Source organism: Youngiibacter multivorans (genome assembly GCF_017873395.1).
GTDB lineage: Bacteria > Bacillota > Clostridia > Clostridiales > Clostridiaceae > Youngiibacter > Youngiibacter multivorans.
Genome location: NZ_JAGGKC010000005.1, coordinates 1 through 57,671, shown reverse-complemented (window position 1 = coordinate 57,671; position 57,671 = coordinate 1). Strand labels below are relative to the sequence as shown.

Annotated in this window: 49 protein-coding genes and 1 tRNA gene (1 of these 50 running past the window's edge); 40 read left to right on the top strand and 10 right to left on the bottom strand. The window is 46.7% G+C overall.

What is annotated here, in order from left to right; genetic code table 11:
- On the top strand, positions 1-864 hold the 3' portion of the coding sequence (locus J2Z34_RS04215) for a glycoside hydrolase family 1 protein (RefSeq protein ID WP_209458619.1). The gene continues 585 nt to the left of window position 1, outside the view; 864 of the gene's 1,449 nt are visible here — the last part of the coding sequence; the start codon falls outside the window, past its left edge; its stop codon occupies positions 862-864.
- A 46-nt stretch (positions 865-910) separates the two neighbouring features.
- On the opposite strand, the gene J2Z34_RS04210 is transcribed toward J2Z34_RS04215, so the two are convergent.
- Positions 911-1,543, bottom strand: coding sequence for an NADPH-dependent F420 reductase (locus tag J2Z34_RS04210; RefSeq protein WP_209458618.1), 633 nt, complete (start codon positions 1,541-1,543; stop codon positions 911-913).
- A 224-nt stretch (positions 1,544-1,767) separates the two neighbouring features.
- Here J2Z34_RS04210 and J2Z34_RS04205 point away from each other — a divergent pair.
- The 5 genes from J2Z34_RS04205 to J2Z34_RS04185 all read left to right on the top strand — a co-directional run bounded on the left by J2Z34_RS04205 (position 1,768) and on the right by J2Z34_RS04185 (position 6,229).
- A tRNA-Leu gene (locus tag J2Z34_RS04205) sits at positions 1,768-1,853 on the top strand.
- A 377-nt stretch (positions 1,854-2,230) separates the two neighbouring features.
- The gene (locus tag J2Z34_RS04200) at positions 2,231-2,755 is read left to right on the top strand and encodes a hypothetical protein (protein ID WP_209458617.1); all 525 of its coding nucleotides are present in this window, start codon (positions 2,231-2,233) and stop codon (positions 2,753-2,755) included.
- Between the two features lie 131 nt (positions 2,756-2,886).
- Entirely contained in the window at positions 2,887-3,579 is a 693-nt protein-coding gene (locus J2Z34_RS04195) for a response regulator transcription factor (RefSeq protein ID WP_209458616.1), read from the top strand.
- On the top strand, positions 3,576-5,336 hold the full coding sequence (locus J2Z34_RS04190; RefSeq protein ID WP_209458615.1) for a sensor histidine kinase: 1,761 nt from the start codon (positions 3,576-3,578) through the stop codon (positions 5,334-5,336). The genes J2Z34_RS04195 and J2Z34_RS04190 overlap by 4 nt, the downstream gene beginning before the upstream one ends.
- A gap of 86 nt (positions 5,337-5,422) precedes the next feature.
- Positions 5,423-6,229 carry a hypothetical protein gene (locus J2Z34_RS04185; RefSeq protein ID WP_209458614.1) on the top strand — a complete coding sequence of 269 codons (807 nt, stop codon included), beginning with the start codon at positions 5,423-5,425 and terminating at the stop codon, positions 6,227-6,229.
- A gap of 103 nt (positions 6,230-6,332) precedes the next feature.
- Here the strand turns inward: J2Z34_RS04185 and J2Z34_RS04180 are convergent, their stop codons facing one another.
- On the bottom strand, positions 6,333-8,381 hold the full coding sequence (locus J2Z34_RS04180; protein WP_209458613.1) for an Ig-like domain-containing protein: 2,049 nt from the start codon (positions 8,379-8,381) through the stop codon (positions 6,333-6,335).
- Positions 8,382-9,098: 717 nt separating this feature from the next.
- Here J2Z34_RS04180 and tnpA point away from each other — a divergent pair.
- The 10 genes from tnpA to J2Z34_RS04130 all read left to right on the top strand — a co-directional run bounded on the left by tnpA (position 9,099) and on the right by J2Z34_RS04130 (position 19,833).
- Complete coding sequence (gene tnpA / locus J2Z34_RS04175) at positions 9,099-9,500, top strand: IS200/IS605 family transposase (RefSeq protein WP_209458612.1); 402 nt, start codon at positions 9,099-9,101, stop codon at positions 9,498-9,500.
- A 37-nt stretch (positions 9,501-9,537) separates the two neighbouring features.
- Positions 9,538-10,686, top strand: a complete 1,149-nt coding sequence (gene tnpB, locus J2Z34_RS04170) for an IS200/IS605 family element RNA-guided endonuclease TnpB (protein ID WP_209458611.1) — start codon at positions 9,538-9,540, stop codon at positions 10,684-10,686.
- A gap of 234 nt (positions 10,687-10,920) precedes the next feature.
- Positions 10,921-11,514, top strand: coding sequence for a DUF937 domain-containing protein (locus J2Z34_RS04165; protein WP_209458610.1), 594 nt, complete (start codon positions 10,921-10,923; stop codon positions 11,512-11,514).
- 53 nt (positions 11,515-11,567) lie between these two features.
- On the top strand, positions 11,568-12,209 hold the full coding sequence (locus J2Z34_RS04160) for a hypothetical protein (RefSeq protein WP_209458609.1): 642 nt from the start codon (positions 11,568-11,570) through the stop codon (positions 12,207-12,209).
- Positions 12,210-12,262: 53 nt separating this feature from the next.
- Positions 12,263-12,955 carry a DUF2161 family putative PD-(D/E)XK-type phosphodiesterase gene (locus tag J2Z34_RS04155; RefSeq protein WP_209458608.1) on the top strand — a complete coding sequence of 231 codons (693 nt, stop codon included), beginning with the start codon at positions 12,263-12,265 and terminating at the stop codon, positions 12,953-12,955.
- Positions 12,956-13,095: 140 nt separating this feature from the next.
- Positions 13,096-15,303: an ABC transporter ATP-binding protein gene (locus tag J2Z34_RS04150; RefSeq protein WP_209458607.1), complete on the top strand. Its 2,208-nt coding sequence runs from the start codon at positions 13,096-13,098 to the stop codon at positions 15,301-15,303.
- Positions 15,300-17,165: an ABC transporter ATP-binding protein gene (locus tag J2Z34_RS04145; RefSeq protein WP_209458606.1), complete on the top strand. Its 1,866-nt coding sequence runs from the start codon at positions 15,300-15,302 to the stop codon at positions 17,163-17,165. The genes J2Z34_RS04150 and J2Z34_RS04145 overlap by 4 nt, the downstream gene beginning before the upstream one ends.
- A gap of 167 nt (positions 17,166-17,332) precedes the next feature.
- Positions 17,333-17,788 (top strand): peptide-methionine (R)-S-oxide reductase MsrB, encoded by a 456-nt coding sequence (gene msrB / locus J2Z34_RS04140; RefSeq protein WP_209458605.1) that lies wholly within the window; start codon positions 17,333-17,335, stop codon positions 17,786-17,788.
- 18 nt (positions 17,789-17,806) lie between these two features.
- The gene (locus tag J2Z34_RS04135; protein WP_209458604.1) at positions 17,807-18,475 is read left to right on the top strand and encodes a response regulator transcription factor; all 669 of its coding nucleotides are present in this window, start codon (positions 17,807-17,809) and stop codon (positions 18,473-18,475) included.
- Positions 18,472-19,833 (top strand): HAMP domain-containing sensor histidine kinase, encoded by a 1,362-nt coding sequence (locus J2Z34_RS04130; RefSeq protein ID WP_209458603.1) that lies wholly within the window; start codon positions 18,472-18,474, stop codon positions 19,831-19,833. Before J2Z34_RS04135 ends, J2Z34_RS04130 begins: the two co-directional genes overlap by 4 nt.
- Positions 19,834-19,912: 79 nt before the next feature.
- Here J2Z34_RS04130 and J2Z34_RS04125 read toward each other — a convergent pair whose 3' ends face one another.
- Positions 19,913-20,380 (bottom strand): hypothetical protein, encoded by a 468-nt coding sequence (locus J2Z34_RS04125; protein ID WP_209458602.1) that lies wholly within the window; start codon positions 20,378-20,380, stop codon positions 19,913-19,915.
- Between the two features lie 221 nt (positions 20,381-20,601).
- Between J2Z34_RS04125 and J2Z34_RS04120 the strand changes: the two genes are divergently transcribed.
- Both J2Z34_RS04120 and J2Z34_RS04115 read left to right on the top strand, forming a co-directional pair.
- Positions 20,602-21,429, top strand: a complete 828-nt coding sequence (locus J2Z34_RS04120) for a rhomboid family intramembrane serine protease (RefSeq protein WP_209458601.1) — start codon at positions 20,602-20,604, stop codon at positions 21,427-21,429.
- 202 nt (positions 21,430-21,631) lie between these two features.
- Positions 21,632-24,013, top strand: a complete 2,382-nt coding sequence (locus J2Z34_RS04115) for a VIT and vWA domain-containing protein (protein ID WP_209458600.1) — start codon at positions 21,632-21,634, stop codon at positions 24,011-24,013.
- Positions 24,014-24,069: 56 nt separating this feature from the next.
- Here J2Z34_RS04115 and J2Z34_RS04110 read toward each other — a convergent pair whose 3' ends face one another.
- A complete protein-coding gene (locus J2Z34_RS04110) occupies positions 24,070-24,549 on the bottom strand; it encodes a YbaK/EbsC family protein (RefSeq protein ID WP_209458599.1) in 480 nt (159 codons plus the stop codon).
- A 224-nt stretch (positions 24,550-24,773) separates the two neighbouring features.
- On the opposite strand from J2Z34_RS04110, the gene J2Z34_RS04105 reads away from it, so the two are divergent.
- On the top strand, positions 24,774-25,598 hold the full coding sequence (locus tag J2Z34_RS04105) for a metallophosphoesterase (RefSeq protein ID WP_209458598.1): 825 nt from the start codon (positions 24,774-24,776) through the stop codon (positions 25,596-25,598).
- 101 nt (positions 25,599-25,699) lie between these two features.
- Here the strand turns inward: J2Z34_RS04105 and J2Z34_RS04100 are convergent, their stop codons facing one another.
- Entirely contained in the window at positions 25,700-26,701 is a 1,002-nt protein-coding gene (locus J2Z34_RS04100; RefSeq protein WP_209458597.1) for a tetratricopeptide repeat protein, read from the bottom strand.
- 164 nt (positions 26,702-26,865) lie between these two features.
- Between J2Z34_RS04100 and ppaX the strand changes: the two genes are divergently transcribed.
- Positions 26,866-27,522: a pyrophosphatase PpaX gene (gene ppaX / locus J2Z34_RS04095; protein ID WP_209458596.1), complete on the top strand. Its 657-nt coding sequence runs from the start codon at positions 26,866-26,868 to the stop codon at positions 27,520-27,522.
- 147 nt (positions 27,523-27,669) lie between these two features.
- Here the strand turns inward: ppaX and J2Z34_RS04090 are convergent, their stop codons facing one another.
- On the bottom strand, positions 27,670-28,977 hold the full coding sequence (locus J2Z34_RS04090; RefSeq protein WP_209458595.1) for a D-alanyl-D-alanine carboxypeptidase family protein: 1,308 nt from the start codon (positions 28,975-28,977) through the stop codon (positions 27,670-27,672).
- A gap of 246 nt (positions 28,978-29,223) precedes the next feature.
- Between J2Z34_RS04090 and J2Z34_RS04085 the strand changes: the two genes are divergently transcribed.
- The 3 genes from J2Z34_RS04085 (at position 29,224) to pckA (ending at position 32,776) form a co-directional block, all read left to right on the top strand.
- Positions 29,224-29,769 carry an NUDIX hydrolase gene (locus J2Z34_RS04085; protein ID WP_425348037.1) on the top strand — a complete coding sequence of 182 codons (546 nt, stop codon included), beginning with the start codon at positions 29,224-29,226 and terminating at the stop codon, positions 29,767-29,769.
- Positions 29,756-30,916: an iron-containing alcohol dehydrogenase gene (locus tag J2Z34_RS04080; RefSeq protein ID WP_209458593.1), complete on the top strand. Its 1,161-nt coding sequence runs from the start codon at positions 29,756-29,758 to the stop codon at positions 30,914-30,916. Before J2Z34_RS04085 ends, J2Z34_RS04080 begins: the two co-directional genes overlap by 14 nt.
- 300 nt (positions 30,917-31,216) lie before the next feature.
- Positions 31,217-32,776 carry a phosphoenolpyruvate carboxykinase (ATP) gene (gene pckA / locus J2Z34_RS04075; RefSeq protein ID WP_245250505.1) on the top strand — a complete coding sequence of 520 codons (1,560 nt, stop codon included), beginning with the start codon at positions 31,217-31,219 and terminating at the stop codon, positions 32,774-32,776.
- 57 nt (positions 32,777-32,833) lie between these two features.
- Here the strand turns inward: pckA and J2Z34_RS04070 are convergent, their stop codons facing one another.
- Complete coding sequence (locus tag J2Z34_RS04070) at positions 32,834-33,706, bottom strand: class I SAM-dependent methyltransferase (protein WP_209458592.1); 873 nt, start codon at positions 33,704-33,706, stop codon at positions 32,834-32,836.
- Positions 33,707-34,002: 296 nt separating this feature from the next.
- Here J2Z34_RS04070 and J2Z34_RS04065 point away from each other — a divergent pair, with 296 nt between their 5' ends.
- Together J2Z34_RS04065 and J2Z34_RS04060 are read left to right on the top strand one after the other, a co-directional pair.
- On the top strand, positions 34,003-34,836 hold the full coding sequence (locus J2Z34_RS04065) for an undecaprenyl-diphosphate phosphatase (RefSeq protein WP_342453099.1): 834 nt from the start codon (positions 34,003-34,005) through the stop codon (positions 34,834-34,836).
- A gap of 88 nt (positions 34,837-34,924) precedes the next feature.
- Positions 34,925-35,683, top strand: coding sequence for a serine hydrolase (locus tag J2Z34_RS04060; protein ID WP_209458590.1), 759 nt, complete (start codon positions 34,925-34,927; stop codon positions 35,681-35,683).
- A 127-nt stretch (positions 35,684-35,810) separates the two neighbouring features.
- On the opposite strand, the gene J2Z34_RS04055 is transcribed toward J2Z34_RS04060, so the two are convergent.
- Entirely contained in the window at positions 35,811-36,143 is a 333-nt protein-coding gene (locus tag J2Z34_RS04055) for a hypothetical protein (RefSeq protein WP_209458589.1), read from the bottom strand.
- A 296-nt stretch (positions 36,144-36,439) separates the two neighbouring features.
- On the opposite strand from J2Z34_RS04055, the gene J2Z34_RS04050 reads away from it, so the two are divergent.
- The 7 genes from J2Z34_RS04050 to J2Z34_RS04020 all read left to right on the top strand — a co-directional run bounded on the left by J2Z34_RS04050 (position 36,440) and on the right by J2Z34_RS04020 (position 43,762).
- The gene (locus tag J2Z34_RS04050; protein ID WP_209458588.1) at positions 36,440-37,627 is read left to right on the top strand and encodes a cytochrome-c peroxidase; all 1,188 of its coding nucleotides are present in this window, start codon (positions 36,440-36,442) and stop codon (positions 37,625-37,627) included.
- 274 nt (positions 37,628-37,901) lie between these two features.
- Positions 37,902-38,432, top strand: a complete 531-nt coding sequence (locus J2Z34_RS04045; protein WP_209458587.1) for a GNAT family N-acetyltransferase — start codon at positions 37,902-37,904, stop codon at positions 38,430-38,432.
- 103 nt (positions 38,433-38,535) lie between these two features.
- The gene (locus J2Z34_RS04040; protein WP_209458586.1) at positions 38,536-39,225 is read left to right on the top strand and encodes a response regulator transcription factor; all 690 of its coding nucleotides are present in this window, start codon (positions 38,536-38,538) and stop codon (positions 39,223-39,225) included.
- 4 nt (positions 39,226-39,229) lie between these two features.
- The gene (locus J2Z34_RS04035) at positions 39,230-40,588 is read left to right on the top strand and encodes a sensor histidine kinase (RefSeq protein ID WP_209458585.1); all 1,359 of its coding nucleotides are present in this window, start codon (positions 39,230-39,232) and stop codon (positions 40,586-40,588) included.
- A gap of 165 nt (positions 40,589-40,753) precedes the next feature.
- Positions 40,754-41,437, top strand: a complete 684-nt coding sequence (locus tag J2Z34_RS04030) for a polyphosphate polymerase domain-containing protein (protein WP_209458584.1) — start codon at positions 40,754-40,756, stop codon at positions 41,435-41,437.
- A gap of 31 nt (positions 41,438-41,468) precedes the next feature.
- A complete protein-coding gene (locus J2Z34_RS04025; protein WP_209458583.1) occupies positions 41,469-42,140 on the top strand; it encodes a DUF4956 domain-containing protein in 672 nt (223 codons plus the stop codon).
- Positions 42,137-43,762, top strand: a complete 1,626-nt coding sequence (locus J2Z34_RS04020) for a CotH kinase family protein (protein ID WP_209458582.1) — start codon at positions 42,137-42,139, stop codon at positions 43,760-43,762. The genes J2Z34_RS04025 and J2Z34_RS04020 overlap by 4 nt, the downstream gene beginning before the upstream one ends.
- Positions 43,763-43,883: 121 nt before the next feature.
- Here J2Z34_RS04020 and J2Z34_RS04015 read toward each other — a convergent pair whose 3' ends face one another.
- Positions 43,884-44,804 carry a Gfo/Idh/MocA family protein gene (locus J2Z34_RS04015; RefSeq protein WP_209458581.1) on the bottom strand — a complete coding sequence of 307 codons (921 nt, stop codon included), beginning with the start codon at positions 44,802-44,804 and terminating at the stop codon, positions 43,884-43,886.
- Between the two features lie 174 nt (positions 44,805-44,978).
- On the opposite strand from J2Z34_RS04015, the gene J2Z34_RS04010 reads away from it, so the two are divergent.
- The 7 genes from J2Z34_RS04010 to J2Z34_RS03980 all read left to right on the top strand — a co-directional run bounded on the left by J2Z34_RS04010 (position 44,979) and on the right by J2Z34_RS03980 (position 55,020).
- On the top strand, positions 44,979-45,809 hold the full coding sequence (locus J2Z34_RS04010) for a methyltransferase domain-containing protein (RefSeq protein ID WP_209458580.1): 831 nt from the start codon (positions 44,979-44,981) through the stop codon (positions 45,807-45,809).
- 96 nt (positions 45,810-45,905) lie between these two features.
- Positions 45,906-47,846: a DNA gyrase/topoisomerase IV subunit B gene (locus J2Z34_RS04005; protein ID WP_209458579.1), complete on the top strand. Its 1,941-nt coding sequence runs from the start codon at positions 45,906-45,908 to the stop codon at positions 47,844-47,846.
- Between the two features lie 12 nt (positions 47,847-47,858).
- Entirely contained in the window at positions 47,859-50,828 is a 2,970-nt protein-coding gene (locus tag J2Z34_RS04000; protein ID WP_209458578.1) for a DNA topoisomerase (ATP-hydrolyzing), read from the top strand.
- A gap of 187 nt (positions 50,829-51,015) precedes the next feature.
- Positions 51,016-52,191: an ammonia-forming cytochrome c nitrite reductase subunit c552 gene (locus tag J2Z34_RS03995; protein WP_209458577.1), complete on the top strand. Its 1,176-nt coding sequence runs from the start codon at positions 51,016-51,018 to the stop codon at positions 52,189-52,191.
- A gap of 56 nt (positions 52,192-52,247) precedes the next feature.
- On the top strand, positions 52,248-53,522 hold the full coding sequence (locus J2Z34_RS03990; RefSeq protein WP_209458576.1) for a cytochrome c biogenesis ResB family protein: 1,275 nt from the start codon (positions 52,248-52,250) through the stop codon (positions 53,520-53,522).
- On the top strand, positions 53,519-54,349 hold the full coding sequence (ccsB, locus tag J2Z34_RS03985; RefSeq protein ID WP_245250503.1) for a c-type cytochrome biogenesis protein CcsB: 831 nt from the start codon (positions 53,519-53,521) through the stop codon (positions 54,347-54,349). The genes J2Z34_RS03990 and ccsB overlap by 4 nt, the downstream gene beginning before the upstream one ends.
- 89 nt (positions 54,350-54,438) lie before the next feature.
- Positions 54,439-55,020 (top strand): DJ-1 family glyoxalase III, encoded by a 582-nt coding sequence (locus J2Z34_RS03980; protein ID WP_209458575.1) that lies wholly within the window; start codon positions 54,439-54,441, stop codon positions 55,018-55,020.
- A gap of 54 nt (positions 55,021-55,074) precedes the next feature.
- On the opposite strand, the gene J2Z34_RS03975 is transcribed toward J2Z34_RS03980, so the two are convergent.
- Positions 55,075-55,578, bottom strand: coding sequence for a GNAT family N-acetyltransferase (locus J2Z34_RS03975; RefSeq protein ID WP_209458574.1), 504 nt, complete (start codon positions 55,576-55,578; stop codon positions 55,075-55,077).
- Between the two features lie 165 nt (positions 55,579-55,743).
- Between J2Z34_RS03975 and recJ the strand changes: the two genes are divergently transcribed.
- On the top strand, positions 55,744-57,501 hold the full coding sequence (gene recJ, locus J2Z34_RS03970; protein ID WP_209458573.1) for a single-stranded-DNA-specific exonuclease RecJ: 1,758 nt from the start codon (positions 55,744-55,746) through the stop codon (positions 57,499-57,501).
- Positions 57,502-57,671: the final 170 nt, after the last annotated feature.

The window sequence follows — 57,671 nt, the reverse complement described above, 5'->3', positions numbered from 1 at the left end:
CTGGACAAGAGCGGAACCTTCGGAAATAATGCAGCTGATATTCCGCAGGTCAGGTTCCAGGGGCTTCATCATCAGTTCGTGGCAAGCGCCAAGGCTGTAAAGCTTGGCCATGAGATCAACCCTGAGTTCAGGATCGGATGCATGATTGCATACCTGACACTGTATCCTCATACCTGCAATCCTGATGATATCATACTGGCACAGCAGAGAGACAATCTGGCAAACTTCCTTTGCTCCGATGTTCAGGTGAGAGGTGAGTACCCGGGATTTGCAAAGAGGTTCTACAGGGATAACGGCATCGAGGTAAAGATGGAACCTGGAGATGAGAATGTCCTGAAGGAAGGGACTGTAGATTACTACACCTTCAGCTACTATATGTCGAACAACGTCAGTGTTCAGCCAGACCTGACGCAGACCTCCGGTAACATCATGGGTGGTATAAAGAACCCATACCTTGAGGTAAGCGACTGGGGTTGGGCAATTGACCCCAAGGGTCTCAGGTGGACTCTTAACAACATATACAATAGGTACAGGATACCTCTCATGATCGTTGAGAATGGTCTTGGAGCTGTTGATGTCATCACCGAGGACAAGAAGGTGCATGACAGCTACAGGATCGACTACCTCAAAAAGCACATAGAGCAGATGGGAGAGGCACTGCAGGATGGAGTCGAACTCATAGGCTACACCCCCTGGGGCTGCATAGACCTTGTAAGCGCCTCCACAGGCGAGATGCACAAGCGCTACGGATTCATCTATGTAGACAAGGATAATGAAGGCAAGGGAACTTTAGGCAGATACAGGAAGGACAGCTTTCACTGGTTCAAGAAGGTAATTGAATCTAACGGAGCCGATCTAGGTTAAGAACTAGAGATTTTGGAAATGCAGAAGGAGCCAGAAATTGGCTCCTTCATTTTTTTATAATTTCTTTCTCTGATTCTTCCTTGATTATGCTGTCGGCTTCCTCCTTCGACCTGGTTTTACCAGCAAGCCTTCCCTTTACATTCATGAGCCTGCCTCCGAAGGACAGGGTTCCTGTGATGTAGGGCACAAAGCCTATCGATGAGATAAGTTCACTGACAGTATTTAGAGCTCCTTCATCATTTCCTGCAATGAATGAGATTATTCCCGTTCCTCTATCATCCAGATATTTGCTTATCTTGAAGGTGTTGAAGGCTTTAACTACACGTGCAGATGGTGCAAGCTCCTGTATGACCTCACTTGATGGCCTCCCGCCAAGGTCTATGAGGTCAAAGTTCTCATCAACATTGTTTGTAACATCGATAAGTATCCTGCCATTAAGGTCACCAAGATCTTCGAGGACCTTTCTCGTATCCTTCCATCTTACTGCAAGGGCCAAAACTTCTGACTTGGCCGTAAGCTCATCTTTCCAGACAGGATGGATATTTTCAAAGTCTCTGAATACTTCAGTAAGGGTTTCAGGATCCCTTGAGTTTGCGATGAATACCTCATGACCGGCCAAAGCCATTGATTTTGCAAGGATAGCACCTACGGTCCCTGCTCCGATTATCCCGATCTTCATGTGCATCACTCCTATGATTAAAGGATAATGTCCCAATTTGAGCGTGGAGTGAATATAATGTTAACAATAGATTACCCAAGGGAATTTCTGGAATTTTTTTTACCGGTATTCTTATGAGTCTCAATGGGAGTCAGAATTAATGAATGATGCGCTCAAAAATATTTTGGAAAAATCCTTGACGAAAGTCCGTTCAACTAATAGAATAATAAATGTGGTTGGAACACGCAGATGTGGCGAAATCGGCAGACGCACTATCTTAAGGGGGTAGCGAGCACAGCTCGTATGGGTTCAAGTCCCATCATCTGCACCATAACGTTGGAATTGCCGAAACAGGTCCGGATAAACCACCCCGGATAAAAACCGAAAACGATGATTCCTGCAAGGACCCCTGCCGGGGTCCTTTTGCTTTGCTGTTTTTTAGTAGTGGCAGGTTACCTAATACTACAAGCTGTTAGATAATTGAAGGATACTTGAAAAACCAGATAGGCGAGAAATGTCACTCCTAACAGCTGGGTTTCCTTTAAAGTTTAAGTGATGGTTGGGATGCAGGTACTAAAATTAACCTGAAGGGAGTTATAGATTTCCACAACAATTTTGGAATTTCACAATCTTTTCTGGATCCTCACACATTCTTATCACATTTCCCCGTTATCATAAAGTCATAAAGGATAAAGGGGATAGATAAAGATGATGATTATCAAGACAATTTCAATGCTGGCAGCAACAGCAGTAGTAGCTACTTCGGTAACTGCAGCGGCAGCTACAATGAACAAGGCAAGAATATCAGAAGCTTCAAGGGCACAGGTTCAGGAAAGTACAGCTGTGCAAATGAAGTCAGAGGTTCAGGAAAAAGTGAATGAGGAAGTCAAGACTCAGGCAAAAGTGACTGAAGGAGTTCAGACCAGAACACAGACACAGGAGACGGTCAATACTGGAGTCCAGACTAAAACTCAGACACAGACACAGACTCAAACACAGGCTAAGGTAATGGAAGGAACACAGACGCAGACACAGGCAAAGTTGATGGAAGGTACACAAGCTCAGACACAGGAAAAAGCCATGGAAGGTGTCCAGACTCAGGCGCAGCTCCAGAACGGCGAATGCCCTGAAGAAGGAGTAATGGCACAGAACCAGACTGGCGAGGGAACTCAAACTCAGACTCAGAGCGGTAATGGCACTGAAAGCGGCGCTATGAACGGTGGCAGGAGATAATAAGCTAAGATTCATCAGCGGCAGGAAATCCTGCCGCTGAATTTCCATGTTCAGGTTAATTCTTCAATTATTTTTATAGAGTGGTATAGTATAAGTAGAATTATCTGAATAGTCTGAATGGGGGTGGGGTAATGGAACCTGCCAAAATACTCATAGTTGAGGACGATGCGGACATATCGGATATTGTTAAGGAATACCTCGGGGCTGCAGGCCTGGAGGTTATTGGTGCTTGCGATGGTGAGGAAGCACTGAGATTTTTTTCTGATCACAGTTTTGATGCTGTAGTTCTGGACATCATGCTTCCCAAAATTGATGGATGGAGAGTCTTGAGAAAAATCAGGGAGACTTCGATGGTCCCTGTCATAATCCTTTCTGCAAGAGGTGAAGAATATGACAGACTCAAGGGCTTTGACCTGGGGGTGGATGATTACGTAGTCAAGCCTTTCAGTCCAAAGGAGCTTCTGGCAAGGGTCAGAGTCGCTTTAAGAAGGAATGAGTCTGCAGGTAAGAAGCCTGAGTTGACCGGGTTCGAATTCAATGGGCTTTCCGTTGATTTCGCATCAAGGAATGTTACGGTTGATGGAGAGAAAGCCAGGCTTACCAGAAGGGAATATGACCTGCTGGAGTACCTGATTAGGAACGAGGGAATAGTCCTGAGCAGAGAGAACATCCTGGAGGCAGTATGGGGGTTTGATTACTATGGTGACACCAGGACTGTGGATACGCATGTCAAAATGCTAAGGGAGAGCATAGGACCCTATAGGGACATCTTAGTTACTGTGTGGGGCACCGGCTACAAGCTCGAGGCGGGTGACAGGCGATGAAGAGAATTTCGCATAAGATATGGATTGGAACAATGTTCGTAGTAATACTGCTCTGCATAATGATATGGGGATTCCAGCAATATTTCCTCGAGGATATGTACATTAGAAAACTGGTTTCAACAGTATCAGCAGATGTATTCAAGGTTCTTGATGGATTTGATGCTTTAAATCCTGATGACACTTACTTTGAACTCGATGCGCTTGCATACAGACGAAATATAAGTGTTGAAGTGGTAAACAAAGATGGGAAGACAATATATGTGACTGGTGAAAATCCGGGAACGCAGTTTGAAGACGTAGAGGCTCAAGAAACCTTTCATGTGGTTCTGATTGCTATGAAGGGAGATCCGGGAGGGATTTCAACAGTAGACAAGGGCTCAGACACCACAGCTGGAACCGGGACAGGAGGAAGCAGCTCCGGAGGTGATGTACAGGTTACAGTAGAAGGGCAGGGAACTGGTGGCGGACAAGGAACTGGTGACGGTCAGGGAACTGGTGACGGGCAGGGAACAGGTGACGGGCAGGGAACGGGCACAGGTGACGGACAGGGATCTGGTGACGGGCAGGGAACAGGTGACGGACCTGGAACGGGGGAACCAGGAGGGTCAGAAGATCCTCAGGGTGGTGAGAGCAGCAAGGACTCACAATTCATGCCTGAAGGAGAAATAAGGGAGAACATCATCGAAGATGCTTTAGAAGGCAATGAGGATGCTGAAGAGGTCTTGCATCCGAAGTATGGGTTCAGGCTTCTAGTACTCTCCATACCATTCAATTCGAAGCAGGGTGACCCATATGTCGCTCTGGCTGCCATACCAATGGCGCAGATTGATGATATTATCGGACTTGTTTCAATGGCGTTGCTAATATCTATTCCAATAATTCTCATCATTGCCGGCCTTGCATCATATGCGATCGCATCGACGATTTCAAGACCGATCAGGAGGCTAAGCACAGCTGCAGAGGCTATTGGAGAAGGTGACCTGGAGGCAAGGGCGGAAGTCAGGAGCAAGGATGAAGTGGGTTCCTTGGGTGGAAGCTTCAACAACATGGCAGAGCAGCTTCAGAAGGCTGACAGCATGAAAAGGGAGTTTGTGGAGAATGTTTCCCATGAACTGAGGACACCAATTTCTGTAATTCGGGGATATGCTGAAACAATCAGGGATGTCACAGGTGAAAACAAGGAAAAGCGAAATGCTCAGCTTAATGTTATTTCGAATGAAGCAAGCAGGCTTGGGATCATGGTAAGCGACATACTTGATTATTCAAGGATGACGACCTATGGTATTGAGCTGGAAGTAACGGAATTTGATATGAGTGACCTGATTCAGGACCTGACAACCAAATACCAGGTGCTTGTAAAGGACAGCAAAATATCTGTAGGATATGAATCGGCGGAGCAGATAAGGGTTAAGGGCGACAGGACAAGGCTGGAACAGGCAATTGAGAACCTAATGCGAAATGCAATAAATTATTCTCCGGATGGTGGAGAGGTAAAGGTTCTGGTAACCGACACAGGAGACAAGATCCGTGTAGAGGTTAGGGACCAGGGAGTAGGAATACCAGAAGAGGAACTACCTATGATCTGGGATAGGTATTACAGGACCAAAGGTATAAAGAAGAGGAAGATTTATGGTTCGGGCCTTGGGCTCTCAATAGTAAAGAACATACTGGAAGCTCACAAAGCACTTTACGGAGCGGATAGCGTTCCTGGTGAAGGAACTACCTTCTGGTTTGAACTGATAAAAGCAAATCTATGAATTAACAATTCATTGCGTTTCCTAACACATTCCTATCACAACTTCCCAATATCATGAAGGTGCAGAGAAAGGGAGAAGTGATCAGGATGAAGAAAAGGATTTTAGTATCAGTATTCACGGCAACGGCATTCATAGCTGCTTCTATTTCAGTAGGTGCTGCAACGATGAACAGGACATCAGCAAAGAACATGTGTGGTGAAGAAGCCAGGACAGAATCAAAAGTAATGCTGATGGAGAAGATCGGATCTGAAAATGGACCACTGGAAGCATTCGATTTAATGTCAACCAGAGACAGGCTGCAAGATCCGGAAAAGGACCAGATAAGAGACAGAGACAAACTTCAGGATTGTCTGTTAGACTCAGACCAGGATCAGGATCAGACAAGAGACCGAGATAGATTGAAGGACTGTGAGCCTGACTGTGATAAGGACCAGGATCAGATAAGGGAAAGGCTCCAGGATTGTTTGGCAGATCCAGAACAGGACCAGATACGGGATAGGGATAGACTTCAGGATTGCACCCCGGTTAGTTCTTCGGACCAGGAGCAGGTTATGACAAGGTCACAGGAACAGACTGAAGAAACAAAGCAGACTCAGGTGCAGGAGCAGAATCAGGAGCAGACACAAACGATGTCAGGGTCACAAGAGCAGATACAGAACCAGGCACAGGAAATGACACAGAATCAGGCGCAGGTGCAAGAGATGAATAAGGAGCAGGCGCAGGTAGAGACGCAGCAGAATCAGACTCAGCAACAGGAAATGACGATGTCTCAGGCACAAATCCAGACAGAGGTCCAGAATCAGGAGCAGGAACAGGTTCAGGACCAGACACAGGTACAGGTTCAGTCACAGTCGCAGGAGCAGCAGCAGAACAGCGTAAATGGCGGCAGGTAGAACTGAACAACCTCTAGGCGGCAGGACACATGTCCTGCCGTTTGGTATTTGCGAAAAAAAGAGTGCCTTTTCAGGCACCCGAGTGTTCTAGGTTAGTCATATTTCATGGGGTTTGTTCGAAATTCATTATTATCATCTTATATACAATGCTTTCTCTGGATATGTGTACTTCCTTCACAAGCTCTTCCTCATTGAAAGGATCATCAATATTGAGGTTGGTTTCGAAATATCCGCCCGAAACTCCAGGGATTTCTATGAGAAGTACATAGCCACCTATTTTCAAAGGTTCTTTAGGGTCAAGCCAATCTACTTCATAGTCACCATCATTATCGGTGTCTTTGACATATCCTATCAACTTGGCTTCGTCGGTGTATTTCGGTATTTCTGGTGGTGCGCCTTCATACCAAGCAGGATTCAAGTAATCTTCATATGTTGTTTCCAATACTGTCTGGTCCTTGATTTCTCTTCCCAGTATTACATCAGTACCTATGATACTTGGATGCAAAATTGTACTGACATTGTCAAATTGGTCTAATTGCCTTATGTCTACATCGATATATCCAGTCGGTACAGGAGAGGTTACCTTGAAGTTGTCTGTCAGTGTCTGAGCAGTGCCATCTTCGTAGTCTCCGGTCGGGAAATCATTTGAAAGGCTCATGCTTACAAAGTTTGATTTTGAGAAACTTGTGCTTGGCTCAAAATCGACATATTCAGCAAGCTTGAATCTTACCGTGGAATCATCAGGACCTATTACAAAGTCATTATTTTCATCAATAAGGTTCTCGCCAAGTATAGGATCACTGCTCTTCTCGGATACCCTGATTGCATATGGACCAGGATGTGTGTCTAGGTTATAGCAGGTTATATAAATGGAATCTTTGTCAGGGAACTGATCCAATGCGACACCATTGATATCAGTCGCCTGGATATATAACGGGTCAGTCAGGGTTTCATCAGTTGTGACTGTAACCGGGCAGCTTCCCAGGAATTGACCGTCATTCCTGTATACCTGAACAGCTGCATATCCATTGCTTACAGCTTTCACATCTGCTGTAAGAAGGCCAGTTTTAACAACTGTTGCGATAGTTGGTTCAGTGCTAAACCAGTATATATCAGATAGGTCTGCATCTGCAGGGGTAACTGAAGCGATAGTCAGTACAGTAGGATAAAGGTCAGTCGGATGAATCTCGGTAATTGCTGATGGCGAAAGCGTTACTGCAGTCGGTTGGATAATTGATGTACCAGTGACATTTACTGTAATTTTCGCTAAAATATCGGTTCCGATAATCGAACCGTTGAGCTGGAATGTGCCAATGCTGTTAAAAGTGACTGTATTCCCTGCAATAGTGCCATCAGTGCAAGACCATAATAGTACAGGGATATCGTACCATTCATATGAATTGGTTCCATCTGAAGTGGTTAAAGCATCTACAGTGGCTGGAAGCTGGATGATGTCACCGGGGCTTGCAGGGATTGTTGTTATAGCCAGAAAATCTGTGATTTCAAATACACTTATATCGCATGAATCAGAGTAACTAGGACCATCTGTGATTGTAGCAGTGACTGTTGTGCTACCCATGTTGATACCTGATACAACACCTCCGGCGACTGTCGCGACATTCTCATCAATGGATGTCCATATTACTGTCTGAACCGATGCGTTAACAGGAAAAACATCTGCTGTAAGGATTTCGCTAAAACCCTTTAAAATTTTAAGAGCAGATGGGCTGACAACTATGCTATCTACTTTTATAGTATCAGCGACATATGTCAGTGTTCTTCTGATGACAAACTGCCCTTTAATCTTTACAAGTGGAATTGTTATAGAATCTGGTGGATTGTATCCAGGGATGGAACCGCCGGTTACAGTACAATCACCACCGAAAGTAGTAGTGAAGGTTACGACATGATCTTTTGTTTGCTTGGTGATTTCATATGGAATATCTTCAATTATCTTCAAAAAAGTAACTGATGCTTCTGTTTCATCCGGGATTCCATCAACAGTAATCTCAACAGTTAACCCGCCACCTGCAGCATTAGCGCTCTTAAGCGCACTACCTGGAAACATTGCAGTTATCATGAATACTACAACCAAGACGAAAATGTTAAGTACATTGAATCTCCTATGGGTCTTGGATGAAAATATTGACATTTATGGCTTCCTCCTTTGCATTTTAACAAGCAGGATAGATTGCAACGAAGAAGATTAGTGTAGCCTATATCATTGATTAGAGCTGAATGACAGTGAAGTATGGAAAAATCACGATATTAAGCAATGCTAAGTATAAATACGCGATAATATGTATAATTATACTTAGTAAGCAAGCTCCACGAGTCAGCCCTGCCTAGATGCATGAATAACTTCCGGACTATGCGATAATGCTGAAATTTAACGCAGTGACTTAACTGTTCTAATGAACAACCTCTCTAAAATCAGTATATCATAGTCGAATCAAATATGTCATAAGCCACATACTTTGCATAAATATTTAACAGATTTAGTGATTATTGTACTTATACAGCATCGCGGCTTCATAAAGTTAAAGAATAGGCAATATTTTATCTAATATATTAAGTCAGGCTAACTTTTTAACATATTTTGTCGTCTAAGATAAGAATGATAGTCCGCTGTCAATGTGAGATAATGAAAAATGGAATTGCAAGATTGCTATGGATTTCAGTTGCAATCTAACCTAGATTGATGAGAAAGCTTGCGCAAACTCGTGACTTCAGTCGTGAGTTAGCAGGCGAAGTCAAGGACTAAACAGTAACTAGATTATTAGCATATATCAAGTGATAATTACCATAAAACACATATTTTAATGGCTTTAGCTTTACACATATGTTAAGATCGGCTAGAGGTGTTTTTATGTCTGAAATACATTATGGACGCGGATATGTCTATACAATCCAATATCATTTGGTCTGGTGCGTAAAGTACCGGCACGATATACTTAATGGGCAAGTGGATGATGATGTGAAGGATTTGTTAAATCTGATTGCTTCAGATAATGATGTGAATATCCTGGAGATGGAGTCGCATAATGACCACATACATCTGCTGATTGACTGCAAACCTCAGCACTATATCCCAAATGTTGTGAAAGCACTAAAAGGGGTATCAGCAAGGTTATTGTTCAAGAAGCACCCTGAACTGAAGAAGCGGCTATGGGGCGGTCATCTGTGGAATCCCAGTTACTTTGTTGCCACAGTCAGTGAAAACACCGAGGAGCAAATCCGCAGGTACATACGGAGTCAGAAAAAGAAATGAGACAGTTCAAGCTTTGACAATGGTGGAGGTGAGAGCAGTGCTGCAGCTTAAAGCCTATGAATACCGCATCTATCCAGATAAAAAACAGGAAACGCTGATTGCAAGGACAATCGGCAGTTCAAGGTTCGTATACAACCATTTCCTGGAATTGTGGAACAGGGAATATGAGGAGACCGGAAAAGGTCTGACTTATTTCGCATGCTCCAAACTTCTGACAAAGATGAAGAGGGACCCGGAAACAGTATGGCTTTGTGAAGTGGATAAATTCTCGCTCCAGAATTCGCTTCGTAACCTGTCGGACGCCTTCTCCCGCTTTTTCAAAGGACAGAACGAGCATCCCCAGTTCAAGAGCAAGAAGAGCCCGAGGCAAAGCTACACGACACAATATACGAACAACAACATCGCAGTTTCCGGTAATTTTCTGAAGCTGCCTAAGCTGGGACTTGTCAAGTTTGCAGACAGTAGGGATATGAAAGGCCGTATACTGAATGCCACAGTACGAAGGAAATCGAGCGGGAAATTCTTCGTATCGATCATATGCGAAGAGGAGATCTGTGAATTGCCAAAGACTGACTCATCTGTCGGAATTGACCTCGGAATCATTGACTTTGCGGTTATGTCAGACGGAAGCAGGCATGACAACAATCATTTCACCAGGCGAATGGAAGAGAGGCTTCGACGTGAGCAGCGAAAGCTTGCAAAGCGTGCACTTATAGCGGAGAAAAGAGGCATACGCCTGTCTGAAGCCAGGAACTATCAGAAGCAGAGACGGAAGGTAGCGAGACTTTATGAAAAGGTTGCTAACCAGCGAAATGAATTTCTGAACAAACTCAGTACAGAGATAGTCAAAAACCACGATATCATCTGTATCGAGGACCTAAACGTGAAGGGCATGATGCGCAACCACAAGCTGGCAAAAAGCATTTCTGATGTATCGTGGACGAGCCTTGTATCGAAACTTCAGTACAAGGCTTCCTGGTATGGAAAAGAAGTCATCAGCATAGGCAGATGGTTTCCGTCAAGTCAGATATGCTCAGAGTGCGGCCACAAGGACGGGAAGAAGCCACTCTATGTAAGGGAGTGGACCTGTCCAGTTTGCCATACCCATCATGACCGCGATGTAAATGCAGCAAGAAATATACTGGCTGAAGGACTCAGGATAAGAGCTCTGACTCCAGGGTCTTAGTAGTACAGAAGCAAACAGGAACCGCAGGAATTGCGGGGGTAGCTTGGTAAACAAGAGAAACCTCTGCCGGAAAAGAAATAAGCCGGTAAGTACGCTCTGTTCCCAAGAATCTCGTGACTTTAGTCATGAGAGTTTCAATCCATTGGTCAACATTCTGTAAACCATTGCAGGATTTATGGAAATACAGTGTCTTAAGGTGATAGACTTAAGAAAAAGGATATAGGAGGGTTTTAAATGGACTTACTTGAAATGCTGACATCAGGAATGGGAGGATCAGGCCTTCTGCAGCAGCTTGGACAGAAGGAGGATATAGGAGCGGATAAGGCTGAAGAAATTGCTGAACTTGGAATACCTGCAATACTTGAAGCTCTCAAGAGAAACGCGAGCACTCCTGAAGGGGCTAGTGCATTAAGCAAAGCTCTTGATGACCATAGTGAGGATGACGTGACTGACCTTTCGGGATTCCTCACAAATGTAAACAAGGAAGACGGATCAAAGATGCTGGACCATATTCTTGCAGGCAAGAAGGAGAACGTTACATCAGCACTTGCAGCAAAATCCGGGCTTGACTCGTCTACGGTCATGAGCTTACTTTCAATGCTTGCACCTCTTGTCATCGGAGCGATGGCAAAAAAGAAGAAGGAAGATAATCTCGATACTTCAGGCATCTCTGACCTGACATCTATGATTACTGGACAATTGTCGAAGAAGTCTTCAGGATCAGGCGGAGGAATAATGGATGTAGTCGGACAGCTTCTTGACTCTGATGGCGACAGCAGCGGCGGTCTTCTTGGAAATCTTGGAAGTTTGCTCGGTTTGTTCAAATAAGCTTCTGGGCCTGGTTTATACCAGGCCTTTTATGCGACTTCGGAGGTGATTTTTTGGCACTGGATGAGAAGAAAGTGAAGGATTTGACTGAGGATGAGCTTTTGAAGCTTATATCCGGAGACCCCGCTGCATTGTCTGATATGGTAGGGATAATGGTAAATGGTAAGGGTGCTGTCAGGTTCAAATGCGACAAGGCCCTCAGAAGGCTCGCTGAGAAGGAGCCTGACCTTGCATATGCTTATTTTGACGAGATTGCATCCCTTCTGGTCTCTGACAACAGCTTCCTCAGGTGGGGTGCGATACTTACGGTTTCAGGACTTGCTGCTGCTGATGCAGAAAGGAAGATCGACAGGTATCTGGACACCTGGCTTGCTCTCCTTGACAGCGGACATGTGGTTGACTCAGCTAACATGGCAGGAAATGCCTGGAAGGTTGTGAAGGCTAGACCTGACCTTGAGCCTGTCGTGACAGAAGCTCTCCTGTCTGTTGAAAACAGTACATATTACTATAAGGGAGAGGTATCGGAGGAATGCAGGCTTGTTGCCATGGGTGCAGCACTTCAAAGCTTCATGGAGTACTTTCATGATTCATCCATGAAAGCGGAGATTTTGGCTTTTGCAAATAGGGTAGCACTTTGTCCGAGAAAAAAGACCTCGTCACTTGCTTTGAAGCTTCTTGGAAGATATGAAAAATAGGGATTCTGGTGTATCATCTGATTAGGATACTTTAGAATTTTGGCGGTGATCATTTGAAGGAAACGGATATCTATGAGGGTGTAAGGAAATATTTCGAGGAAAGAGGATTCACTGTCCGGGCTGAAGTGAAGGACATGGATGTCTGTGCAGTCAGGGAAGGGCTCCTTGTTGGAATAGAGCTGAAGAGGAACTTCTCATCTGACCTTCTGATACAGGGAGCGATGAGGCAGAAGGTATGCGACCTGGTGTACATCGCAGTTCCCAAGCCGAAAAGGATAAGGAAGGACAGGGCTTTTAACAGCATGCTTTATCTCCTGAGACGGCTTGAGCTTGGATTGCTCTACGTGGATGTCGAAGCAGGAGAAGCAACCGAGGTACTTGAACCGACCTTTTACGAGCTTGATAAGGCAAGGCGGACCATGTTGAAGAAGAGGGCTGCTCTTCTCAAGGAGTTTGGACGAAGGACCATCAGCGCAAATACAGGAGGTTCTTCGAAAAAGAAGCTTCTTACAGCCTACAGGGAGGAGTCACTTAAGGCTGTGGCGTACCTCAGGAAGAATGGTACTGCGGCACCTAAGGATCTGAAGGCTTTAGGAATAAAAACAGGACTTCTTCGGGACAACTTTTACGGATGGTTCATCAGGGTGGATAGAGGCGTATATGCCCTGGATGAGAAGAAGGCACATGACTACAAGGAATATGAGGAGCATATTGAAAGGTTCAGAACTGAGTTTTCTGATATTTAGTCATGAGATATTTGTAAGCTCACGCTTATTATATTTTTAAGATTACTGTAATAACATTAAATAGCTGTGGGAGACTGCTCCCGAAAACTTAACTGCGGATCATTCCGCAGTTTTTTATGATTTTATGAAAGGGTGAGAATATGATAAGGATATTCAAATATCTTAAATCCCACTATATCCACATCGCACTTATAGTCGTACTTCTGTTCCTCCAGGCATTCGGAGAGCTGTCTCTTCCTGACTATATGTCAAGGATAGTTAACGTAGGGATCCAGCAGGGAGGAATCGAGACTGCTCTGATCAAGGCCATGAGGGCTGAGGAATATGAGAAGTTCAAGCTTATCCTTGATGATTCAGAGGAAAAGCTGTTTCTGAAGAATTATACCCTGATGGACAATACTACTGGAAATGACTATGTAGACGAATATCCGGCGCTTGCCAGAAGCAGTGCCTATATCCTTACAGGCCAGGATGAAGCTTCTCTTAAGGAGCTTGAGTCCATGCTTGAGAAAAGGCTGCCTGTTCTTTACGCCCTTGAAAACTACAAGTCAGGGGAAAGCAGCCCGATGCCTATTGGTATTCCTATAGGAGCTGACATATTCGGGGCACTTAAGATGATGACAGATGAGCAGGTAAGGACCCTTGTCGGCAATTTCGATGCCCAGCTGTCAGTTATGCCATCCGAAATGACAAAGCAGGGCGCTCTTGCGTATGTCAGGGGGGAGTATGAAGCCCTTGGTTCGGACCTCGATTCTATAAGGTCATCGTATATACTGAAGACTGGTCTACTGATGGTTCTGATAGCCTTCTTAAGCATGTTCGCAGCAGTATGCGTGACATATCTGTCAGCAAGGACAGCCTCAGCACTTGGAAGTGTCCTGAGGGATAAGGTGTTCACGAAGGTAACTACCTTCTCCAACACTGAGTTCGACAGCTTTTCAACAGCATCGCTCATTACCAGGACAACGAATGACATATCGCAGGTACAGAACATTATGGTAATGATGCTGAGGATGGTAATATATTCCCCGATTCTTGGAATAGGCGGAATAATCAAGGCGCTTGGAACCAACATGTCCATGGCGTGGATAATACTTCTGGGCGTTATTTCAATCATGGTACTTGTGGGTTCATTGTTCGCAGTGGCTATGCCGAGGTTCAAGAAGGTACAGCTTCTGGTTGACAAGGTTAACAAGGTAATGAGGGAGTCACTGGTGGGTATGCTCATAATCAGGGCGTTCAATACCGAAGCACTTGAGGAGAAGAAGTTCGATGATACAAACAGAGAGCTGACAAAGGTAAATCTGTTCGTCAGCAGGGCAATGAGCGGAATGATGCCTATCATGATGCTTATCATGAACGGAGTCATGCTCCTTATAATATGGGTTGGAGCGAAGGAAATCGACCTGGGGAACATAAGGGTCGGAGACATGATGGCATTCATGCAGTATGCAATGCAGATCATAATGTCGTTCCTCATGCTTTCGATGGTGTCCATCATGCTGCCAAGGGCTGCAGTATCTGCAGACAGGGTAATGGAGGTAATCGAGAAGGACTCCTCGATCGTTGATCCTAAAGAGCCTCAGAAGTTCAATGATGAGCTTAGGGGACAGGTTGAATTCAGGGATGTCTATTTCAGGTACCATGGCGCTGAGGAGGATGTTCTCAGAAACATCTCCTTCAAGGCAATGCCAGGAGAGGTAACTGCATTCATCGGGTCTACAGGATCGGGAAAATCAACACTAATAAACCTTATTCCAAGGTTCTACGACGTCACATCAGGCAGCGTGCTTATAGATGGCACTGATGTCAGGAAGGTGTCTATGAAGAGCCTCAGGGAGAAGATAGGATACGTACCTCAAAAGGGTATCCTTTTCTCGGGAACCATCAGGAGCAACCTTGAGTATGGGACAAGCGGACTCAGTGAGGAAGCCCTTCAGAAGGTAGCGAGGATATCAAGAAGCGAGGAATTCATCCTTGAGAAGGAAGATACCTATGATTCAGGAATAAGCCAGGGTGGAACAAATGTATCCGGCGGTCAGAAGCAGAGGCTTTCAATAGGCAGGGCTCTTGCAAAGGAGCCCGAGATATTCATATTCGATGATTCTTTCTCAGCCCTTGACTACAGGACGGAAAGGGAGCTAAGGAAAGCGCTGAAAAATGAGCTGTCTTCAAGCACGCTGCTGATAGTTGCCCAAAGGATATCGACGATCATGAATGCCGACAGGATAATCGTCCTTGATGAAGGCGAGATAGTCGGAATCGGAAAGCACAGGGAGCTGATGGATACCTGCACCGTCTACAGGGAGATCGCAGAATCCCAGCTTTCGAAGGAGGAACTGGCATGAGTGAAAATAAAAATTCTACTGCGCAGGCACAAAGGCCAGGTCCGGGACCGGGCGGTCCCATGGGAATGGGAAGGATAATTGAGAAGCCAAAGGATTTCAAGGGTACCATGAAGAAGCTCCTTGAGTATCTTTCACCATACAAGCTTAAGCTCGTGCTTGTCATAATCTTCGCAGCAGGAAGCGCGGTTTTCTCAATAGCCGGACCTAAGATACTGGGAAAAGCCACTACTAAGCTATACCAGGGACTGGTCGCGAAGGTATCAGGTACCGGAGGCATCGACTTTGATTCGATCCTAAGGACAGTACTGTTCCTTGCAGGTCTATACATAGCAAGCTCGGCACTAATGATAATCCAGGGATTCATAGTCTCAGGGGTATCGCAGAAGGTTTCATACAGCCTGAGGAAGGAAATATCCGAAAAGATCAACAGGCTTCCCTTGAAATTTTATGACACAAGGACACATGGAGAGATACTCTCAAGGGTCACAAACGATGTTGATACTCTGTCTCAGACGCTTAACCAGTCAATGTCGCAGATGATATCGTCACTTACCACTTTAGTTGGTGTTCTGGTAATGATGCTTTCGATCAGCGTTACCATGACAGTAGCTGCAATACTGATCCTTCCTCTGTCGCTTGGGATAGTCATGACTGTACTCAAGAAGAGTCAGGTGTATTTCAAGAGGCAGGCAAAGCTCATTGGAAACCTCAACGGCCACGTTGAGGAGGTTTACGGAGGGCACCTTATTATGAAGGCCTTCAACGGAGAGGAAAAGGCCATCGAGGCGTTCGATGTCATCAATGATGAGCTGAAGGATGTATCTTTCAAGGCTCAGCTGCTCTCCGGACTTCTGATGCCTCTCATGGGCTTTGTGGGCAACCTCGGGTATGTGGCAGTTTCGATACTCGGAGGCTATCTTGCTGGAATCAAGGCGATTGAGGTAGGTGACATACTTTCTTTCATACAATATGTCAGGAACTTCACCCAGCCGATAAACCAGGTGGCTCAGATTTCCAACATATTCCAGTCTACTGTTGCAGCATCTGAAAGGGTATTCGAGTTCCTCGAGCAGCCCGAGATGGAGGAAGAGGCTGAGGAAACCGTGTCGCTTGAAGAGGTAACCGGTGAAGTGGAATTTGAGAACGTCCATTTCGGATATACCGAGGACAGGACAATAATAAACGATTTCTCTGCAAAGGCAAGACCGGGTCAGAGGATTGCGATAGTAGGACCTACAGGAGCCGGAAAGACCACAGTGGTCAAGCTTCTCATGAGGTTCTATGAGATAACGAGCGGAAGGATACTGATCGACGGAGTGGACATCAGAGACATGAAGAGGTCAGAGCTCAGGAAGAGCTTTGGAATGGTACTTCAGGATACATGGCTGTTCTCAGGGTCCATAATGGAGAACATAAGGTACGGAAGTCCTGACGCGACCGACGAAGAGGTAATCTGCGCAGCGAAGGAAGCACACGTGCATCATTTCGTAAAGACACTGCCGGGTACCTATTCCATGGAGATCAATGAGGAAGCCTCGAACATAAGCTCAGGGCAGAAGCAACTCCTGACAATCGCCAGGGCAGTGCTGAAGGATCCAAGGATCCTGATCCTTGACGAGGCGACCAGCTCAGTTGATACCAGGACAGAAAGGCTCATACAGGAAGCAATGGAAAGGCTGATGAAGGGCAGGACGTCATTTATCATAGCTCACAGGCTTTCAACCATAAGGAATGCGGATCTGATCCTCGTAATGGACCATGGAGACATAGTTGAAATAGGTAACCATGAGGAGCTGATGGAAAAGAAGGGCTTCTACCACAGCCTTTACAACAGCCAGTTCGAGGACAAGGAAACAGCATGATAACAGGCAGGACACCGAAGCTCTGGCTTCCGGGTCCTGCCCTTTTCATCTGGTATAGAAAAAAGGCATAATGCAGAAAAACTGTGATGTCATTTCAATCAGATGCGAAGATAAAATGTTAGGCATGATGTATAATTGAGGGAGGAATCAAGGAAGGAGGCTTAACCATGAAAAGAAGGGACTACAGGCTGAGGGACAAGAAGGAAGTGGAGCAGGAGCTTACAAAGCTTCAGAAGGAAGTTACACATAAAGGCGCCACAGAAAGGGCATTTGCCAATGAATACCACGACAAGAAGGAACCCGGGATATATGTTGACCTTTATACGGGAGAACCCCTGTTTACGAGTCTCGATAAGTTTGATTCCGGCTGCGGATGGCCGAGCTTCACAAAGCCCATAATCAGGACTGTGGTTGATGAGAAGGCAGACTGGTCCTTCGGGATGCACAGGGTCGAGGTAAGGTCAAAGGTCTCTGACAGCCATCTCGGGCATGTGTTCAATGACGGACCCAGGGACAAGGGCGGACTCAGATACTGCATAAATTCGGCCGCCATACATTTCATACCGCTGGACAAGCTGGAAGAAGAGGGCTATGGAGAATACCTTGAGCTCTTCAGAAAATAGAACAATCGGAGGGAAGACATGAAGAAGATACTGATAGTCGAGGATGAGAGAAAGCTGGCAAGGTTCATGGAGCTTGAGCTGACGCATGAGGGCTATACCGTGGACATAGTCTCTGACGGGCAGAGTGCCCTCATGAAGCTCATGAGCAAGGAATATGACGTATGTCTCCTTGACCTTATGATACCGGTTATTGACGGTATAGAGGTCACAAAGAGAGCCAGGGCTTTCACCGACATACCGATAATCATGATCACAGCAAGGGACGGACTGGAGGACAAGGTCAAGGGCTTCGACATAGGAGCTGATGAGTATATGACCAAGCCCTTCGAGATGGAGGAGCTGCTTGCAAGGCTAAGGGCGCTGTTTAGGAAGAAGAACGACAAGAGCCTTGAGAAGGTCCTCTCATACAAGGACCTGACACTTAACAAGGAGACCTATGAGGTGACAAGGGGAAGTGACAGGAAGGAACTCACCAAGAAGGAATTTGACCTTCTGTCCTATCTCCTGGAGAACCAGGGAATAGTGCTTACGAGAGAGAAGATCCTCAATACAGTATGGGGCTTCGACTTTGAAGGCGAGACAAATGTGGTAGACGTGTACATAAGGTTCCTGAGGGCCAAGATCGACGATGATTATGAGGAAAAGCTCATCCAGACTGTCAGGGGAGCAGGGTATACCCTAAGATGATGGGGAAGCTCGATCCAAACAGGCTGAAGCTTTCAACCAGAATAACCTGGAATTACGCCCTGATATTCACGTCAATACTTCTCATCATAAACTTCGCGGTTTATGCAAGCACCCAGATCTACAACAGGGTCGCATCTTCAACAGAGGTGTCGAACCTGTCATCATCCATGATCACTATGCTTAGCCAGAGGGATGAGGTATCTCCGGAGGACATACGCAGCCTTGGAGTGATTCCCCCGTACTACGCTTCAGTCACATCAGCCAAAGGCAGCGTCTACTCAATTGAGGACACACTAATCGGAAATGAGGATGGAAAGCTGGTGCTTAGAAGGCCTGGAAGGGAAACCACAAGCCTTTCAAGCAGCGAAAAGTCCCTCACGAGAGGTGAAGTCACATATAGCGTAGTGGTCGTAAAGGACCTTAACGTATACAGGTTCCTTAATACAGTCAATCTTGTCACACTTATAATCGCATCCCTCATGGGGGTTGTTGTCAGCTATGTGGTGGGCATATATATGTCAAGGCAGAGCTTCGCCCCCATCATAAAGATGACGAAATCTGCGGCTGCAATCGGACCTTCCAACATGCATGACAGAGTCATACTGCCGGAGGCGAAGGATGAGATCAGGGACCTTGGAGAGACATTCAACGGACTACTGGACAGGCTTGATGATGCTTATTCCAACCAGGCGAAATTCGTTTCTGACGCATCACACGAGCTGAGGACTCCGCTTACAGTAATAAAGGGCTATACTGACATGCTCAGGCGCTGGGGCAAGGATGACAGGGAGATACTTGATGAATCGATAGATGCCATAAAGGCGGAATGCGAGAATATGGCACTGCTCGTCGAGAATCTTTTGTTCATCGCCAAGGGTGAGAACAGGAAGCTGAACTTAAGCCCTGCGAGATTCAACCTCAGGGATATGCTCCTTGAAGTGGACAAGGAAGGTGACTTCAATCTCAAGGGAAGGGATATTGTCGTCGAGGCTGAATCCTTTGAAATAGTAGCGGACCGCAAGATGATAAAGCAGCTGGTAAGGATCTTCGTCGACAACAGCGTGAAGTTCACTGAAGCAGGCTCGGTCATAACACTCACAGCTGAATTGAAGGGACCCAGTTACGTCATGAAGGTCATTGACAGGGGAGAGGGTATCCCTAAAGAGGATCTTGCGAAGATATTCGAAAGGTTCTACGTGGCTGACAAGGCAAGGACAAAGGACAAGGCAGGCTCCGGACTCGGCCTTTCCATTGCAAAATGGATAGTCGAGACACATAAGGGGACCCTGACAGCAGAAAGCGAGCAGGGTATTGGCACTACAATGATAGTTGAGATGCCGGTTGATATTATTGCGTGAAAAGGGCTGCCAAATGGCAGCCCTTTGAAATATCACGATATTGAAGTTAAACTGCAGGTCCTGTTTTTCAGGGTGCCTGCTATCTCTTTACCTTCCTGTCCTTTATGGTCTGCTTGTACCATAGCCTCTTGAGAAAGGCGGTTGAGGATCTCCAGGTCACCTGCAGTATGAAGCCTGCAATGACCGAGAACATGATGATCATGTAGAAGGTCTTATAGGGCTCGGCTTTTCCTGCCTCGTTGATGTAGTTGTCCCATATCCTCATGAACATGAAGTACTGCGCACCTATTACGCCGAGTATTACCGAGCGTGCTATCACAGGCAGCTTCATGAAGAACAGGAGGACTATCAGAAGTCCCAGGGCAGCATACAGGTACAGGAACGGACCGTACATCACAGGGATGTTCTTAGGCTCGAGCAGCGCTATGGGGTCCCAGCTGAAGGTATAGACCTCGCCGAACGCATGGATCAGCATGAATATGATGAAGGGCAGTATCCTTGAAAAAACAGCCGTTATGAACCATACGGCCTTTTTGATATATCGCATATTTATCCTCCGAAAAATTCCATTTCCCTATGATTATATCAGATGGTCAAAAAAATGGGTAGTGAACATCGAAACTGAGCTCTCTTATGGTATTATTAATATGAGCCGAATCGCACATTAAGCTTAGTATAAGCATGCACTGTTATTATTTGCAGATAAAACCTTTAAGAAATGCTTAATTCTGCAGTATCGGCCAGAAATATTTTATGGATGTGGAATATATGGATATATTGAGAAAGATAGAAAAATTTGTGAGCCGTTTCGCTGTAAGGGGACTGATGAAATACATAGTCATCCTGACAGGTGCGGTATTCTTCCTTGACCTGCCCATGTCGGGCAGACTGACTCAGATGATGTACCTCGACAGGGACCTGGTCCTATCAGGACAGGTATGGAGGCTTCTGACCTTCGTGTTCGTACCTGAGGGCTCGGGATTCTTTACAATAATATCGCTGATCTTCTATTACTGGATAGGTAATGTGCTGGAGATGGTATGGGGCACCAACAGGTTCAACACATACTACTTCCTCGGAGTGCTGTTCACAGCCATAGGCGGCATGATACTGGGATTCACAACCATTTATTACGTCAACCTGTCACTGTTCCTGGCCTATGCGGCATTTTTCCCTGAGAACACAGTATACGTCATGTTCGTTCTCCCGGTAAAGATGAAGTACCTGGCTGCGTTCCAGATGCTTTACCTATTGTACCAGATAGTAGCAGTTCCAAGCATTGCGCTGAAGGTTGCCATAGTCTTGTCGATACTTAATTTCCTTCTCTTCTTCGGTCCGGAGTATCTGAGGAAGTCCAAAAGGAACGTAAGGACCTCAAAGATGAGGAAGGACCTTGACTCATATACTAGGCAGAAGACCGCATCCATGCATAAATGCACCATATGCGGCGTGACTGAGAAGGATGATCCTGATATGGACTTCAGGTATTGCTCCAAGTGTGAAGGTCATTTCGAGTATTGTGAAAAGCATATACTCGAGCATGAGCACAGGTCAAACGTGATAAACCTGTCTGAGAAGAAAAAGAAGATAAACTGATGATAAATGCGGGGGCGCCTTTAAAGGTGCGTCCGCATTTTGGCAAACAGGCCAGGACTTCAGGAAATAAGAGGAAGTCGAAGGAAACAGGCAGCCGATGCCATGGAATGGCTTATGAAAATGGTTATTTCAGCATGTAAAGGTGCCAGAGCGGCCATTTTCGTTTATAATGTAAACTATAGAACCTTTTAGGAGGATAATCATGAAGAAGTACGGACTTTCAAGCAAGGACAAGACCAGCCAGGTCAAGCTCAACAAATTGAATGTTTCGGGCAACATATGCGGAGAATATGTGGAATACACGATCTCCCAGTATTTCAGAAACACCACAGGAGAGAACATCGAAGGAACATACAGCTTCCCGGTCCCTACAACCTCAATTCTGACAGGCTTCGAGGTGGAGCTTGGCGGAAGGAACCTCAAGGCGGAGGTAGAGTCAAGGGAAGAGGTCCTTAAGATTCAGGAGGAAGCTCACCAGGGAGGAATAAACTCCATCACTCTTGAACAGAGCGGAGATGACTATTTCACGATAAGGATAGGAAACATCCTTCCGAATGAGAAGGTAGTCATCAGGATAACCTACATGGATCAGCTAATCTATGAGGATAACACGCTGAAGCTCATGATACCGAGGGTTGTTGACCCTGTCTACAACGATGGAGAGGCAGATGAGGAAGGAGAGACTGAATTCTACCTGAGCCTTCTCATCGAATCCTTCGGAAAGCTGGATATCAAATCTCCAAGCCATAAGATAAAGGTCGAGAGAGAGGATGACACCCTTTCCAAGGTAACGGCCAGCAATGACCAGAACCTTGACCATGATTTCATACTGAACCTCAAGGAACTGAAGCCGCTCAGCGCCTCAGGAATGGGGTACAGCTACTACGAGGATGAGCAGGAAAAAGCCATACTCATGCTGAGACTTACTCCGAGGCTTCCGGAAGTCAAGGAAATCAAGGATACCAACTATGACTTCCTTCTGGACATATCTACGTCGATGAACGGATTCAAGCTTGAAGAGGCGAAGAACTCAATTATCATCGCACTAAGAAGCCTTGAAGATGGAGACACATTCAACATCATGGCCTTCAACTCAGAGCTTTATAAGTTTTCTCCTCACGGCAAGGTCAGGTATTCCAAGGAAAACCTGCTCGCAGCTACAGAGTGGATAGAAGCCCTGCAGACGAAAAGGGGCGGATCGGCAATGTTTGATGCGCTGAAGGAATCTCTCAGGGAGTCCGAGGAGGATGAAGCATCTGTAATATTCCTCTTTACTGACGACATTGTCGAGAACGAGGACGAAATCCTGGACTATGTGAGGTCAAATATCGGAAACAGCATGATATTCCCGTTCGGAATGGATACTGAAGTTAATTCTTTCTTCATAAACAAGCTTGCAGAGCTTGGATACGGCAAGCCCGAATTCATTGACGAAGGCGAGAGAATCGATGACATCATACTTAGACAGATAAACAGGATATACAATCCACAATTTGATGTAACCTCAATAGACTGGGGCGAAATGCAGGTTGAGAAGACCTATCCCGGAACGATCAGCTACCTTTACGACAGGGAGCCGTTCACTGTATTTGCCAAGGTCAACGGGTATATCGAAGGAAAGGTTACGCTGAAGGGTGAGGTCGACGGAGAAGATTATACGATGACCATTGACCTGGATAAGCTGGAAATCGAGGAAAATTCCAAGCTGATCGACAAGGTCTGGGCAAGGAAGAGGATAGAGTCCCTCATAGAGAGGGAAAGAACCCATAGGGGCCATGAGGCTGAGAAAATCAGGGAAGAGATTCTCTGCATCTCCAAGGAATACTCCATCATGTCCAGTGAAACATCCTTCATCATGCTTGAGAAGATCGAGGATCCTGTTCTCGGTATCGGACTCCACAGGATGGTACCGATAGAGATGTCGGAGAACACGATGAAGAGCATGGCTAAGGGCTACTTCCTTGATGAAGCAGCATACAGCTTCGAAGTCAACATAAGGGAAAAGATGGCAGAAACCGGACTTACTGCAAAGGAAGCCAAGAATGCCATAAAGTACGACAGGGACAACCTGCTTAGGGTGCTGGCGAAGAACCAGCAGGCTGACGGGTCTTTCCTCGACCTTGGAGAGGAAGATGACTCTGTAATCCTTGAAACGACGCTAAGGAGTCTTCTGGCATTCACTGTCGGAAGCGAGACCACTTCATTCTATCTGAACAACATTTCAAAGGCATTCAGATATGCAATGGAATCGCTGCAGAAGGATTCTTCGCTGATAACGGAGAGGAACTACATGCTGCTTAACATCGCATATTCACTTGCCGAGGGCAAGAACCTTATCAAGGAGAGGACAAGATCCGCTCTTGAGAAGGTGGTTGAGAAGACCTCCGACTCCAAGTACATGAAGAGCCTTGAAGAGGTTTCAGAGCTTGTAAGGGCGGCCACACCAAACCAGATGAAGTTCATAACAGCAGCGACCCTGGATATCTCCAAGTCATACGTGGAGAATGCAGAGACAATATTCGAAATGGACATAAAGAGCAATATAACAAACATAGCGAACATAGCCATCGCGAAGGCTTTGTAGGAATAAACGGATCCAGTTTCGGCTTAAGGCCAAAACTGGATCCGTTTCATGATATTCTAGATTTCAGGCAGTCTGCAGACATCCACCCAGCCTTTGCTTCTGGAGTATGTTTCAAGCTCTGGAATCTTAAGTCCAATAGCTGAATTGGAGCTGCCGCAGGCGGGATATACTACATCGAATCTCTTCAGGGATTCATCAAGGAACACTCCGACTCTCTTGTCCTCGATACCGAACGGGCAGACGCCTCCTACGGGGTGGGTTGTAAACAACAGAGCATCCTCTGGCGACAGCATCTTTGCCTTTGTAAGGAATGCCTTCTTGAACTTTGCACTGTCAATTTTAGTGTCGCCTGCAGTAACAAGCAGGATGCACCCGTCATCGGAGCCCTTAAGCGCCACTGTCTTGGCAATGCGCTGAGGCTCGGTTCCCAGAGCTTCAGCCGCTGCCTGTACAGTCGCTGTCGAGACAGGGAACTCCATTATCCTGTCCTCGATATCGTACCTTCTGAAATATTCCTTCACATTCTCAATTCCCATTAGTTCCTCCTTCAGGCAAGTCTTAAGGAACATGATAGCACTTAATCGGATTTTGGGCTTGCAAGACTGATAATTTTTTCTGAATTCAAATTGAGACACACTGAAATTAAGATACCGGCAAATTTGAACCATTTAAAACAGCTATAAACTAGAATATTGTCAAAGGGGTTAAACGGTAAGGATAAACCCTTCAGCCTAATAACCATGAGAGGACAAACTGACATATGAAAAAACTAACATTTATTGCCTGCACATTAGGATTGGCAGTCCATCAGCTAATTGAGCATGAAGCGATCAAGCTTGTGGAAAGGACCATTGCCATTAGAGACCTTCCCGCTGAACTTGCCGGCTTTAGGATAGCGCACATATCTGACCTTCACGGCAAGCGGTTCGGGAACAGTAACATAAGGCTAGCAAAGCTCATAGACTCATGTAACCCTGATGTGCTTTGCATGACAGGTGATATGGTCAACGGAACCAGGGATGACGGCAGCGCACTGACTGAACTTCTTATGAACCTAAAAGGGAAATATCCCAGGCTGTATGTTTCCGGAAACCATGAGAACAGGAGCATATGGTTAAGTGATAAGGCGAACTGGGACAGTTTTTCAAAAAATCTTGAGCGGTATGGTACAGCGATCCTGAACGGCAGCTCATACTGTCTTGAAGGATTGCCCATATGCTTCCACGGGATGAAGGATTCAAGGGACAAACACCTGAAGCTTGAAGGAGTACTGGGACCAAAGAGGGATGGAGCGCTTAACATCGCCCTGATCCACAGACCCACCAGGTTTGAAGCTGCTGCGAATGCCGGGTATGACCTCATATTGTCCGGCCATATACACGGAGGAGTAATCAGGATCCCTTTCGCAGGCGGACTGCTATCACCTGACAAGGCGCTCTTTCCCAAATACGACAAAGGTATATTCCACTACTTTGGTTCAGCTCTATGCATCACTTCCGGTCTTGGAAATACTAGGGTTTACCCCAAGCTAATGAACAGGCCTGAGGTTGTGCTGATAAGGCTGATGCCTGGTGAAGCAATGTGAGTAAGGTAAACAAGGCAGGTCAGATAAGTCAGATGGAAAATATTTGAAGATGAAAAAAGTCCGATTCCGGACTTTTTTCATCTTCTTTATTCTCTATGCAATTATTCTTCGTTCCTGGGTTCTTCATTATCCTCAGTAACAACTTCATTATCCTCAGCAATTTCTTCAGAAGCCTCAATAATTTCTTCAGATTCGATGAATCCCTCAGCGATTTCTTCGGATTCTTCCGCTTTTTCTTCTATACCCAAGTATTCTGTTTCTTCCGAAGCAGATGCCAGGTCAATGCCTTTGGCTGCAGCATCAGCCTTGAATTCCTCGTACTTTTCTGCGATTGCAGAATCTGTAATGTTTGAGAGGAAGGAAGCCTTGAGCTTTGTGGCCCTTTCAAACATTTCATCTGCCTTATGCCATTTACCCTTGTCCCAGAGGATCAGTCCATAGTAGTAGAGTGCTTCAGGGAACTTTGCTGTGTCTGAGATTTCCTCATATATAGCCTCAGCCTTATCACGCTCTCCAAGGAAATAGTAGGTTTCTGCAAGATTGTCAGCTATTACCGCATCGCTCTTGTTGAATTCATGTGCTTCTGTATTCAGTGCCAGGGACTTCTCAAGGTCGCCCTTTGACATCAGGAGATATCCGAGTATCTGGTATACTCCTGTATTCTTGAATTCTTCCTTGGACTTTTCCACCATTTCGATGGCTTCGTCGAATCTTCCCTGTTTCCACCTGAGTATGGCAAGGTTAAGTATCGTGCTCTGCTTGAGGCGGGGATCCCTGTCAACCTCTTCCGAAGCCTTTACCAGGTAGTGTTCCGCTTCCTCCATGTTGCCATTCCTGAGCAGCAGGAAGCCATAGCTTGAGACTATGTTCGGCTTTGTGTTTCTGCTTTCAGAAGCCTTCTTGAACAAGCGGAGAGCTTTATCCATGTCACCTCTGTTGTAGGCCTTGCTTCCTGATACGGCGTAGAACATGGGAAGGTTCTTCCATATGGTGAAAGCCATATATCCTACGAGCAGTATGTTGCCTAGCGTGCGGTTTCCCGTGTAGATAAGGGTTATGATTCCAAACAGTACTATGATGTCGATCATTGGCAGGTTCTTCATCTGATATTTCCTCACTCTTCAATTAGTATTTTCGTTTTTTCCGTCTAAAGGTACTATATCATGTGGAGAAGAGATTTTACAGGGATTAATTGTTGTAATATAATGAGTGGAAAGCAAAGTACGCTAAAGAAAACTATGCAAATTGAAATTTTGGGAGATTATATATGATAAAGGCAGTATTCTTTGACCTGGACGGCACGGTCCTTGACACCAATGAGCTGATACTACAATCCTTCAGGCATGCATTCAGGGAACGGCTGAACATAACAGTACCTGATGAGACGATCCTGACATTTTTCGGGGAACCGCTTCATTATTCCATGTCAAAATACTCTGATGATGTGGAACCGCTGCTTGAGACCTACAGGGAGTTCAACTGGAAGCACCACGACAGTATGGTGGAGCCATTCCATGGGACAATCGAAGCACTCAGGGAGCTCAAGGAGATGGGCCTGTATCTTGGAATAATAACCTCGAAAAGAAGAAATGTCGCAATGAAGGGCATAGACCTGTTTGACCTTGCCAAGTACTTCGATGTCATCGTCACACCAGAGGACACTGAAGAGCATAAGCCCAAGGCAGGACCTCTGCTCAAGGCCTGCGAGCTTCTCGGAATAGAGGACCCGTCCACTACGATGATGGTAGGGGATTCAACCTACGACATCCTCTGCGGCAAGAACGCCAATGCTTCAACAGTTGCAGTCAGATATTCGAAGATTAGTCTCGACATACTCAAGTCAGTCTCTCCGGATTTTCTTGTGGACAGCCTGCTTGAGATTCCTGGAATTGTAAAGGGCTCTGACAATAAGAATAAAGGCTGAATATGATAACCAGGCTAAGGGCAACAGTTGTCTGAAGATTACTTAGGTCAGCAGCAGATAACCAAGAATAAAAAAGTTTCCGCAACATCTGAAATGTTGCGGAAACTTTTTTATTGCTGAATATAGACTGCTTTTAAAGATTGCTCTTTAGTACCTGCCTGACCTTGTGCTTCTTCCAGCCCTTGACCTTCTGCCGTCGAGTCTTCTCTGTTTAGCCCTTTTGCGTCTTCTGATGCTGCCGATTACTACAAGGAGCAGGAACAGGAATATCAGGAGAAGTGCAAGACCAAGTACTATATAGATTACAAGGTTTTCCTTAAGTATCACGGAGCTTACATCCATTGTCGAAAGAAGGTCTACGTTTTGTCTTCCGGTCCTGTGTATGAGGCTTACAGTACCGACTGTAGTGCCTGCATCTACACTGAACGGGTCAAGGTCCATAAGAGCCACATCCTGCAGCGCTTCCTTCTCATTCAGCTCGTTCGCGTAATAGGTGAGGCTCTCCTTGGCGACTACAGGAACCTCAAGTGTCTTCACGGGACCGATCCACCTGAACATCCTGTATTCAAGGTTCATTTTTGTCACTTCCTGACCCTGGGCAATCTTCACTGACTTTTCTTCCGCAGCGGATGCCTCAGCCAGGCTGCTCGTGTCTGTAAACACTAAGGTGTTGCCTGGATCGTTTTTTGACTTCAAATCAACTGTTCCGATGGTCCTGCCGTCAATGACATAGACTGCTGCAAGGCACCTGCCTGCTTCTTCCGTGTAGCCGGTCTTTCCGAAGACGTTGCCGGAAAGTCCGATATTCTTGTTCTTGCTTATGACGGTACCAAGAGTCTGGGTCTTGGTCTTCAGGACATAGGTGTCGAGGGTTGCCACTTCGCTGATCCATGGGTCCTTGTACGCAGCTGTCAGAAGCAGCATGATGTCGTAAGCGGTTGAATAGTGGTCCTCGTCATGAAGTCCTGTGGCATTGGCGAAGTGAGTGCTCTTCATACCAAGCTCCGAAGCCTTCTTGTTCATGAGGTCAGCAAAGCCTTCCACAGTTTCTCCGATGTTTATCGCTATTGTTGTAGCAGCATCATTTGCGGAGCCCAGAAGCAATGCGTGCATCAGCTCGTCTGCAGAAATCTCTTCGTTGTTCGCAATCGGCTTGAGGTTGAAATACATTGAGTACGGTACTTCGAGCCTTGCTTCCCTCGGGTATTTCATGTAGTCGAACTTCTTGTTCGAATAATGCTCTGAGAGAATTAGAGCTGTCATAAGCTTTGTTATGGATGCAGGATACATGGTTTCATCGATGTTCTTGGAGAATATGATTTCACCGGTCTGAACATCGAAGGTGATTGCTGAAGAACCGTTGATGTCCGGCATTGAAGCCTTTGCGACCATCGCAGGAATGAGCATCAGGACCAATAGAAATGAGGCTGTGAGCCTTTTAAGTTTAGTTCCCATGAGACCCCCTTGAATGTATATATATCTGTTTATTATATAATACCATCTGAATCGGATTTATTGAAGAAAAAGAGTGACAAACCATGCACCAAAACTTAACACTGTGTTCATAAGACTAAAGTGCACCATCTCTCTGATATTGATATAATCTACTTATGATGATTGGAAGGTGAGATTATGAGACCCTTGGAGATTTTCAGGGACAGGGTACCTGAAGCAATTGGCAAGTTCAGGAAATCAGCGGTAATGATAATTGTGGTAGAAGAGGATGGTATAGACAAGCTGGTGCTTGAAAAAAGGGCACTAACCCTTATAAAGCAGCCAGGCGACATCTGCCTGCCAGGCGGCGGCATAGACCCTGGGGAGACTCCGAGAGAGGCTGCCATAAGGGAGACCAGAGAAGAGCTGGGGCTGACAGATGATGAGATAGATGTGATAGGTCCTATGGACTTCTTCATAAGCCCGTATGGCCAGATAATGTATCCCTTCGTGGCGAGGACAAAGGTTACGGAATTTTTCTATAGTCCTTTCGAGGTTGATTCTGTTTTGAAGGTTCCACTGGAATTCTTCATGGAGACTGAGCCAATGCGTTATGACATGGATGTAAGTCCGGAGATTGGGGATGATTTCCCATATGACCTGATACAGAACGGAAGACAGTACAAATTCTCAAAAGGAATCTCCACACAGTACTTCTACAAGTACCAGGGACATGTCATATGGGGGTTCACGGCGAGAGTTATAAAAAGCTTCATAGATATCATAAGGGAGGACGGGTATGAAGAACTTTGACTATAACAATCCGACGAGACTTGTGTTCGGCAGGGGCACAGTGGAAAATATCGGGAAATACATTGCGGGATACGGAGACAAAAAGGTGCTTCTCCTATACGGTAAGGGATCAATATTCGCCAACGGGACTTACGACAAGGTAACAAAATCCCTGAGGGAAAACGGCATAGATTTCATCGAGCTTGGCGGAGTCAAACCAAATCCAGTGCTTACCAAGGTAAGGGAAGCGGTTGAACTGATGAAGAAGGAGAAGGTAGATGGAATTGTTCCTGTAGGAGGGGGCTCGGTTTTCGATACGGCCAAAGCCTGCGCCGCGGGATACTTCTATGATGGGGACGTGTGGGATTTGTATGAAGGCAAGGCTAAGGTTACCAGAGCTCTGCCCATATACGGCGTGCTTACGATATCCGCAACGGGTTCAGAGATGAACCATAACTCAGTGATCATGAACGAGGAAGAGAAGAAGAAGTGGGGGCTTGGCTCAAGGGCCTTCTATCCAAGGTTATCGATAGTCGATCCATCAGTTCAGGCGACACTTCCCAGAAATCAGACGGTAAATGGTGCATGTGACACACTGGCACATGTCTTCGAGGCATACTTCGGTGGGACGCCTTCGACCAGGATGCAGGATGAGCTAAGTGAAGGGATAATGAGGACTACTATAGACAGCGTCAGGATACTGCTCGATGATCCGTCGGATTACGATGCCAGGGCTGAGCTGGCCTGGGCAGCTACTCTTGCGCTTAATGGGCTGAACGGTCTCGGAAGGGCAGGAGACTGGGCATCCCATGGGATAGAGCATTCCCTTTCAGCATTTACAGATATTGCGCATGGCGAAGGGCTTGCGATCGTCTTTCCTGCCTGGATGAAGCATGTATACAGGGAGGATCCGGAAAAGTTCGCAAGGTTCGGTGAAAAGGTACTCGGAATAGATAAGTCCTCAGCTGAGGATATGGCCCTGAAGGCAATCGAAGCCCTGAAGGAATTCTTCAGAAGCATCGGAGCACCTGTAACTCTAAGGGAAAGAGGTTTCACAGAGGACATGCTGGAGCCTATGGCGGAGAATGCAGTTATGAAGGGAAGCCTTGGTACGCTCAAGAAGCTGGGTAAGGAAGATGTTCTGGAGATTCTTAAGATTGCATTCTAGAATCTTTGACGATTATAAAATATAGACATGTCATTAATGACAAATCATCAATCTTGCCGTTCTGAATTTTTGCAGAACGGCTTATTTTTGTCTAAAAACATGAAGGGACTTTTTTGCTCCCTGCAAAACAAGCCAAAAAGGCATATTTTCTCTGAACTTTTTATTAATATTGTCAGATAAATGCAGGATAAACGAAAAATGACATTCACACCGCAAATTTATGAAATTTATCTTGCAATTGGTGAGCGCCTATATGACAATTGAATCAGAAAATGGTGAATCAAATCAGGGGGGATTATTTTGGGAAATGAAGATATATATTCAGCAATAGGCGAAGGCAGGCTGAAGGTAAACAGGTCGGTGTCAAGGCTCATCAATGATGCAGTAAGACGAAGGGAAGGAAAGCTCACTGAACAGGGAGCGCTTCTTGTCATAACGGGGAAATATACGGGAAGGTCGCCTAAGGACAGGTTCATCGTGATGGATGAAACTACAAGGGATACGGTCGCATTCGGGAAGACGAACCTTCCGGTTTCGGAGGAAGTATTCGCAAGGGTCAGGGGAAAGGTACTGGAACATATCAAGGACAGGGACATGTTCCTTGTAAAGTCCAGGGCAGGAGCTTCAGACAAGGAAACACTGAAGATAGACGTGCTCTGTGAGAATGCGGCACAGGCGCTTTTTGCCACCCAGATATTCATAAATGACAAGGAGCGTGAAGGAAAGCCTGATTTTACTGTGGTTGCAGTTCCAAGCCTGCTTCTTTCGGGAAAAGAGGATGGCTTGAATTCAGAGGCAGGAATCCTTATAAGCTTCAAGGAAAGGCTCGTGCTGATCTGCGGAACCTGCTATCTTGGCGAAATCAAGAAATCTGTATTCAGCGTCATGAATTTCCTGATGCCTGGTGACGGAATACTTCCGATGCACTGTTCGGCAAATACCGATGAAAGCGGGAACACTGCACTTTTCTTCGGGCTTTCCGGAACAGGAAAGACTACACTCTCTGCAGACTCGAAAAGGATACTTATAGGGGACGACGAGCATGGCTGGGCTGATGACGGTGTCTTCAACTTCGAAGGCGGCTGCTATGCCAAGACAATAAATCTGGACAAGGACAAGGAAAAGGAGATCTACCAGGCCATAAGGTTCGGGTCACTTCTTGAGAATGTAGTTGTAAACAAGAATGGTGAGCCTGATTACACTGATGCGTCACTTACAGAGAATACAAGGTGCACATATCCGATAGGATACATAGAGAATGCTTCAGCTTCAGGAACAGGTTCAATACCCAAGACAATACTGTTCCTTACAGCGGATGCTTTCGGCGTTCTCCCTCCAATCTCCAGGCTATCCAAGGAAGGTGCCATGTACCATTTCATGTCAGGCTACACTTCAAAGCTTGCTGGAACTGAGCGTGGAATAGTGAATCCTGAAACAACGTTCTCAGCGCTGTTCGGGGAACCGTTCATGCCTAGGAGGATAGAGGAATATGCAAGGCTTCTCGGTGAGAAGATAGAAGCCCATGAGACAGATGTCTACCTGATAAACACAGGATGGACCGGAGGAGCGTACGGGACTGGAAACAGGGTTCCACTGAAATACACAAGGCTCATGGTGGAAGCAGCAATTGAAGGAAGACTTAAGAATGTAGAATATGAGAAGGACCATGTCTTCAACCTTGATATTCCGACTGCAGTGGATGGGGTTCCAAAGGAGCTCCTCCATCCGAGAAGGCTATGGAAGGACGCAAAGGATTACGACAGGACCTCCCAGATGCTTGCTGAAAGGTTCAGGGAGAACTTCAAAAGGTTCCCTGATGCTGACGAAGCGATAAGGATGGCTGGCCCAATCAGTGAATAAGAAACAAGGCCCCGAATTTTCGGGGCCTTGTATGATATATGAAGCTTTCACAAAAGATCAGATTTCCTTTGCCTTCCAGCCTATGACCATTGTCTTTGACTCCCTGAAGAATTTTATCTTGCCGTCTTCCTCAAGTGTGAAATAAGGCTCAAGGTTTGTCTTGAATACCTTATCCTCATCCTCGTCGAGAAGCGGATTGTCATAGTCTGTGAGGGACATGAGGGCAATCTTCCTGAGGTCCTGATATGCATCTTCCCGAGTCAGGTATATCCTTTCGAAGCCATCGTTCAGGAGGCTCATGACCGGGTCAAGGCCCAGGTCGTAAAGCATGTTGAATATGGTATTGTAGCCATAAATCCTCTGGCTTTTCGCCTCTTCCTTCCTGGATATCCGTCCTCTCACATCAAGCAGCATCTCGTGCTGGATATCCTTAAGGCTGGGATAGTCGTAAGGATAGATGACAAACACGTATTTCTTCGAAAGTATGTTGAGCCTCTTTATGTCTTCAAGGCCAACGGACCTGGTGGTTATGACTACATCGAACTTTTCACCTGGCTTTCCGGGCTCAGGCAGGGACCAGTCAAGACGTCTGAAGATTATGTTGTCTTGTTCGGCTTTCCTTGCATTGTCCTTGCAGACTGCGAGCATCCTTTCAGAGGCATCGAAGGCTGTCAGCTTTTTGACGCGTTTGGCTATGGGAAGCGCGAGTCTTCCTGAACCGCAGCCGACAATAAGTACAGAGTCAGCAGTGGAAAGGGGAAGGGAGTTGCACTGGTTAGTGGTGTATTGCGTACCAAAGCCTGCCAGCTGGTCGAACGAGGATGCAAGCTTTGCCATATTCTCGGTTGATTCAGCATCATGACCTGCTATGCCAGGATTCGAGGCCGGACCCATCTTCTGAAGGAGTCCCCAGTTTATAAGGCTTTCCATGATGAACCTCCTATAATTATAGCGATTTGGCAAAATATTATTTTATACGCTTATTATATCAAAATATCCACGTTGCCATTATTAAATTAATTGATGAAATATGAACAGGCTGTAAAGTAAATTGGCACAGCAATATCACCAAGATACGACAGATTATGAACGGGATACATTGACATTATTGAAGAACCATCTGGAAAATAGGTTAAAATAGGCATGATTGACTGCTTACATCGGTTTACATGGACCATTCGCAGGATTATAATGTAAGGAGCGAAATTCCGGAGGTATTTATGGATATATATTTCATATTCAAAGCAGTGGTAATAGCAATAGTTGAAGGTATAACAGAATTTCTCCCCGTATCATCAACAGGACACATGATAATTGTGGGAGACCTGATTGGATTCCCTGAGACCGAGTTCACGAAGATGTTCAATGTGGTCATACAGCTGGGCGCGATCCTAGCCATAGTCGTACTGTACTTCAATAAGCTTATGGGACTGCTGATATCGCTCTTAAGAGGCGAGAGGAGCGGCATAGCGTTTACTAAAGCACTTATAATTGGAGTGATTCCTGCAGGAATCCTGGGGGTGCTTTTTGAGGACACCATCGACAAGTATCTGTTCAAGCCAATACCTGTAATCATCGGGCTCTTTGTAGGAGCTGTACTCCTCATAGTCGTTGAGAACAGGTTCAGGCGAAAGGCGAAGACCCACAATGTGGAGGACATAACACCAATGCAGGCTCTCAAGGTAGGACTGTTCCAATGCCTTGCAATGTGGCCTGGAATGTCCAGATCCTCATCGACAATTATGGGCGGCTGGATATCAGGACTGTCATCCTCCGTTGCTGCAGAATTCTCATTCTTCCTTGCGATTCCAATCATGCTTGGAGCATCGCTCCTTAAGCTTGTCAAGTTCCAGATGGAGTTCGGACTTGGAAGCCTTGATTCAACAGAGCTTGTATCCTTCGGGCTTGGATTCGTTGTGGCATTCATCGTAGCTCTTGTATGCGTTAAGGGCTTCGTGAACTTTGTGAAAAAGAGGCCGATGAGGGTTTTTGCAGTATACAGGATAGCACTTTCGATAATCCTTGTGCTTCTTGCTGCGTTCAAGGTTGTATCATTCTAGAATTGCAGAATATGCCTAGGCACTTAATAAATATTCCCTTATGTGATAGAATGTAAATGATTCAAAATAATGATGGAGCTGAAATAGTATGAAAGAAATTAAAAGATATCTTGAAGACAGGCTTGGAAAATACAGTTTCTATTTTGAGGACTTGAAATCCGGCTACATTTTCGGTTACAACGAACATGTCAAGATGACCTCTGCAGGCTGCATGAAGCTTCCCGTAGCAATGGTCGTAATGAAGGAGATCGAGACAGGAAAGCTTTCACTTGACCAGATGGTCATGGTGACCGAGAAGGACAAGGTCGAAGGATCTGGCATACTCAAGGAGTTCCTTGAAAGGGAGTATTCCATAAGAGAGCTGATAACAGTCATGCTCATGGACTCGGACAATACTGCGACTCAGAAGCTGGTGTCCCTACTCGGATATGGCAACATCAATTCATACATCCAGGGAATGGGCTTGAAGAACACCATGATGAACGATATGCCGGGATCAGTTATCAACCTGACAACCAGCTACGACCTGTCAATGTGCTGGAAGCACCTCAAGAACCGAAGCTATATCAATGATGACAATTCGCAGCTTCTCATAGACATACTGAAGAAGCAGCACAAGAAGACGAAGACCGCCTTCTACATCGAGGAGCCTCTTAAGTCAAGGATCGCTTCAAAGCCAGGAGACATGGACGGAGTAGAAAATGACACTACACTGATTGAACTCCAAAAGGGTGACTTCGTATTCACAATAATGAGTTCAGAGCTTCCAAACAGCGTCTACGGACTTGTAAGCCTTGCAAAGGCCGGAAAGATGATCTGGGACAACATAAAGTATAACTGGAGCTAAAGGCGACACTGTCAATAATGACATGCAACTAAAAGGAAACTTGAAAATCAATATTTATAGCAAAGCCTGGCTTCTCTGTTTCAGAGGAGCCAGGCTTTGCTATGCAGGGAATGAAAACTTAAAACTCCTACCACTGCTTCATGGCTATAAATGCGATAAGGAATGTCAGCATTCCTCCCAGAAAAATCAGACCGAACGGGATGGAGATGGAAACAAGAATCGAGTTTTCCTTCATCCTTATGACAGCGATTAATCCAGCAATAGAAGCAAGGATAGATGTTAGGTACATGACCAGAATCGAAATTCCAAGTACCATGCCACCTAACATATCGGGTGCACCATCACTTCTTTGCTGTTCTGACGATAGTACGATTACTGTAATCGCAGTCAATATGAAGGCAAGAAACAAGCCTGAAGACCATTTTCCAGCGCGTGTTGCAGGCAATAGAGTCAATTTCATGGTAACACCCCATGCTTTTAATTTGTACAGACAGCAGCTTCTTTCTCTACTTATACAACATTGCCCGTAACAATTCAATTTATAATTGAATGCTCACAAATGAGTGATTTTACAGTGGGTGCTGATTTTGGTCTCAGTAGACTCGCGAGGCAAAATAAACAGCGTAAAGACCTGAGGAATTTTTCAATTGATAAAAACCGAACAAAGTATTTACTTTTTGTTATTCATTGGTTCACCAAGAGAAAGATGATCGCATAGTATAATCTAAGTGTAAATATTGTCAGGGAGGGTTAGACATGAAGATTCGGAAGAGATTGCTGCTTGCATCACTCATGACGCTTCTCATTGTCCTGCCGGACGTACCCGCTGCGGCTAATCTGGAGGCTCAAAGCACATTGACACCGATCGAGTCACTTGGCAAGATGATTTTCTTCGATACTGACTTATCCGCGAATTCCATGATGTCCTGCGCGACCTGCCATGCGCCTGAAGTTGGCTTTACCGGACCGGATGAGATCGTCAACGAAACTACCGTTGTTTACCCCGGAGCAATTCCAACCAGATTCGGAAACCGCAAGCCGCCTGCAGCATCTTATGGCGGTGAAAGCCCTGTGCTTTATTACGACGAGTCTGAAGAAGTATGGATAGGCGGAATGTTCTGGGATGGAAGAGCCACTGGATGGACCTTGGGCGATCCTCTTGCAGAACAGGCTCAGGGACCGTTTCTCAATCCCCTTGAGCAGGCTATGCCAAACGCAAGGACCGTATGCGTAAAGGTAGCCCAGTCTGATTACGCTGACCTTTTTGAAGAGGTATTTGGAGAAGGCTCCCTTGATTTCAAGAAGGATGTCGCTGGAACCTATGATAATATAGCAAGGGCTATTTCCGCATATGAGAAGAGTGATGAAGTCAACCCGTTCACTTCGAAGTATGACTTCTATCTTAAAGGTGAAGCGACTCTCTCGGAGCTTGAGATGGAAGGGCTTAATCTATTCAACACCGAAAGGGCAATGTGCTCTGACTGCCATATTTCTGATGGTGAAAAGCCGCTCTTCACTGACTTCACCTATGACAATCTTGGAATTCCACGGTATGAGGACAATCCGTTCTACGACATGCCGAAGAAATGGAATTCTGACGGTGAGGAGTGGGTGGATATGGGACTGGGTGGCTTCCTGATGGCTGCTGGATTCGATGAAGAGGTATATGAGCCTGAGCTTGGGAAGTTCAAGGTTCCGACCCTTAGGAATGTCGACCTGAGGCCATACGATGGCTTCGTCAAGGCTTTCGGACATAACGGATACTTCAAGTCGCTGGAAGAAATCGTCGAGTTCTATAACTCACGCGATGTTTCGGACTGGCCTGAGCCGGAATATGCAGGGACAGTGAACACCGATGAGCTTGGCGACCTTGGTCTCACACCTGACGAGGTCAATGCAATTGTCGCATTCCTCAAGACCCTGTCAGACGGTTATGAGCCATAGGATGAAACTGGACAAATGACTATTCAGGTAAAATTTTAGTGTCAGACAAGCCGGCCAATTGGCCGGTTTTTTGCTTATATTTGAATGCCATGGTGTGTCTGAAGACATATTTATATATGCTTCTGGACAATCTTAATGAATTCAACAAAATATGTAAATTTGCGAGAAAGGAAAAATATTTTTTTGATATTGTTCCTTTTTGGAATTTACCATGTTTACAAACCGTTTACACAACACTATAATTTAGTAAAAACAACAGGTAAGGTGTACAGAAATGGAACTGTCAGCAGATATCTTGGAACTGGTCATAAGAGAAGCGACATCAAGGGATAAGGAAGCGATAAAAAGCTATATTGCAAAGAACGGCAGGGACAACAAGACAACCACCTTCGGTGACCTCATGTGGCACAACATGATTGAGATGGGTGACGGAATGCTTGAGAAGCACCTTTCCAGGTGGGGCAACCATGTGCTGCTTGCCATATCCGGAGACTCGATAATAGGACTTGGAATAGTCGCAACCTCGGGAACTGACAAGTTCAGGCATATCGGGGAGCTTACACTCTCAATAAAGGAAGATTTCTGGCACATGGGAGTCGGCCGGGAGCTGATCCAGAGGACAATACTCGAGTGCAAGGAAAAGGGAGTCATAAGGAAGCTTAACCTAAGAGTCCGGGAAGACCAGGAATCCTGCAAGCAGCTCTACAAGTCACTGGGCTTTTATGAAGAAGGAACACTTTCAAGGGACGTCTGCATTAGCGGAATGTTCTTCTCGTCAATCCTTTACGGAAGAAATATAGACTGATACGAGGCGGTGCAAAAAGCACCGCCCTTTTCTTGCCCGTTTTCGTGGATTTTGCGTAACATGGACATTGAAAATCATATATACTTTAGTAGAGGTGTTTGTAATGAATGAGAGAATATATATCGCAGAGGATGAAGCAGGCATAAGGGAAACGGTGAAGACCTTCCTTGAAAGCGAAGGCTACCAGGTGGAGGACTTCATGAACGGAGACCTGCTTTATGACAGGTTCCTTGTTGAACCCTGCGACCTTTGCATACTGGACGTCCTGATGCCCGGTTCAACGGGATTTCAGATAACCAAGAAGATAAGGGACATAAGCTCAGTCCCTATAATAATACTTACTGCCAGGGACAGTGACATCGACTACGCCACCGGAATAAACCTTGGGAGCGACGACTATTTCACGAAGCCATTCAGTGCAATATCTCTTGTAATGAGGGTGAAGGCCATGCTCAGGCGTGTACAGCTTGACAGGAATGAAAGAGGCGGAGACAAAGAGGAAAAGGTAGTCTACGGTGACGTGTCGATAAACAGAAAGACAATGAAGGTTACTGCAGGGGGCTATGACGTTGACCTCACGCCAAGTGAATACAACCTGCTTCTATATCTTGCCGAAAACAGGGACAGGGCTGTGTCAAGGGATGAGCTTCTTGACAAGATCTGGGGCTACGGGAAGGATATTGAAACCAGGGCATGCGACGATACTGTACGAAGGTTAAGGAAGAAGCTTCAGGGCTCAAAGGTCAAGGTAGAGACCGTATGGGGCTTCGGATTCACGCTCAAGGAGGAATGACCACATGGTCAGGAGAAAAAGCATAAGGACAAGGCTTATCCTCATGGTCGCGACACTTATGGTGGCGGCCTTTGTGGCGGTCTTTGCGGCATTCAAGCTGCTTATAACAAACTACATTGAGAACAATGCGAACGAGATTCTGTCCACATCAACAGAGTATGTTAGGACTGATCCCAGGACAGGTGATACAATACCGGAAAAGGATGACAAGAAGCCTGCCGGAAAGGCTGAGGCTGTAATAATCTCCGAGGATTACGAGGTGCTTTTCCCGACACAAAGGCCTCTGCCGTTTGAAAGCTCCAATGATTTCGGAGATTTCACGGAAGCCCTTAAGGAGGAGCAGCCGGACCTGTCATCTGATGAGATAAGGAAGGTCCAGACAGAATCAGGGCTGTTCTACTATACTTCAGTCGAGAGCAAGAACCTGCCGGGAGGCTATGCGGTCTTCTACATCAACATGACAGACATGTACCAGCTTGAGACCAACCTGAGCAGGCTTCTCTGGATAACCATGCTTGTGGCCCTTGCTGGAGCTTTGGTTGCAGCAAGCATGATAGCGGCGAGGATAACAGGTCCCATAAAGCACCTTTCAAGCTTTGCAAGGAGAATAGGTGATGGTGACTATGCTGTGCTTGATGAGGATTTCAAGGACCTGGAGCTTCATGACCTTAAGAACGTCATGAACGACACTACGAGGAAGCTTGAGGAATATGATACTGAGCAGAGGGTATTCTTCCAGAACGTTTCACACGAGCTGAGGACTCCTCTTCAGATCATAAAGAACAACGCTGAGGGTATAGAGCATGACCTTCTGGACAAGGACAGGGCGTCATCACTCATAAGGCAGGAGACTGACAAGCTTTCTGAGCTTGTCGAGGACATCATATACCTGTCAAGGCTGGAGGCCAGGTCCAGGGACATGGAGCAGTCTGAGAACGACCTGAGGGAAACCCTGTCCTACACTGTAGAAAGGTATTCGACCCTTCTCAAGAAGAATGGAGTAAATGTGCTGTACGATTTCCAGGATGAGCCCGTCATGTTCACGTATGATGAGAAGTCCATAGAAAGGGCATTCCAGAACCTCCTTTCCAATGCTGTCAGGTACGCAAAGGATGAGATTAAGGTAAGTTGCAGGGAGATGGACGGGAGGATAGTAGTATCCGTTGCCGACAACGGCAAGGGGATAAAGGAAGATGAGCTTCCAAGGATATTCGACAGGTTCTACAAGGGCGAGAACGGTGTCCATGGAATAGGGCTCTCAATAGTAAAGTCCATAGTCAATTCCTATGGCGGAAGGATCGAAGTTGAGACAGGTCCGGGAGGAACTGTCTTCACAATATTCTTTGCAACGGTAAAGAAATAAGTCAAAATATCTTATAGAAAATATATTTAATCTCAAAAGACTGCTTCCGTATCGGCTGCAGTTTTTTTTGCGGGAATTTTACATGAAATTTACGCAATATTTACGGGGATTCGATACTGACCTAAGGGGTAGAATGATCATAGAAGGTAAAGGGAGGGGAGAAGAGTGGAGGAAAGATGCTACAGGAACGAATTCAAGCATATAATATCACAGGCGGCCAGGGCGTCACTTAGCTCGAGGCTTAACAGGATCCTTGAAATGGATGAGAACTCAAAGGGAAAGCCCTATATCATAAAGAGCCTGTACTTTGATTCACTTTATGACGAGGCGTTGAAGGAGAAGATAGACGGAGCACCTTCACGCGAGAAGTTCAGGATAAGGTACTACAACCAAGACCTAAGCTTCATAAGGCTGGAGAAGAAGGTGAAGGAAGGGTCGAAGGGCTACAAGCTGAGCGCAAGGCTGACAAAGGATGAAGCTGTGTCGATCATGAAAGGAAGCATCGGGTTTCTGAGAGACAAGAAAGATCCGCTGCTTCTCGACTTCTACGTCAAGGCAAGGACAAAGTTCCTTAAGCCCAAGTCAATCGTCATCTATGAACGGGAGGCATATACATTCAGGCCTGGAAATGTCAGGGTAACCCTTGATTACAACATAAGGACCTCTAGGGATGTTTCGGACTTCTTTTCTGATGACCTGCCTATGATCGAGGACGGTGAAGGCAAATGCGTGCTTGAGGTCAAATTCGACAACTTCCTGCCGGAGCTTATACGTGACCTTGTCCAGGTCAACGAGACCATGAGCACATCAAACTCCAAATACATGGCCGGCAGGCTCATGTGGGGTTAGAAATATCATATTTTGAACGGAGATGTTAACCATGAATTTTGAAGACATATTGAAATCGAGCTTTCTTGAGCAGGTTACGGCCTTTTCCATAGTCGATGCAGCCATAGCACTGGGTGCGTCATTCCTTCTCGGCATGTTCATCTATACCGTATACAGGAAGACCTTTGCGGGTGTCATGTACTCGAAGCCATTCAACACCTCGCTTGTCCTGCTGACCATGCTCACTACCTTCGTCATACTGGCAGTCACCTCCAATGTGGTGCTGTCCCTTGGAATGGTCGGTGCGCTGTCGATTGTGAGATTCAGGACAGCCATAAAGGATCCTCTTGACCTTGTTTTCCTTTTCTGGGCAATCGGAGGAGGCATAGTCCTCGGCGCAGGACTGCTCCCACTGGCACTGATGGCTTCCATAATAATAGGCGGGGTACTGGTGGCATTTGAGTCACAGAGCTCCAAGGAGTCCCCGTACATACTGCTTGTTGACCTTGACGGTGAGCTTGCGGAGGTAAGCGTGTCTGAGCTTCTCAAGAAGAGGTTCGACAAGGTAAGGCTCAAGTCCAAGACCATGTCCAAAGGCGATATGGAGCTGATATTCGAGGTGAGGATCAAGGGAAGCGACACATCATTCGTGAATGAGCTGACAGCCATCAGGGGAGTAAGGAACGCATCCCTGGTAAGCTTCAACGGAGAGTATGCGGCATGATGGAGAGGGCAGACAGGAGGAATATGCTGAAAGACCTTCTCATGAGCATTCTGCTCATAGCTGCCTCAGTACTCGTCTTACTTTCCCTCCCATTTGAGAGCTTTGCAGCTGAAGCTTCTGAGATTCCATCTGACAGCTATTTCCAGAGGGATGCCGTAATGGAAGTGGATATTACGATCGATGAAGAGCTGCTTTCTGACATGCTTCAAAACGCAGCTGAGGAAGAATACAGATCTGCAGACATTACCATAAACGGTGATACTTATTCCGGAGTGAAGATAAGGACCAAGGGGAATTCAAGCCTGTCATCTGTCTCAAGGTCCGGTGGTGAAAGGTACAGCTTCAAGGTCGAGCTTGGGGATGACCTGCAGCTGAATCTCAACAACATGTATTCCGACCCTTCGTACATGAGGGAGTTCCTTTCCTATGAGATAATGGAAAAGTTCGGATTGAAGGTTCCACTCTTCTCGTATGCGAAGGTCTCGATTAACGGTGAGTATTTTGGTCTCTATCTAGCGGTGGAAAGTATTCTTGAACCATATCTTGAGAGGAATTTTGAGTACGCCGATGGTGACTTGTACAAATCTGACGGAAACACGCTAGCCTACCTGGATGATAATGAAGCAAGCTACACAGGTCTTGAGATAAAGACCAACAAGGAGGATTACGACTTCGGAAAGGTAACGGATCTGCTGAATTCTATAGAATCAGGCGTTGACATTGAGAAGTACCTCGATGTGGACAGTGCGCTAAGATACATTGCAGCGAATACAGCACTTATGAACTTCGACAGCTACCTGGGAAATTTCGGACACAACTACTACCTTTACGAGGTGGACGGGAAGTTCACGATTCTCCCCTGGGACTATAACATGTCCTTCGGGGGCTTCGGCATGGGAGCTTCATCTGCCTCATCGGTATACATAGACGAGCCGGTGCAGGGAAGCCTTTCCTCGAGACCTCTTGTAAAGGTGCTTTTAAGTAACAGGGAATATCTCGAAAGGTATCATGGATACCTTGAGGAGATGGCTGACAGCTACCTTACTGAGGAATATCTTGGGAAGAGGATAAAAGAGCTTGACAGCCTCATCGGGGAACTTGTAAGGACTGATCCTACTGCGTTCTTTACCTACGAGGAATATCAGGAGAACATAAGCGATGTCACAGAAGAGGACCTTGAAGGACTTCAGGCTGATATGGTGGAAACAGATATGCAGGTACCTAAGGCAATTGTTCCTGAAGGAAGGCTGCCAGGCGGGAATGGAGCTCCAGGCAAGGATATGCAGGGAGGGATGATGCAGGGGAGCCCTATCAGGTTAAAGCTTGCAGCCTTCAGCATGGCTGAGAACATTGCGCTTCAGCTTAGTGGTGAAAAGCCTTCAGCTAACGGCGGCAACGGCTCTGCAGGAGGAATGCAGGGTGGACGTAACGGTGGTAACGACAAGGGGGTTCCATTTGATGCTCGAATGGATTACAGGAACAGAGAAGCTTCTGCTCCTGCAGCGGCCTTAACGGATAACAGCAGAAACAGCTGGATTGCTGCAGGTCTTGCTATCGCCATGGCAGTTTTCCTTGTCGTACTTCTTGTCAGGAAGAGAAGAAGGTATGATAAAATATCATGAATTTTGCAGCGCCGACACAGGCGTATATATAGATTTTCTTTTTCGTGTTCCCTCCAAGATACGAAACGGGTATAACTAAGAAGACAGTGGCTCCGGTTAGATTTTCCGGAGCCACTGTCTTTTAGTAGGACTTTACTATGCTGTCTATGATCCTCTGGGTTGCGAGTGCTTCCTTTCCGTTGGAGACAGGCTCCTTTTCACGGTTAAGGACTGCAAAGAAATGGAGTATAGCATCCTCGAAGCCTTTCATCCTTTCAGGGGTGTTCCATGGTGAAGGATACTCCGTTTTGAGGCTTCCATCCTTCTCAGTTTCAAGGACCGACATGTCCAGGACCCTGAAGGTTGTCCCTTCCGTTACGACCTCAAGGATCTCGCGGTCAAGCCCGGAATCCCTGTGCATTATCGTCTGTATCCTGCAGCCCTCCGGGCTCCTGAAAAAGTGTTCTGCGTAAATGAGCTGATTTTCGCTGTTTACCGCAAGCTCTCCGTCGACAAGGATCAGCTTGCCGTCAAAAAGCCACCGTGCAGTATCCACAAGATGGATGTAGTCGTCCTTAAGGGTGAACTCGAAATCCTTAGGTCCGATCCCGCCGGACCTGTTCTTTACTATCCGTATGAGGGAAGTACTGGTTATGTGGTCTTTCAGGAAACGATACATTGGAGCGAATCTTCTGTTATAGGTGACCATAAGTGTCGCACTGTTCTGTACAGATGTGAGTACCAGCTTTTCGCATTCGTCTACGGTTTCAGCAAGGGGCTTGTCCATCAGGACATGCTTGCCTCTTTCAAGGAAGTATGAGGCTATCTCGAAATGGCTGTCAGTGCTTGTGTTGATGACTACAGCATCAACATTTTCTGCCATCTCGTCCAGTGAATCAAAGACCTTCATCCTGTATTCCTCACCGAAGGCTTTTCTCTTGTCCTCGGACCTGGAATAGCAGCCGCTAAGCGTCCAGTCCTTCTCCTTCAGGAGAACAGGCATATAAGCCTTTTTGCAGATCGATCCGAGACCCACCAGGCCAAGCCTTGTCTTTTCAGCCATTGACACCACTCCCTTCCCTCCAGTCCATGCAGACTGGCCCTTTGATTAGATTATACGTATTGTTGCAATAGTTTACAATGCATTGTTTAAGCATGCTCTCCTGTAAAGCCTTCTGTTTCTTCAGTTCCAAGAATCTGGTATAATTCTAAGGTGAATGGAAGGATGGTGCTTAGCATGCAAACGAAGGTCGAAAGAAGGATGGAGTCGATAAGTGAGCTTGGAATCCTCCAATGCCCCAAGTGCAGAGGGAAGCTCTCTGTTGAGGGGAGAAGCCTGAAGTGCCAGTCAGGGCACACTTATGACTTCTCCAAAAAAGGCACTGTCAATTTCGTCTTGGGATACGGCGAAGAAAACTACAGCAAAGATATGCTTGAAGCAAGGCGCAAGCTCATGAGGCTGGGCCTTTTTGAAGGTATCCTTGACAGGATTGCAGATGCAGTGGCGGAGTCTGGAATTAGTAAGCCTGTTATCCTTGATGCCGGCTGCGGAGAGGGTACGGGACTTGAATACCTGGATGAAAAGCTTAAAGAGAAGGGTATTGAGGCACGCCTTTTGGGTATAGACATCTCAAGCGGGGGAATTACAATTGCAGGCCGGACTGAAAAGGATATACTGTTTTTCGTGGCAGACCTTGGCAGCCTGCCTTTTTCCGAACAGAGCCTTGATTTCGTCATCAACATGTTTACACCGGCAAGCTACCGGGAATTCAGGAGAGTCCTGAAGCCCGGCGGAAAGGTGCTTAAGGTGGTGCCGGAGAGGGAGCATCTCATTGAGCTCAGGGAAGCATACGGTCTGAAGGAATACTCGAATGATGAAATTGTTGCCCATATGGCAGAGAACATGTCTGTAGTATCAAGGGAAAGGATAAGTACCACCTTCGATGCTGAAGGCCATGGGGACGAGCTTTTGCTCATGACTCCAATGCTTTGGGGAAAGACTGAAGGTAAAAGTGCTCTGGCTCCCAAATCAGTGACGGTTTCTGCTTCGCTTTTCATACTTGAATAGGGAGACACTGATGTTTCAATTTTTTTCGCCATGATGTATAATCGATATGGCGGGCTTTAGAACAGATGTTCAAAGCTGATGGTGCAGGAGGTTTTTATGGAAGAGAGCAAGAAATCATACAGCGTGACTGACCTGACTTCCCTTGAGAAGCTGGAGCCTGTAAGGGTAAGGCCTGGAATGTATATAGGAAGCACCGGGACGAAGGGTATACATCACTGCGTCTGGGAGATCCTGGACAATGCAATAGATGAGATAACCAATGGATACGGCGACATTGCAACTGTCATCCTCAACAGGGACAGGAGCGTGACTGTAAGGGACAACGGCAGGGGAATCCCTGTAGGGATACATCCGGTAAAGAAGATTTCAGGAGTGGAGATGGTCTATACTGAGCTCCATACCGGAGGAAAGTTCAACAACGACAACTACAAGACATCAGGCGGACTTCATGGAGTCGGAGCTTCTGTTGTCAATGCCCTAAGCGAATGGCTTGTGGTTGAAGTCCATAAGGACGGAAAGATACACAGGCAGAGGTTCGAATACGCATATGACGAGAAATGCAAAAGAAAGATGCCGGGTACTCCGGTTACAAAGCTTGAGGTAGTAGGAAAGACCGACAAGGAAGGTACCAGCGTGACCTTCATGCTGGACAAGGAGGTCTTCTCAAGCATAGACTTCAAGCTCGAGGTCATAGATGAGAGGATGATGGAGCTTTCATTCCAGAACAAGGGCATAACCCTTGTATTGAGGGATGAGAGGGGAGAGGAGCCTTACGAGAAGGTCTACCACAGCGAAAGAGGACTCCTTGACTTCATCGACTACCTAAACGAGTCCAAGACTGTTCTCCATCAGGAGCCAATACTCTTCGAAGGCGAGAGAAGCATCGGAAACATGATGCTTCAGGGGGAGGTGTGCGTTCAGTTCACTGATTCCACGCTGGAGACTCTCGCAAGCTACGTAAACAATATTCCTACCACTGAGGCAGGTACCCACGAGTCCGGCTTCAAGACCGGAATGACTAGGGCCTTCAAGGAATGGGGAAAGAAGCTTGGAATAGTAAAGGACAAGGACTTCGAGGGTGACGACCTGAGGGAAGGCATGACAGCCATTGTCAAGGTAAGGCTCAACAACCCGATGTTCGAGGGACAGACGAAGAACAAGCTTGGTAACAATGAGGCATATACCCTTATGAACGACCTCTCCTACACGAAGTTTTCGGAATGGATAGAGGACCATAAGGAGATAGCCTCATCGCTCATATCCAACGCCCTGGATGCGGCTCTTAGGAGAGACAAGATAAAGAAGATAAACGAGGCTGAGAGGAAGAAGGTCGGAAAAGGCACCGCTCCTCTTGCCGGCAAGATAGCCGTATGCACCATGAAGGAGAAGGAAAGCCTTGAATTCATAGTTGTGGAGGGAGATTCCGCTGGCGGGTCGGCCAAGCAGGCAAGGGACAGGCGGTTCCAGACCATAATGCCTTCAAAGGGCAAGATAATGAACACCGAGAAGCAGAAGCTTGAAAACGTACTTGGCTCCGAGGAACTGAGGATATTCAATACTGCGATCGGCACGGGCACGCTGGACAACTTCAGGCTAAGCGACCTCAAGTACAACAAGATCATCATCATGAGCGATGCCGATGTAGACGGCTACCACATAAGGACCCTTTGGATGACCTATCTGTACAGATATATGAGGCCCCTTATAGCGAACGGACACCTTTACCTTGCACAGCCTCCTTTGTACAAGGTGTACAAGAATGGCAAGAATGGTGAAGTCCACAGATATGCCTACTCGGACAGTGAGCTTGAAGAAGCCAAGAAATTCATAGGAAAGGGATTCATGATACAGAGGTACAAGGGACTGGGAGAGATGAACGCGGAGCAGCTGTGGGACACCACGCTTAATCCTGAATCAAGGACTCTCCTGAGGGTAACCATTGACGATGCTGCCAAGGCAGAGAGAATGATCTCGCTGCTCATGGGAGATGTTGTCGAGCCAAGGAAAAACTACCTGTACAAGTATGCTGAATTCTAGGAGGTCTCGCTTTTGTCTAAAAAGAATGCCATACCAACTGACAACAACATAATAAATGTTCCGCTTGAAGAAGCCATGCCCGACAATTACCTCCCCTATGCTGTGGAGGTAGCCAAGGACAGGGCTCTTCCTGATGTAAGGGACGGGCTGAAGCCGGTGCACAGGAGGATACTTTACGGGACTTATCTCTTGAAGGCTTTTCCTGACAGGCCGTATTTCAAGTCCGCAAGGATAGTCGGAGACATCCTCGGTAAGTTCCATCCACATGGAGATTCATCAGTATACGACTCAATGGTCATACTTGCACAGGATTTCACAACGAGAGCACCTCTTATAGACGGCCACGGAAACTGGGGCTCAATGGACGGAGACAGCGCTGCGGCCATGAGGTATACGGAGGCAAGGCTTTCGAAGATAGCCCTCGAGATGATAAGGGACATTGACAAGGATACTGTTGACTTCACTCCAAACTATTCTGATACGGAAATGGAGCCTGTGGTGCTTCCCGCAAGATATCCGAACCTACTCGTCAATGGAGCCTTCGGAATCGCGGTCGGGCTTGCCACAAACATTCCTCCCCATAACATGAGGGAGGTCATTGACGCGACCTGCGCCTTCATCGACGATCCGGAAATAACGACTGAAGGCCTCATGAAGCATGTCAAGGGACCGGACCTTCCTACAGGCGGAATCCTCATCGGCGAAGAGGACCTTAAGCAGGCCTATATGACTGGCGAGGGCAAGGTGACCTTAAGGTCCAGGTGCGTGATCGAAAGGCTTCCAAACGGAAGACTTGGCATCGTCGTTACCGAATTTCCATACAGGAAGAACAAGGCAAGGCTCCTTCAGCAGATCTCTGACATGACTGCGGACAAGAAGCATCAGAAGGCCCTTGAGTCAATAACCGACATAAGGGATGAGTCAGACAGGACTGGAGTAAGGGCCGTCATCGAGTTCAAGAAGGCCGTGGACGAGCAGACCGCTGAAAAGATACTCTTGTACCTTTACAAGAGGTGTGATCTCCAGATAAACCTCAACTTCAACATGGTGGCTCTTTCCAAAGGCAAGCCTGAGACCATGGGGCTCAAGAGGATAATAAAGGAGTATGTGGAGCACCAGAAGGAGATAATAACCAGAAGGACCCTCAAGGAGCTGGATACGGCAAAGAAGAGGTTCCACATAGTCGAAGGCTTCATGAAGGCAATCGATGTGCTTGATGAGGTCATTAAGACGATCAGGCAGTCAACATCAAGGGCAAATGCAGCTGAGAACCTCATGTCCAAATTCGGATTCACAGACCCCCAGGCACAGGCCATACTTGAGCTCATGCTCTACAGGCTAACAGGACTTGAACTGAAGGTATACATCAAGGAGCACGGGGAGCTTAAAAAGCTTATAGCTTCACTTGAAAAGATAATAGAGAGCGAAAAGGAGCTTAAAAAGCTCATAAAGAAGGAACTCATGGAGGTTTCCGCAAGCTACGGAGACGACAGGAGGACCGAGATAATCGCTGATGCCACTGAGGCGGTCATAGATGCCAGCGACATTCTTGTGGAAGAAGACGTCATGGTCACAATTTCCAAGGATGGATTCCTGAAGAGGCTGCCTCTCAAGAACTTCCAGAGGGTATCCTCTGACGTGTCATCCATCGAGTACAGGGAGGGTGATTCGTGCAGGGTCATTGTCCAGAGCAACACAAAAGAGATGCTCTACATTTTCGGTGCCAGCGGAATGCTTTACCAGATTAAGACGCATCTTCTGCCTGACCTGAAATGGAAGGAGAAGGGAGAAAGGCTTGATGAGTTCGTCAAGGGCATAGACCTTTCCGATGAAGAGATAGTGGCAGCCTTTACGGTAAAGGATCCTGATGAAGAGGCTGTTGTGAAGTTCATGACATCAAGAGGAGGTCTCAAAAGGACTCTTCTGGAGAGCTTTAAGACGAATTATTCCAAGATATCGGGACTTAAGCTCAAGGAAAACGAAAAGGTATACGCAGTGGTGCTTGAGAGGGGAAGAATACTTGAGGACAATACCTTAGGTGAGCTTCTGCCGAAGGCCTACAAGGACAGGGTCCTTGAAAGGGATTCACTGCTCTCAGGAGAGATACCTGAAAAGCCTATGTTCGTCAGGATACTGACATCCATGGGACTTGACTTCACAGTACCTGAGGCTGATGTTCAGATAAAAGACAGGATGATAGTTCCAGACCAGTTCCTTACACTGCCTCCTCAGGACGAGATTGCCAGGGTACATTTCGAGAATGACTATGAGGCAAGGGAGTTCAACCTTACTGTCACAGAAAAAGGTGAAATCAAGGTAATGCAGAGGGCTGGAAGGTCGAGGTCAACGTACAACGTGACAGGAGCTTCATACCTCTCACTTGTAGCCGTGACAAGCCTCGGCGCATACTGCAAGATACCGATGTACCTGTTCGAAAACCTTCAGGAGCCCATAAGCCTGTCTGACCTTTACGGAGACATGGTGAAGGGTGAAAGGGTAGTCGGGGTGTTCACAATGGAGGATGAGCTCTATGACGACAGGGAGGTATACCTGGCGACTGAAGGCGGCCTCGTGAAGAGGACTCCAATATCGGATTTCCTTGGCGACTCCATGTCAGGGAGCGTAATAAGGTTCAAGGAGCCTGACGACCGTCTCGCTTACGCGGGAGCCTTCCCGGGCAGCATATCGGCTTCAATGCTGATGGTGACCGAAAAGGGAATGGCCATAAGGTTCGAGACCGAGTCAATATCACTGCTTTCAAAGAATGCTTCCGGTGTCGTTGGAATAAACCTCAAAGAAGAGGACAGGGTATTCTTCGCGTCTGTGGTAACCAATGAGAAGGAGCTTGTGCTCTCATCAAAGGGCTTCCCAGACAAGAAGGTGCCTCTGGAGGATATCAAGCTCCAGAACAGGGCTGCCAGGGGCAAGAACGTGTTCATGGTGGTGCTCGGCGATAAGGTGAGCAAGGCTGATATAATATAGATAAGCATCTGAACATAGGGCAGGACCTGCGAAATCTTTGCAGGTCCTGCCTTTCTCTTAACATAAAGTTCAATGATGACGCCTTTCACTTAGGTCGGCTAATTGATATACTGTAGTTAGCGAAATTAATAAACTGAATATTGGTTCAATTTCATGAAGAGGTTTATCACCTGAAAGGAAGTGTGCCATGAGGAGGAAGTTGCTGCTTCTGATTTTTGTTTCCGCACTTTTCATTCTGGCAGGCTGCTCAAGCAAGGAGGATGAGATGATTTCGGCAAAGGACTGGCAATCCAAGCATCCGGACGTCTATGCCACATACCTTGAGAACAGCCAGATGAATGCGACCGCATACGGTGGATCCATACAGACAGATTATCTTGAGAAGCACCCCTATCTGAAGGAATTCTATGAAGGCTACGGGTTCAGCAAGGAGTATCTGGGAGCGAGGGGGCATCTATATGCTCTGGAGGATGTCATTGCTACGGAGAGGCCGAAGGCTGCAGCAAGCTGCCTTGCATGCAAGACAAGTGATTTCGTGGCTCTCCTCAACAAGGAGGGGATGAAGGCAAATTCCCTTGATTTTGCTGCGACGGTGAAGGAAGACTTTGAGACCATCAGCTGCTATGACTGCCACATGAATGAGCCGGGCGTCGTCAATGTTACAAGAGCGCACCTGACTACGGCACTCACTGCTGCAAAGGCTGAAATTGCTCCCGGACAGCAGGCCTGCGCCCAGTGCCATGTGGAATACTATCTCGCTCCTGATACGAAGGAGGTAATCCTTCCTCTGGCAAAGGGCTTCGACACTGATGACATGCTTGCGTACTATGATGGCATCGGATACTCTGACTGGGTTCATCCGAGGACAGGAACTGAGCTTCTGAAGGCACAGCATCCGGAATTCGAGACCTATCAGGGAAGCATCCACAGCAGCATGGGAGTTACCTGTGTTGCCTGCCATATGCCTGAAATCAAGGGCGAAAAGCTTGAATCCTTCAATTCGCACCACTGGACAAGCCCTCTCCTGTCGATAAAGGAATCATGCCTCAAGTGCCATTCAGGTGAGACAGAGGCTTCAATGACATCGATGGTCGAGAGCATCCAGAAGGGTGTCTATGAAAAGACCGAAGAGGTGGCAGCAGTGATACAGCAGCTTATAACTGAGCTGGACAAGGCTGTAAAGGACGGAAAGCTTTCAAAGGAAAAGCTTGATGAGGTCAGGGAATTGCACAGGCAGGCCCAGTTCAAGTGGGACTTCGTGTTCGTAGAGAACAGCGAAGGCTTCCATAACTGGGAAAAGTCGAACAAGAACCTTGATGAAGCAAAGGAAATTGCACAGAAAGCGCTTGACCTTCTGAAGTGACCACACTCCCCGGCGGGGCCTGCTGAGGGCCCCGATTTTTTGTTTGGAGGCGTTGTATGTCGGATATTCTTAAGAAGCCGTGGAAGCTATTAAGCTCAATGAAGTTCGGAGTTGCACTGCTGCTTGTCATGGCAGTATCCTCAATAGCAGGAACCGTGATCCCGCAGGGAAGGGAGGAAGCCTATTACATTAACGCCTATGGCGAAGGTGGCAATAAGGTGATAGGGCTCTTTCAGTTCGACCGGGTATTCTCATCCTGGTGGTTTGTGGCTTTGGTCGTCCTTCTTCTACTGAACCTCTTCTTCTGCAGCATCACGAGGCTGCCTTCAGTATTGAAGGAGGTCAGTAGGGAACAGGAGCCTTCTTTAAAAAGAGGTGCAGAGGTCAGAACGACACTGGACTCATCTGGTGCACTAAAGCTCATGAAGGAGCTTGGCTTCAGAAAAATACAGAAGAAAGATGAAGAGGGAGGCAGCTGGACCTGGTCAAGAAGGAACAAAATAGGACCTTTAGGTTCATGGCTTCTCCACCTTGGAATACTGATTGTGATACTGGCATTCTACATAGGTAGGACAACCGGCTTCGAAACCTTCATATACGGCATTCCCGGCACAAACCACAGGATCCTTGATACAGGCTATACGCTTAGCATCCTTGACTTCGACATTGAGCTAAGGCAGGACTATACTGTCAACCAGTATATTTCCGATGTCAGGGTGGACGGACCTCAGGGCTCCTCGTCAAAGACCGGAAGGATAATTGTAAACTCTCCCATGAGAGTCGGCGGGATGAGCATATACCAGAGCGGAACAGGCTGGGCTTTGAAGGCTCAACTTGAAAAGGCCGGCAAGGTCATTTCTGAGAGGACGCTCTACCAGTCCGAGGTATTTGAGGAAGGGGACATCGCACTCTACTACATGTCTTTCTATCCGGATTTCACCGTAGTCAACGGCAACCCTGCCACACTGTCCCCATTGCCCAAGAATCCGAAATACGTATATGCCGTGTATTATAAGGGACAGATGGTGAAGATGGATGCCGCTGCCCCAGGTGAGGAGATAAGGTACCTTGAGTATACCTTCAGGGCAAATGACCCCACCATGTTCACATATCTCCAAATTGTAAGGGACCCTGCACTCCTGTGGGTATCGGTAGGAGGGGCACTGATGGTTATCGGAGCCATGCTGGCATTCTTCCTTCAGCCAAAGGAAATTGTTGCGCATACACAAAAGGGCGTGACCAGGGTCTGGGGCTGGTCCAGGAGGAATCAGGCAATCTTCACAGAGGACATCAGGCAGGCTGTAAAGACAGTATCCGGAGGTGAATCATGAACGGCAACAGCTTCTTAATGGCTGAAAGCATTTTATTCTATAGTGCATTCATATCTTATGTGGCAGCCATGGTATTATACCTTTCATTCCTCCTGGGAAGGAATGAAAGGATGGGGAAATGGGGAAGCCTCGCTGCCAGGGCAGGCTTTTGTTTCCATACCCTTGCGCTCATATCAAGGGGCATTGGAGCAGGACGGGTTCCGCTCACCAACCAGTATGAGTTCGCCACTTCATTTGTATGGGGAATAATCCTTGTATTCATACTGTTCGAAAAGAAGTACGGACTAAGGGCCATGGGTGCTTTCGTTACTCCGGTGGCAATAATCATAATTGGGTACGCTGCAATGCAGAACAAGGATGTAAGGCCGCTCATGCCTGCTCTCCAGAGCAACTGGCTGACATTCCATGTGGCTACAGCTGTAGTGGGGTATGGTTCATTTGGAGTATCCTTCGGAGTATCAGCCATGTACCTTGCCAGGGACAGGTTCAGGGAGGATGATTTCCTCAAGAAACACCTTCCTTCAGCTGAGAGGCTGGACATGATCAGCTACAGGGCTGTCACAACAGGGTATTTTTTCCTTACACTGGTAATAATTACAGGGGCAATATGGGCTGAAAGGGCATGGGGAAGATACTGGGCATGGGATCCTAAGGAGACCTGGTCCCTGATAACCTGGATGATTTACTCGGCATATCTACACATGAGGATATCAAGGGGCTGGAGGGGCAAAAAGGCCGCCTGGTTCTGCCTCATCGGCTTCATATGCGTCCTGTTCACCTATGTTGGAGTCAACACTCTGATAGAGAGCATACACAGCTACAGGTGACACTCTGCTGCTTTGAAGCAGGGGTTGTGAATTATGGTATAATCAAATTGAGGCTAAGGCTTCAATTGGAACAGACAGGAGGGGTTATTTTGAAAAAGGTACTGGTTCTGCTTGCAAAGGGCTTTGAGGAGATTGAAGCTGTCACGGTGATAGATATTTTGAGAAGAGCCCATGTCAAGGTTCATATATGCTCCATTGACAAGGAGTTCGTTGAAGGCTCCCATGGAATAACGATAAAGAGCGATGTAAGGCTTGAGTATATTGATATCGAAAAGGATATTTACGACCTGGTATATCTGCCTGGAGGAATGCCTGGAGCTGCAAACCTGAGGGATGACGAGAGGGTCATTGAGCTTCTTAAGAAATATAATGGCGAGAATGTGCTGCTGTCTGCAATTTGCGCTGCACCCATAGTCCTCAGCGAGGCAGGCCTCCTCAAGGACAAGGAGGCAACTAGCTTTCCGGGCTTCAAGGACATCATAGACTGCAACAAGTATCTTGAAGAAGTAACGGTATCCTCTGGCAACGTAATAACCTCACGAGGCCCTGCAACTGCAATGGAGCTGGGTTACACACTGCTTGAGAAGCTGGGACTGGGAGCTGAGGCGCATGACCTCAGGGAAGACATGCTGTACAATTTCCTGCTTGAGAAAAAGGGAACGGCAAAATAAAGGCAAAAAGAGAACAGGTCGCATTCCACAGGAATGCTGCCTGTTCTTTCCACATCATACGACCTTTTCAAATGCAATCCTCTCACCTTCGTCTCCGAAGATAATTGTACCGCATTTTATGAATCCATTCTTTTCAAGCATCCTCTGCATGGGCAGGTTCCCTCTATGGGTGTCTATGCGGATTGATGGCAAGCCTCTTTTTTTGCAGAGCTTCACAGTCTCTTCTATGAATCCAGATGCTGTGCCTTTGCCCCTTGAATCGCTCCGGGTGGCGAGCCTGTGGATGGTCATGTATCTCCCATCGGTTATCCAGGAGCCGTCGTAGATGACTTCGTAGAACTGTTCTGCGACTTCAAGGATGGCTCCGGTGCACATGATCCTGTCTCCGTCTTCCAATACGTAGGCATACCCTTGTTCAATGTCCTTAAGTATGTCCTCGCCTGAAGGGTATGCTGACTGCCACTGGTCAAGCCCCTGACTTTTAAGGAACCCTTTGGCATCTCCAATTATCCCGAGGATTTCCGGCAAATCCTTTATTTCTGATTTCCTAAGCTTCAAAAAAATCACCTCCCCCTGATTATATGTACTTCCAGCAGGATCTGTCCAGACCTGGTTCAGTTCAGATTTCTAACCTTCAGTACTAAACCTTAGGTGGACATCGGTGTATATTTTGTTCCTGTGTCTGCTATAATGATTGTTGAGATTGAAATTGGAGATGTTTAAATGGCTAGATGGTTTATCAAGGGTGCTTCAGGCAGCCTGTCTGAGATAGTTCAAAATGCGAAGGTTTCCCCGCTTATCGCAAGGCTCCTTCTTAACAGGGGAGTGGATACGGCAGAGAAGGCTGAAATGTTCCTGAATGGCGGAATAGGACAGCTCAGGGACCCCTTTATCATGAAGGACATGATGAAAGGTGCTGGAATAATAAGGGATGCGATACTTGAAAAGAAGAATATTGTGATATACGGAGACTATGACGCAGATGGAGTGACCTCCACCGCCATACTCAAGAAGGCTCTGGAAAGGCTCGGAGCACAGGTCTCCTGCTGGATCCCCCACAGGGAGGAGGAAGGCTACGGAATGAATCTTGAAAGGGTTCGGATCCTAAGGGAAGAGGGAGCTGAGGTTATTCTCACCTGCGACAACGGCATTTCAGCCTTTGAGGAGATTGGACTTGCCAAAGGGATTGGCATGCAGGTCGTCGTAACCGACCATCATGATATACCTATGGGGGAACATGAAGGGATGCTTCTTCCGCCTGCTGATGCCATAATCAATCCGCACAGAAGGGATGAGGAATATCCTTTCTCAGGCTTTTCCGGAGCGGGGATAGCTTATAAGTTCTCAAGCGCCTTGTTTTCTCTGATGGGAGCTCAATTCGATATCAGCGATGAGCTTCTGGAACTCGCTGCCATTGGGACCATATGCGATGTGGTGGACCTGTCAGATGAGAACAGGATAATCGCCAGGGAAGGCCTGAATATTTTGAACAGGACCAGAAACAAGGGCCTGCAGGCGCTGATCAAGGCAAGCGACCTTGAAGGAAAGACAATAGGGGCGTACCATATCGGATTCATAATAGGACCCTGCATTAATGCTACCGGAAGGCTTGAATCTGCAAGGCTTGCGCTTGAGCTGCTGACGACTGAAAGCATGTCAAGGGCCTTTGAACTGGCAGTGAACCTGGTGGAGCTCAATACAAGAAGGCAGGAGCTTACAACCGAAGCCTTGGAATCTGTTCTGAAGAAGATCGGGGAAGAAGGGCAGGAAGAGAGCAGGATAATTGTTGTCTATGACAGGTCTGTACATGAGAGCATAGCAGGGATCGTTGCAGGCAGGGTCAAGGAGATGTTCAGCAGGCCTGCCATAGTCCTTACAGGTGGCAGGGATAACCCAAAGGGCTCCGGCAGGAGCATTGAGGAATTCAACATGATCGAGGCGATAAGGGAATGCGACGATATCCTTCTGAAGTATGGAGGCCATCCAATGGCCTGCGGACTTTCCATCGAGGAAGGGAACATAGAAGACTTCAGAAGAAGGCTTAATGGCAAATGCAGCTTGAAGCCCGAGGACCTGGTTCCGAAGATATCAATCGATGTCCCGCTAAGGTTTGACACAGTGACGATGAAGGACATTGGCGACATATCTACACTTGAGCCATATGGCAAGGGTAATCCTTCACCGGTATTCGGGGACAAGGGTGTTGAGGTTGTGAGCTCCAGGTTCATTGGCCGGGAGAAGAACCATGTGAAGCTTAGCTTCAGGAGAGGGAATTCCATTACTGATGGCATCTGGTTCAACGGCAGCGATAGATATCTGTCGATGGTAAATGACGGGAATGGGACCGCCTACACAGTTGATGATACGATCAGGGATGTATTCCTGGACCTAGTCTACTATCCTGACATCAATGAATACAACGGCAACAAAAGCATACAGCTTAATGTGAAGGATGCAAGGGTTTCTGGAAGAAACGGATAAACATGCAGGGCAAGAGATTAATCTGGAGGCCTGATGAAGGCCAGATAGATTGGAAACAAAAAAACGCTTTTGAGGGAGGACGCTGAAAAAGTACCGAACATTAACTAAGATCTGAGTTAAGAGCTCAGGTCTTTTTCTTTGGAATTCCAAGTAATATCTATTGTATATTT

What these genes read in the sequence shown, in the direction of transcription:
- J2Z34_RS04210 (WP_209458618.1), bottom strand. Translation starts at nt 1,543, where the DNA reads ATGAAGATCGGGATAATCGGAGCAGGGACCGTAGGTGCTATCCTTGCA.
- J2Z34_RS04200 (WP_209458617.1), top strand. Translation starts at nt 2,231, where the DNA reads ATGATGATTATCAAGACAATTTCAATGCTGGCAGCAACAGCAGTAGTA.
- J2Z34_RS04195 (WP_209458616.1), top strand. Translation starts at nt 2,887, where the DNA reads ATGGAACCTGCCAAAATACTCATAGTTGAGGACGATGCGGACATATCG.
- J2Z34_RS04190 (WP_209458615.1), top strand. Translation starts at nt 3,576, where the DNA reads ATGAAGAGAATTTCGCATAAGATATGGATTGGAACAATGTTCGTAGTA.
- J2Z34_RS04185 (WP_209458614.1), top strand. Translation starts at nt 5,423, where the DNA reads ATGAAGAAAAGGATTTTAGTATCAGTATTCACGGCAACGGCATTCATA.
- J2Z34_RS04180 (WP_209458613.1), bottom strand. Translation starts at nt 8,381, where the DNA reads ATGTCAATATTTTCATCCAAGACCCATAGGAGATTCAATGTACTTAAC.
- tnpA (WP_209458612.1), top strand. Translation starts at nt 9,099, where the DNA reads ATGTCTGAAATACATTATGGACGCGGATATGTCTATACAATCCAATAT.
- J2Z34_RS04165 (WP_209458610.1), top strand. Translation starts at nt 10,921, where the DNA reads ATGGACTTACTTGAAATGCTGACATCAGGAATGGGAGGATCAGGCCTT.
- J2Z34_RS04150 (WP_209458607.1), top strand. Translation starts at nt 13,096, where the DNA reads ATGATAAGGATATTCAAATATCTTAAATCCCACTATATCCACATCGCA.
- J2Z34_RS04145 (WP_209458606.1), top strand. Translation starts at nt 15,300, where the DNA reads ATGAGTGAAAATAAAAATTCTACTGCGCAGGCACAAAGGCCAGGTCCG.
- msrB (WP_209458605.1), top strand. Translation starts at nt 17,333, where the DNA reads ATGAAAAGAAGGGACTACAGGCTGAGGGACAAGAAGGAAGTGGAGCAG.
- J2Z34_RS04135 (WP_209458604.1), top strand. Translation starts at nt 17,807, where the DNA reads ATGAAGAAGATACTGATAGTCGAGGATGAGAGAAAGCTGGCAAGGTTC.
- J2Z34_RS04130 (WP_209458603.1), top strand. Translation starts at nt 18,472, where the DNA reads ATGATGGGGAAGCTCGATCCAAACAGGCTGAAGCTTTCAACCAGAATA.
- J2Z34_RS04125 (WP_209458602.1), bottom strand. Translation starts at nt 20,380, where the DNA reads ATGCGATATATCAAAAAGGCCGTATGGTTCATAACGGCTGTTTTTTCA.
- J2Z34_RS04120 (WP_209458601.1), top strand. Translation starts at nt 20,602, where the DNA reads ATGGATATATTGAGAAAGATAGAAAAATTTGTGAGCCGTTTCGCTGTA.
- J2Z34_RS04115 (WP_209458600.1), top strand. Translation starts at nt 21,632, where the DNA reads ATGAAGAAGTACGGACTTTCAAGCAAGGACAAGACCAGCCAGGTCAAG.
- J2Z34_RS04110 (WP_209458599.1), bottom strand. Translation starts at nt 24,549, where the DNA reads ATGGGAATTGAGAATGTGAAGGAATATTTCAGAAGGTACGATATCGAG.
- J2Z34_RS04105 (WP_209458598.1), top strand. Translation starts at nt 24,774, where the DNA reads ATGAAAAAACTAACATTTATTGCCTGCACATTAGGATTGGCAGTCCAT.
- J2Z34_RS04100 (WP_209458597.1), bottom strand. Translation starts at nt 26,701, where the DNA reads ATGAAGAACCTGCCAATGATCGACATCATAGTACTGTTTGGAATCATA.
- ppaX (WP_209458596.1), top strand. Translation starts at nt 26,866, where the DNA reads ATGATAAAGGCAGTATTCTTTGACCTGGACGGCACGGTCCTTGACACC.
- J2Z34_RS04090 (WP_209458595.1), bottom strand. Translation starts at nt 28,977, where the DNA reads ATGGGAACTAAACTTAAAAGGCTCACAGCCTCATTTCTATTGGTCCTG.
- J2Z34_RS04085 (WP_425348037.1), top strand. Translation starts at nt 29,224, where the DNA reads ATGATAATTGTGGTAGAAGAGGATGGTATAGACAAGCTGGTGCTTGAA.
- J2Z34_RS04080 (WP_209458593.1), top strand. Translation starts at nt 29,756, where the DNA reads ATGAAGAACTTTGACTATAACAATCCGACGAGACTTGTGTTCGGCAGG.
- J2Z34_RS04070 (WP_209458592.1), bottom strand. Translation starts at nt 33,706, where the DNA reads ATGGAAAGCCTTATAAACTGGGGACTCCTTCAGAAGATGGGTCCGGCC.
- J2Z34_RS04060 (WP_209458590.1), top strand. Translation starts at nt 34,925, where the DNA reads ATGAAAGAAATTAAAAGATATCTTGAAGACAGGCTTGGAAAATACAGT.
- J2Z34_RS04055 (WP_209458589.1), bottom strand. Translation starts at nt 36,143, where the DNA reads ATGAAATTGACTCTATTGCCTGCAACACGCGCTGGAAAATGGTCTTCA.
- J2Z34_RS04050 (WP_209458588.1), top strand. Translation starts at nt 36,440, where the DNA reads ATGAAGATTCGGAAGAGATTGCTGCTTGCATCACTCATGACGCTTCTC.
- J2Z34_RS04045 (WP_209458587.1), top strand. Translation starts at nt 37,902, where the DNA reads ATGGAACTGTCAGCAGATATCTTGGAACTGGTCATAAGAGAAGCGACA.
- J2Z34_RS04040 (WP_209458586.1), top strand. Translation starts at nt 38,536, where the DNA reads ATGAATGAGAGAATATATATCGCAGAGGATGAAGCAGGCATAAGGGAA.
- J2Z34_RS04035 (WP_209458585.1), top strand. Translation starts at nt 39,230, where the DNA reads ATGGTCAGGAGAAAAAGCATAAGGACAAGGCTTATCCTCATGGTCGCG.
- J2Z34_RS04025 (WP_209458583.1), top strand. Translation starts at nt 41,469, where the DNA reads ATGAATTTTGAAGACATATTGAAATCGAGCTTTCTTGAGCAGGTTACG.
- J2Z34_RS04020 (WP_209458582.1), top strand. Translation starts at nt 42,137, where the DNA reads ATGATGGAGAGGGCAGACAGGAGGAATATGCTGAAAGACCTTCTCATG.
- J2Z34_RS04015 (WP_209458581.1), bottom strand. Translation starts at nt 44,804, where the DNA reads ATGGCTGAAAAGACAAGGCTTGGCCTGGTGGGTCTCGGATCGATCTGC.
- J2Z34_RS04010 (WP_209458580.1), top strand. Translation starts at nt 44,979, where the DNA reads ATGCAAACGAAGGTCGAAAGAAGGATGGAGTCGATAAGTGAGCTTGGA.
- J2Z34_RS04005 (WP_209458579.1), top strand. Translation starts at nt 45,906, where the DNA reads ATGGAAGAGAGCAAGAAATCATACAGCGTGACTGACCTGACTTCCCTT.
- J2Z34_RS03995 (WP_209458577.1), top strand. Translation starts at nt 51,016, where the DNA reads ATGAGGAGGAAGTTGCTGCTTCTGATTTTTGTTTCCGCACTTTTCATT.
- J2Z34_RS03990 (WP_209458576.1), top strand. Translation starts at nt 52,248, where the DNA reads ATGTCGGATATTCTTAAGAAGCCGTGGAAGCTATTAAGCTCAATGAAG.
- ccsB (WP_245250503.1), top strand. Translation starts at nt 53,519, where the DNA reads ATGAACGGCAACAGCTTCTTAATGGCTGAAAGCATTTTATTCTATAGT.
- recJ (WP_209458573.1), top strand. Translation starts at nt 55,744, where the DNA reads ATGGCTAGATGGTTTATCAAGGGTGCTTCAGGCAGCCTGTCTGAGATA.